Origin of the sequence: Kitasatospora sp. NPDC059747, assembly GCF_042732955.1 — a bacterium.
Taxonomy (GTDB): domain Bacteria; phylum Actinomycetota; class Actinomycetes; order Streptomycetales; family Streptomycetaceae; genus Kitasatospora.
Map to the genome: position 1 here is coordinate 21,140 of NZ_JBHWGV010000037.1, position 47,694 is coordinate 68,833.

The following is a 47,694-nucleotide window of genomic DNA, read 5'->3' on the forward strand; positions in this document are numbered from 1 at the left end:
GCGCCTCCCCCCCCCCGCCCCCCGGGCCCCCCCCCCCCCCCGCCGGGTGGGGGGGGTGGCGGGGGGGCCCCGACGCCGTGCTCTCCGGCATCGGCCAGGCCGGCCGCACCGACCCGCTGAAGCCCGCCTCCACGTCCGCCCGCGCGGCGGTCGCGGCCATGACGGCCACCGGGGTCCGCCGCCTGCTCGTGGTGAGCGCCGGCCCGCTCAACCGCGGCGGCACCGGCCAGCCCCTCCTCGCCTCCAAGGTCTTCACGCCACTGCTGTGGGCGGTGCTCCGCGACCTCTACACCGACCTGGAGACGATGGAGCGCCTGCTGCGCGACACCGACCTCGACTGGACGTCCGTCCGGCCGCCGCGGCTGACCGACGCCCCCGGACGCGGTCGCACCCGGCGCGACGTCGAATCCGGCCCGGCCGCGACCAGCGTCGCCCGCGAGGACGTCGCCCGCGCGATGATCGACATGGTGGCCGCGCGGGAGACCTTCCGGCACGCCGTCGGGGTCGGCGGCTGACGGACCCGAACCCGCTTGTGACGTACCGCCGGGACGCGGTCGGGTGGTGCCCGTGCCCACCGCCGAACTCACGCTCCGCGGCAGGCTGGTGATCACCGGCGGCGGGACGGACGGCCGCGGGCCCGGGCTCGATGCCGCCGAATGCCGCTGGATGCCGCCGGCCGGACCGCGGTGCCCGGCAGGCGTTCACCACCTGATGCCCGCCGCGACCGGCAGGTGGTCGCTGCCGGTGTCCGGCAGGACCCGGGAGCTCGTCGCCGTCACGCCGCGGACCAGGATCTGGTCGATCCGCACCACCGGGAACGAGGCCGGGTAGCTGAAACCGAAGCCGTCCCCGGCGGTCTCCTGGGCCGAGCGCATCCGGGCGGTGAGGCCGGCGAACGCGCGGTCGTCCAGGCTGCCGTTCAGGTCCCCCAGCAGCAGCGTCCGCTCGCTCGCGTCGGCGGCGACGGCCCGGCCGATCGCCTGCACGCCGATGTCGCGCGAGGCCGTCCAGAAGCCCGACGAGGGGAGGACCCGGACGGACCCCAGGTGTGCCACGTACACGGTCAGCGGCCCGCGGTCCGTGGCCACCGTGGTGCGCAGCGCCCGGTTCTCGGCCGCTTTGCCGTCCACCGGCCGGGTGTCCGCCAGCGGCCCGTAGTCCATGACGTCGATCGGCTGGGCGTCGCCCAGCGGCAGCCTGCTCCAGAGGCCGACGGTGCCCCGGACCACGTGGTACGGGTACGCCGCCGCGAGCCCCTTCTCGTACGCGTCCGTGGACTGCGGGGTCAGCTCCACCAGGGCCAGCAGGTCGGCGCCGGAGGCGGCCAGGCGACGTGCGGTGCCGCCCGGGTCGGGGTTGTCGGCGTCCACGTTCTGCTCGGCCACGGTGAGGTCGCCGCCCGGGCGGGACTTGTCGGCGAGCACTCCGCCGAAGAGGGTGAGCCACGCCGTGACCGGCAGCAGCAGCGCCACCACGGCGGCGGCCGATCGGCGCCACAGCGCCGCGACCAGCAGCAGCGGGACGAACAGGCCGAACCACGGCAGGAGGTTCTCCACCAGGCTGCCGAGGTGCCAGACGCCGTTCGGGATCTGCGCGTGCAGCAGCATGACCAGGCCCAGCAGCAGCGCCAGCGCCGCGAGGACCGGGCCGCGCTTCCACGGCTCCGGCCGGGAGGCGGCGCGGAGCGCCCGGTGCAGCGCCGTGCGCCGTGCGGCCGGCGCCTCCGTTCGCGTGCGCTCACCGGCGGTCGTCGTCGCGTCCTGCTTGAGGTTCATTCCGCCAGTCAACGGGGGCCGGCGTTGCCGGGGCGTATGCGATTTCCGATACGCGGACGATATGTGCGGGCTCGTAGCATCGGGGGATGCGCGTGTTGATCGTCGAGGACGAGCTCTACCTGGCCGAGGCCATCAGGGACGGCTTGCGGCTGGAGGCGATCGCGGCCGACATCGCGGGTGACGGCGACACCGCGCTGGAGCTGCTCGGCGTCAACTCCTACGACATCGCCGTCCTCGACCGCGACGTCCCCGGGCCGTCCGGTGACGAGATCGCCAGGCGCATCGTCGCCTCCGGCAGCGGCATGCCGATCCTGATGCTCACCGCGGCCGACCGGCTCGACGACAAGGCCTCCGGGTTCGAACTCGGCGCCGACGACTACCTCACCAAGCCCTTCGAACTCCGGGAACTCGCCCTCCGGCTCCGGGCCCTGGACCGCAGACGCGGCCACAACCGGCCCCCGGTGCTGGAGCTCGCCGGCCTGCGGGTGGACCCGTTCCGGCGCGAGGTCTACCGGGACGGCCGCTTCGTCGCGCTGACCAGGAAGCAGTTCGCCGTGCTCGAAGTCCTCGTCGCCGCGCAGGGCGGTGCGGTCAGCGCCGAGGAACTGCTGGAACGGGCCTGGGACGAGCACACCGACCCGTTCACGAACGCCGTGCGCATCACCGTCTCCGCCCTGCGCAAGCGCCTCGGCGAGCCGTGGATCATCGCCACCGTGCCGGGCGTCGGCTACCGCATCGACGCCACGGGAAGCACTGGAGCCGACCGTGGTTAGGGCCCCCGGACCGAGCGTCCGCCTGAAACTGGCCCTCAGCTACGCCGGGTTCCTGATGGTCGCCGCCGTCCTGCTGCTCGCCGCGGTCTGGCTCTTCCTGCTGCGGTACGTCCCCGACCGGGCGTTCCTCATCCCCGGCTCCACCGACACCCCGACCAACAACGGGGTGTTCCCCGTCCGGTCGAACCTCCTGCACGTCTTCGCCCCGAGGGCGGCCCTGGTGCTGGCGTTCCTGCTGGTGTTCGGCCTGGTCGGCGGCTGGCTCCTGGCCGGCCGGGTGCTCGCCCCGCTGAACCGCGTCACCGAGGCCACCCGGCTGGCCGCGACCGGATCCCTCCGGCACCGGATCCGACTGCCGGGCCGCGCGGACGAGTTCCGGGAACTCGCCGACGCCTTCGACACCATGCTGGCCCGGCTCGAAGCCCACGTCGACGAACAGCGCAGGTTCGCCGCCAACGCCTCGCACGAGCTGCGCACCCCGCTGGCGACCACCAAGGCGCTCCTCGACGTCGCCCGCACCGACCCCGACCCGGACGTCGCCGGGATCGTCGACCGCCTCCACGCCGTCAACACCCGGGCGATCGAGCTCACCGAGGCGCTGCTCCTGCTCAGCCGGGCCGACCAGCGCTCCTTCACCCGGGAGCCCGTCGACCTGTCCCTCCTGGCGGAGGAGGCGACCGAGACGCTCCTGCCGCTCGCCGAACGGCACGGCATCACCCTGGAAACCTCCGGCGCCGTCGCCCCCACGACCGGATCGCCGGCACTGCTGCTGCAGCTGACCGTGAACCTCGTGCACAACGCGATCGTCCACAACCTGCCCGAGGGGGGAACGGTACGCATCGACACTCGGACCCGCCCGGGCGTCGTGCTGCTCACCGTCGACAACACCGGCGAGCAGCTCTCCCCGCACCTGGTCGCGACTCTCACCGAGCCCTTCCAGCGCGGCACCGGCCGCATCCGCACCGACCACGCGGGCGTCGGCCTCGGCCTGGCGATCGTCCACTCCATCACCCGCGCCCACGACGGCACGCTCACCCTCACCCCGCGCCCCGGGGGCGGCCTGCACATCACGGTGGAACTGCCCGCGGCGGCCGCCTGACGGAAACGGCCAGTCGTCATCCAAAGGGATGACACCGCTGATTCGCATGGATGATGGCTCGTCAGAACTTGCATCGGCAGGCGGATTCGGGGGCCAGGCCCCGAATCTAGTCTCAACGGCATGAACCGATACCGCCGCGCAGCCGCCGTCGCCGCCCTCGTCCTCGCTCTTCCGCTCCCGCTGGCCGGGGCCGCCATGGCCTCGCCCGCGCAGCCCGTCGCCACCTCCGCGCCCGCCTCCGCGAGCGCCGCCTTCCACGGTGAACTCCCCCGCCCCACCGGGCCGTTCGCGGCCGGCGAGGAGGTGCTGCACCTGACCGACCCGGACCGCACCGATCCGTGGGTGCCCGCGGCCGGGCCGCGGCAGCTGACGGTGTCGATGTTCTACCCGGCCCGGCCCGGCACCGGGGAGGCCGCCCCGTACATGACCCCCGGCGAGGCGCAGAACTTCCTCGCGACGCGGGTGCCGCCGGGCACCGGTCTGCGGCCGCAGGACCTCGTCGACACCAAGACCTACGCGTACACCGGCGCGAAGGCCGCGGGCGGGAAGCACCCGCTGGTGGTGCTCTCCCCCGGCTTCGAGAACCCCCGCGCCACGCTGACCGGCCTGGCGGCCGACCTGGCGAGCCGCGGGTACGTCGTGGCCCTGGTCGGCCACACCTACGAGGACTCCGGCGAGACGCTCGCCGACGGCAGCACCCCGGGGTGCGCGCTGTGCGACAGCGGGGCACCCGACTCGCTCCCCGACAGCCGGGCGAAGGACGTGTCGTTCGTCCTGGACCGGCTCACCGGGCACCACCCGGTCTGGCGCCTCGCGCACCTGATCGACCGCGACCGCATCGGCATGGCCGGGCACTCGATCGGCGGCGCGTCGACGCTGAACGCGATGGCCGCGGACGAGCGGATCCTCGCCGGGGTGAACATGGACGGATCCTTCTTCCCGCCGGTCCCGACCGACAAGCTCGACGGACGCGCGTTCCTCCTGCTCGGCAAGCAGAGCGACCACTCCGCCGGCAGCGGCGACCCGTCGTGGGGGCAGGCCTGGGCGGGCTGGGACGGCTACAAGCCCTGGCTGGCCGTCGCCGGCACCACGCACGCGAGCTTCACGGACGTCCCGGTCCTGGCCGCCGAGGCCGGCCTCCCGCTCCCTCCCGGCACGACCACCTCACCCGAGCGCGGGATGCAGCTGACGCGGGAGTACGTCGGCGCCTTCTTCGACCAGACCCTGAAGGGCCTCCACGAGCCCCTGCTCGACGGCCCGTCGGCGGCGAACCCGGAGGTGTCCTTCCAGCACCCGTGACCGGCACCCGTGACCGGCACCCCTGACCGGCACCCCTGACCGGAGGCTGTCTCCGCCCCTCGGCGGAAACAGCCTCCGCTCCGCGCCCCGAGCGTTGCGATCAGGCCAGCGTCGGGCGGACCGCCAGGAAGCGGTCGACCGTGCGCTCCAGGTCCTCCGGCGTGGCGCAGTCCAGGATCGCCCAACCGATCCGCTCCTGCGAGGAGTGCGGCGGCCCCACCACCGCGCCCGGTTCGGCGTTGACGCCGCCGCGCACCACGCCGGGCCAGGCCAGCCACTCGTGCTCGCCGGCCGACTTCAGCACGCCGGTCCGGTCGGCCGTCACGAAGCAGCTGCCCGCGTGGTGCATGGCGACGTCGGAGGGCGGCTGGAACGTGCCGCCCCGGGCGAGGGTGAGCACGTCGGCGAACAGGTCGGTGCCGGCCACGATCGACGTCGCCTCCATGCAGTGGTCGCCGGGGGCCCGGACCGCGACCTCCATGATCACCAGGTCGGTACCCCTGGTCCGGAACTCGACGAACATGATCCCGGTCCGCATCCGGATCGCGTCCGCCACCGCCTGGCCGAGCGCGTCGGCGGCGCGGCCGAGCTCCGGGTCGGTCCGCTGGTGCCCGGCGAAGTGCGCGAGCTCGACGAAGTCCGGTGCGTTGGTGGTGAGTTTGCGGGTCAGGCTGCCGAAGCAGACCCGGCCGTCGACCGCCAGCCCCTCCCAGTTGTACTCCTGGCCCTCGACGTAGTCCTCCACCAGCAGGGCGCCCTCGGTGTCCCGCCGGGCGACCGCGTCGGCCCACTCCGCCGGGGTCGCGACCCGCTCGACGCCCTCGCTGCCCGCCCGGTCGAGCGCCTTCACCACGACCGGCAGACGGCCGGCCGCCCACTCGGTGGCGGCCGACAGCCGCGGGGTCTTGAGGTGCTCGGGGTTGGCCAGACCGGCGGCCGCGAACCGGAAGCGCTGCTGGCTCTTGTCCCGGGAGATGGCCGCCGCGTCCAGGCCGGGACCGGGCAGGCGGTGCTGTTCCTGGGCCATCGCCGCGGCCAGCACGTGCACCTCGGAGGAGGCCACCACGCCCTCCGGACGCACCCGGCGGACCAGTTCGGCGGTGGGCCGGATCCAGCCGTCGTCCCGTCCGGTCGCCGCCGGGTCGACCTCGGCGGTGGCGGTGATGCAGTCGTACCGCTCGCGCAGTTCGGCGGCCCGCGCGGCGGTCTCCACGAGGGCGATCTCCAGGCCGAGCCGCTCCGCCGCGCGCAGGTAGCCTTCGAGGATCGGGGCGGCCCCGACCAGGACGATGCTCATCGGACACCTTCGGTGAGTGAGGCCGCCAGGGCGCGGCGGTCGGTCTTGCCATTGGGGTTGAGCGGCAGCGCGTCGAGGTGGGTGAAGCCGCGCGGCACCATGTACGGGGGCAGGTCGCCGAGCAGCGAGCGCAGCGCCACCGGATCCTGCTCCCCGCCCGTGTAGCAGGCCTCCAGGCCCGGCTCGTCGTGGGCGTCGGGCAGCGCCAGCACCACCGCGTCGGTGACGCCCGGCAGTGCGCGCAGGGCCGCCTCCACCTCGCCGAGTTCGATGCGGTGGCCGCGGATCTTGACCTGCTGGTCCAGCCGGCCGAGGTGGACCAGGCCGTGGCCGCTCACCGCGACCCGGTCCCCGGTCCGGTAGTAGAGCTCCGGGCCCACCGTCTCCTCCTGGTGGATCACCGCCCGGGTCCCGTCGAAGGAGACGAAGCGCCCGGGGTTGTCGGAGGGCTGGAGGTAGCCGGGAAATCGCTGCGCCCCGCGAATGCACAACTCGCCCTCCTGCGCCGGGAGTCCGTCCTCGTCCAGGACCAGGAAGTCCAGGTGGGGGTAGGGCTCGCCGATGGGGACGGTGCCGTTCGCCGGGGACGGCCACTCCTCGGGCCGGGTGGGCAGCCGGTACTCGGTGCAGATCACGGTGGTCTCGGTCGGACCGTACAGGTTCTCCAGCAGGCTGCCGGGCGCGGCCCGGCGCCACAGGTCGATCTGCTGCACGGTCAGCCGCTCGCCGCAGAATCCGCTCCAGCGCAGGCTGGGCATGCTGTCCGGGGCCAGGTCGCGCAGCCGGTGCGCGTAGTTGATGATCGACGGCACCGAGAACCAGTGGGTGATCCGCTGCCGGGCGATGAAGCGGGCGGGGCGCACCAGTTCGCTGCGGGTCGGCACGACCAGGGTCGCGCCGGAGCCCCAGGCCGAGAACATGTCCCACACCGACGGGTCGAAGGTGAGGTCGAAGGTCTGCGACAGCCGGCAGCCGGGGCCCAGTTCGTACCGCGGGATGACGTGGTCCAGCAGCGCCGAGACGTTGCGCTGCAGCACCGGCACCCCCTTGGGCGTGCCGGTCGAGCCGGAGGTGAACAGGATGTAGGCGATGTCGTCCGGCCCGGCCGCCCCCACCGGCGCCTGGTCCGCGGGGTCCGCCGGCGCGTCGGCGAGCACCACCGGCACCGGCAGGCCCGGCGCCGGCGCCTCGCTCAGCACGACGTCCAGCCGGGCCAGTTCGGCGACGGCGGCGAGCCGGTCGGCGGAGAAGCCGGGGTTGAGCGGGACGGCGGTGGCGCCGAGCCGGTGGACCGCCAGGTAGCCGGCGTACGCGGCGACGCTGCGGTTGGCCAGCACGCCGACCCGGCGCGGCGTACGGCCGGCGCACCCGGCCACCAGCCGGACGGCCGCCAGCCGGGCCTGCTCGGCGAGTTCGGCGTAGCCGAGCCGACGGTCGCCGACCTCCAGCGCGCTGAGCTCGGGATGGCGCCGCGCGGTCGCGGTGAACCGCTCGTAGAGCGTGGGCTGGTCGGCCATGTCAGTCCTCCAGGGCGGTGACGTCGGCATGCGTGACATCGGCGTCCGGGACACCGGCGTCGGTGACGTAGGCGTTGTAGTAGACCGGGGTGCCGAGGAAGGAGGAGGTGAACACCCCGCCCACCTGCGAGCCGTGCAGCGCGAGGTGCACGTAGGAGAACAGCGGCACGACCGGCACGTGGTCGCGCATGAGCAGCTCGTCCAGGGCCGCCCACTCGCCGGCGGCCGGTTCGGCGGGCAGCCGGCCGATGCGCTCGATCTCGGCGTCGACCGCCGGATCGGCGAGGTAGCTGGTGTTGTCGTTGCCGCTCGGGCCGATGGTCCGCCCGTCGAAGGCGCCGAGCAGGGTGGAGGCTCCGGGCCAGTCGGCGGCCAGGCACATCATGTAGAGGTCGTACGGGTTGCCGCGGGTCTTCAGGGCGCCGTTGTGCGAGGGCCGGTCGATCTCCACCACTTCGGTGCGGAACCCGGCCCGGTCCAGGCTGTCCGCGAGCGCGCGGCTGCCGGCCAGGAAGTAGTCGCCGTCCCGGCTGAGCAGCCTCAGCTCGGGCGTCCGGCCCGCGAGCAGTTCCGCGGCGGCCGCGGGGTCGCCGTTCGGGCCGCCGGGGTTCGGGTCGGGGTAGTCGCGGTGGCCGATGGTGGCGGCGGGCAGGATGGTGTGCACCGGCTCGCCCTGGGTGTCGCCCACCATGACGGCGCGGACGCCGACGCGGTCCACCGCGCGGGCGATGGCCCGGCGCACGTCGGGGTCGGCGACCCGGGCGGTGTTGATCGCCAGGTACCAGATCAGCGGGGTCGGGTCGCGGCGCAGCCGGCCGGCCAGGGACGGGTCGGCGAGCAGCTGCGCACCGACCGCCTGCGGGGCGTTGTTCTCGGCCACCGCCCGGGCGTCGTGGCCCCGTTCGTCCCTGACCCGCAGGTTCTGCTCGCCGCTCCCGACGCCGAGCTCGATCTCGATCCGGTCGGGGTGGTCGTGCCGGACGGGATCGGTGGCCGGGTCCCAGTGCGGGTTGCGCTCCAGGGTGATCCGCTTGTCGGGGACGTGTTCGGCGATCCGGTACGGGCCGCTGGCGACCGGGGCGAGATCGTAGTCCGCGCCGGTGTCGGCGTCGCGCGGGACGGGCGCGGTGACCGCCTGGGAGGCGGCGAACGGCAGGTCGGGGTGCGGCTCGCGGAAGCGGAACACGAGGGTGTGGGAGTCCGGCGTCTCCAGGCCGGGCACGTCGGCGGGGCCGGCCGCGTACGGGCCCGGGTAGTCGCCGTTCTCGCCGAGCCAGGTGCGCAGGTAGGTCGGGCCGTCGGAGACCTCCGGCGCGAACGAGCGGGCGATCCCGTACGCGACGTCGGCGGCGGTGACCTCGCGGCCGTCCTCGAACCGGACGCCCCGTTTGAGGGTGAACTCCCAGGTGCGGCCGTCGCCGTCGACGTCGCGGCCGGGCGTCTCGGCGAGGTCGCCGACCAGCACCCGGCCGCCGGCGCCGTCCTCGCGGAACATGGTCAGGGTGCGGAAGAGCAGGTGTCCGACGGCCATCGACTGGAGGGTGTAGCTGCGCTGCGGGTCCAGGTGGTCGTAGGCGGCGTCGCGCAGGATGTGCAGGGTGCCGCCGCGGCGGGCGCCGGGCTGGGCGGGGGCCGGGCCCCGGGAGGCGGCCGGGTCGCGGGCGATGGCGTCGGAGGTCATGCGGGTATCTCCAGTGCGGGGGCGGTGGTGTGGAAGGCGCCGCCGGAGAACACCAGCGGCTGCGCGGCGGGCGGGCGGCCGATCGCCTGGACCGCGCCGACGACGATCGCGTGGTCGCCGGCCGGGTGGACGGCGTGGACCGTGCAGTCGAACCAGCCGGCGCCGTCGAGCAGCACCGGGCTGCCGGTGGCCGGCCCCGGCGCCCAGGCGTCGTCGGCGAAGGCGGCCGCGCCGAGCGGCCGCCGGGGGTCGGCGAAGCGGCGCGCGGTGGCCTGCTGCCCGGCGCCGAGCACGGTGACCGCGAAGGCGCCGGTGGCGAGCAGGTGTTCGCGGATCCGGGCCTTGTGGCCGACGCAGACCAGGACGAGCAGCGGGTCGAGCGAGACGGTGGCGAAGGAGTTCGCGGTCATGCCGAACGGCCCGTCGGCCGACCGGGTGGCCACCACAGTCACGCCGGTGGCGAAGCGGCCCGCCACGCTGCGGAACGCGTCCGGGTCCGGCGCGGTCCGGTTCATCCGGCGCTCCGCTGCCGGAGCCGGTCCAGGTGTTCCAGGCCCGCGAGGACGGTCTCGTCCGGGATGCCGAAGTCGATCAGGCAGGCCAGTTCGTCGACGCCGGCGGCCCTGGCCCGTTCCACGACCGCGGACGCCTGCTCGACCGTGCCGAACAGGCCGCTGGAGTCGTAGTAGGTGTCGAAGGAGCGGCGGACCAGGAAGTCCACGTCCGACTCGCGGAGCTTGTCGACGTCGAAGCCCTGGAGCAGGCTGGTCGCGGAGCGGGCGATCAGCCGGAAGGAGCTCTTCAGGTACTGCGTGAACGGCTCGCGGACGGTCTCGCGGACCTGCTCCGGGTCCTCGCCGAGGAAGCTGTGCAGCATCAGCACGACGTGTCCGGGCCGGCCGTCGTGGCCGGGCCGGGCGGCCAGCGCCTTGCGATAGACGGCGATCTTCTCGGCGAGCTGGTCGAAGTCCTGGCCCAGCAGGTGGGTCAGGACGCCCGCACCGGCCCGCCCGGCGGCCTCGAAGGTCTGCGGCCCGCCGGCGCTGGTGACCCAGACCGGCAGTTCGGGCTGGACCGGCCGCGGGAAGGCCCGCACCTCGGCCGGGTTCCCGGCGCCGTCCACCACCGGCAGCGGCTCGCCGCGCCACAGCGCCCGCAGGGCGTCGACGGTGTCCAGCACGGCCTGCTTGCGCTCCGGGTAGCCCTCGGGCCGCAGCGCGAAGTCCACCGCGTTCCAGCCGGAGGCCAGGGAGATGCCGGCCCGGCCGTTCGACAGGTTGTCGACCACCGCCCATTCCTCGGCGATCCGCAGCGGGTGGTGCAGCGGGGCGACGACGCTGCCGGCCCGGACGCCGATCCGCTCGGTCACCGCGGCGACGGCGGCGCCGGTCACCGAGGGGTTCGGGTAGGGCGCGCCGAACGGGTGGAAGTGCCGCTCCGGGGTCCACACGGCCGCGAAGCCGTGGGTGTCGGCGAACCGGGCCCCGTCCAGCAGGAGGCGGTACCTCCCGCGGGACGGGTCGTCCGAGCCGTCGGCGAAGTAGAAGAGACTGAAGTCCATGGGGCTTCCTCGGGGTTGTGCGAACGGCTAGCGGACGGCGAGCGGTCGGAGGTCCGTCCACACCTCGGCCACGTGCGCCAGGCACGCGGCCCGGTCGCCCCGGAAGCCGGTCTCGCGCCAGCCCGCCGGGACGGGGACGAGGACGGGCCAGACCGAGTACTGCTCCTGGTCGTTGACGACGACGGTGTGCACCGGCTGGTACTCCTGCACGGCAATGCCTTTCGGTTGGAACTCAGTGGGAACGGAGTTCGTCGGAGATCGGGTCGGGCAGGCGGTGTTTGATCCGCACCAGCGAGGAGGTGCCGAGCGGGATCAGGGCCAGGCAGAACCCGAGGGTGGTGATCAGGACGGTGGTGCGCAGGCCGAGGAGCGAGCCGAGCCCGCCGCCGACCAGCGCGCCCACCGGGGCGATGCCCATGGCCACGAACCGGTTGGTGGCCGCCACCCGGCCCTGCAGCGAGTCCGGCGTGATGGACTGGCGGATCGTCACCATGGTCACGTTGTTGGCCACGCCGAACGAGGCGAAGACGAAGTTGACGGCCATCAGCGCGCCGGTCTCCACCGGTCCGCTGCCGCGCACCAGGGCGATCAGCGGCATGACGAGGTTGGCCACGCACGCGGTGAGCAGCATGGTCCGGCCGTAGCCGAGCTTCTTCGGCAGCCGGCCGGCGAACACCGCGCCCACCAGGAAGCCGGGGCCGAGCGCCGCCATCACGAGGCCGATCTCGCCCGCGCTCAGCCCCAGGGTGTGCGGCATGTACTGGACGAAGACCACCTCGAAGGCGGTGAAGGACAGGTTGAAGGTGGAGGCCATCAGCGTCATGGTGCGCAGCGGCTCGTTGCGGAACACCAGGCGCAGCCCCTCCCGCACCTGGCGCAGGGTGCCGGCGGCCCCGCCGTCGCCGGTCGGCTCGGCGGGCTGCTCCCGGTGCCGGATCAGCCAGATGTTCAGGACCGACAGCAGGTAGGAGACGGACGCGGCGGCCACCGCGAGCGGTGCGCTCAGCCACTGCACCAGCACGCCGCCGATCGCCGGGCCGCCGATGGTCGCGGCCGACTGGCTGCTGCCCAGCGCCGAGTTGCCGGCCGCCAGGTCCTCGCGGTCGACCAGCCGGGGCAGGTAGGCCTGCGCGGCCACGTCGAACAGGACGGTGCAGCAGCCGGCCAGGAAGCCGAGCACGTACAGCCAGCCGATGCCGAGCCGGTGCATCGCGTACAGCACCGGGACCAGGCCGAGGATCAGGGCCCGGCCCAGGTCGGCGGCGGCCATCAGGTTGCGCCGGCGGACCCGGTCGACCAGCACGCCGGCGAACAGCGAGACCAGCAGGTAGGGCAGTCTGACCGTGGTGGACAGCAGGCCGACCTGCTGGGAGCTCGCGGCCAGCGCGAGCACGGCCGTCAGCGGCAGCGCGAACTCGCTGATCTGGGCGGCGAACAGGGAGGCCGACTGGCCGATCCACAGTTTGGTGAAGTCGGCGTTGCGCCACAGGCTGGGGCGGGGTGCGGCCTCCTCCTCCCCGGAACCGGGTGCGGCCTCGGCGGCGGCGGTCGACATGGTGGGGCTCCTCAGGGTGCGGTGGTGGGTTCGGCGCCCCGGCCGGCCGGACGGGCGCGGACCGGCCGTGCGGCCGGCCGGGGGGCGGGTCAGACGGAGACGTCCCCGGCGGGCTCGCCGGCGAGCGCGGCCTCGATGCGGGCGGCCAGCTTGTGCACGTTGGGCCGCTCCAGCATCGAGAAGTGGTTGCCGGGCGACACGTCGATCAGCAGCCGGCCGTCGACCCGGCGGGTCCAGCCGAAGTCCCAGCCGCTGAACATCTCGTGCTCGGCGCGGATCAGCAGCATGTCGCCGCGGAACGGCTCGCGCGGGGTGTCCCGGTAGCGGATGAGCGCGCGGGCGTGGCGCTGGTACAGCCGGACCAGCCGGCGCAGGTCCTCGACGCTGGCCGCGTCCTCGCGCTCGTCGGCGGTGCCCTTGGTCAGCTTGAGCACGAAGCGCAGCCGGGCCTCCGGGTCCAGCGCCTCCAGCTCGGCTTCGGTGGTGGGCAGTTTGTGGGCGAAGGCACCCATGATGGCGGCCGACTCGGAGACGGTGTAGCGCGGCGGCACCGGGTCGTCGATGCTGGCGCTGACCACCACGAGGGCGGCCACCTCCTGCCCGGCCCGCTGGAGCTGACGGGCCATCTCGTAGGAGACCATGCCGCCCATGCACCAGCCGCCGAGGTGGTACGGCCCCTCGGGCTGGACGGCCCGCAGGTGCTCCAGGTAGAGCGCGGCGATCTCCTCGACGGTGTCCGGGCGCGGCACGTCCGGACCGGCGTACTCCGGGGCCTGCACTCCGTGGAAGGGCTGCGCCTCGTCGAGCTCGTCGACCAGGTCCGCGTAGCTGAACACGGCGCCGCCGAGCGGGTGGACGAAGAACAGCGGCGGCCGGCCGCCGGTGGAGCGGAACGGCACCACCACGCCGCGGTCGGCGGCGAGTTCGCCGTCCACGATCCGGGCGAGCTTCTCCACGGTGCCGCCCTCGAAGAGCGCCGCGACCGGCACGTCGACGTCGGTGATGTCCGGCAGTCGCATCACCACGCGCAGCGCGGAGATCGAGTTGCCGCCCAGGTCGAGGAAGTTGTCGGTGACGCCGACCTTCTCGATCCCGAGCACGTCGGCCCAGATCGCGGCCAGCGCGCGCTCGGTGTCGGTGCGCGGTTCGACGAACTCCCCGGCGGTGGTCTCCTCGCGGCCCGGGGCGGGGAGCCGGTTGCGGTCCACCTTGCCGTTCGGGGTGAGCGGGAAGGCGTCGAGCACCACGAAGGCGCTCGGCACCATGTACTCGGGCAGCGCGGCGGCGACCGCGGCGCGCAGGTCGGCCGTGGCCGGGGCGGCGCCGTCCGCCGCGGTGAGGTAGGCCACGAGCCGCGGGTCGCCCGCGCGGTCCTCGCGGGCGGCCACCACGACCCGGCCGACGCCGGGCTGCCGGGCCAGCACCGTCTCGATCTCGCCCAGCTCGATCCGGAAGCCGCGCAGCTTGACCTGGTGGTCCGAGCGGCCGAGGAACTCCAGTTCGCCGGAGGGCAGTCGACGCACCACGTCGCCGGTGCGGTACATCCGGGCGCCGTCGCCCGCGAACGGGTCCGGCAGGAAGCGGTCGGCGGTCAGGTCCGGCCGGCCGAGGTAGCCGCGGGCCAGGCCGTCGCCGCCGAGGTGGAGGTCGCCCGGGACGCCGTCCGGCACGAGGCCGAGGTGCTCGTCCAGCACGTGCACCCGGGTGTTGGCGATCGGGCGGCCGAGTCCGACCGGCCGGTCCGGGGCCACGCGCTGCAGGCAGGACCAGATGGTGGTCTCGGTCGGGCCGTAGGCGTTCCAGACCACCGGGAAGCGGGCGGTCAGTTCACCGGCCAGGTCGGCGGGCAGGGCCTCGCCGCCGGAGATCACCCGCAGCCGCTCGTCCGGCCGCAGCCCGGCCTCGACCAGGAGGCGCCAGCTGGAGGGGGTGGCCTGCATCAGGGTCGGGCGGGTGCGCTCCAGGTGCTCGCGCAGCCGGGGCCCGTCCACCGCGATGTCCGGGGCGAGGACGAGCTCGGCGCCGGCCAGCAGCGGCAGGTACACCTCCAGGCCCGCGATGTCGAAGGAGAGGGAGGTGACCGCCAGCAGCCGGTCCTGCTCGGTGATCGCGAGGTCCCGCTCGAAGGACTGCAGCAGGTTGAGCAGCGCGCCGTGCGGGATCTGCACGCCCTTGGGCCGGCCGGTGGAGCCGGAGGTGTAGATGACGTACGCGAGGCGGTCCGCGGTGGCCAGCGGCGGCGGGCACTCGGCCGGGTAGCCGTCCCCGGCGGCGGCGTCCACGGCCACCACCCGGGCCCCGGCCGGGTCCAGCGCGTCCTCCAGCCCGGGGTCGCAGAGCAGCACGGCCGCACCGGCGTCGTCGAGCATGTACTCCAGGCGGTCCTGCGGGTAGTTCGGGTCCAGCGGCACGTACGCGCCGCCGGCCTTGAGCACGGCGAGCAGGCTGACGACGAGTTCGGCCGACCGGGCCTGGTGGACGCCGACCAGCACGTCCGGGCCGACGCCGAGTTCGCGCAGCCGCCAGGCGAGCCGGTTGGCGCGGGCCTCCAGTTCGGCGTAGGACAGCTCGACCCGGTCGGTGCGCAGCGCCACCGCGTCGGCGCGGCGGGCGGCGGTGGCGGACAGCAGCTCCGGCAGGGTGTGCACGGAGCGCTCGGCCGCGGTGTCGTTCAGGGCGCGGACCAGCCGGTCGGTCTGTTCCGGGCCGAGCAGCGCGGCGGACTGGGCCGGGGCGTCCGGGTCCGCCACCAGCGCGGCCAGCGCGGCCGCGTAGTAGCCGCCGATCTCGGCGATCCGGCGCCCGGAGAACTGCGCCTCGTCGAAGTTGATCCGCAGCCGGACCTCCTCGGTGACCGGGTCGGTGCCGAAGTTCGCGGTGAACGGGAAGTTCGTCTGCTCGAAGAACTCGCTCCCGGCGATCTCGATCCGGGTGAGGGCGAGGTCGTAGCCGCGGAAGTTGCGGTGGTCGACGACGGTCTCGAACAGCTCGGGCCGTTCCAGGTCCCGCAGCAGCTGGGCCATCGGGTAGCGGCGGTGCGCGAGCGACTCGCTCTCCTGGCGGTGGATCTGCCGGGCCAGGTCGAGCCAGCTCACGCCGGCCGTCTCGGCGACCAGCGGCAGGGTGTTGAGGAACAGGCCCACCACCTGGTCCCCGTCGGCGGTCTCGGGGCGGCCGTTGCTGACCCGGCCGGTCACCACCCGGGTCCGGCCGGACAGCAGCGCCAGCACGCGGGCGTGCGCGGCGAACATGACCGCCTTGACCGGCACCCTGGCCCGGGCCGCGACCGCGCGCAGCCCGTCCGCGAGCCCGTCCGGCAGCGGCACCTCGTGCACCCGGGCCGACCGGCCGGCGGCCAGGCCCGGCTCGTCGAAGCGGGGCAGGCCGGTGAACTCGGTGCCGGCCAGGGTCCGCGTCCAGTGGTCGCGGGCGGCGGGGTCGGCCAGCGCCTCCTGTTCGAGCAGGACGAAGTCCCGGAAACGGGTGACCGGCGCGGCCGGGGCGGCAACGTCACCGGCACCGGCACCGGCGAGCCTGGCGTCGTACCCGGTCAGCAGCTGCGAGGTGACCAGCGACAGGCTCCAGCCGTCCAGGATCGCGTGGTGGAAGCTCAGGTTGAGCCGGAAGTCCCGGTCGGCGAACAACTGGACGTGCAGCCGCAGCAGCGGGGCGGCGGCCAGGTCGAAGGGCGTGGCCTTCTCCTGCGCGGTCCACTCCGCGACCCGGCGCCGCTGCTCCTCCTCGGCGAGGCCGCGCAGGTCCTCGACGGTGAGGGGGGTCGGCACGGCGGAGTGCACCAACTGCATCGGCTGGCTGAAGTTCGCCAGGTCGATGGCGCTGCGCAGGACGTCGGAGCGCTCGATCACTCCGGCCAGCACCTCGCGCAGGGCATCCTCGTCGAACGGGCCGGTCAGGCGGATCGCCGAGATGTCGTGGTAGGTGGGACTGTCCCGGTCCCGCATGCTGTGGTACAGCATTCCGGACTGGAGCCTGGTCAGCGGGTAGGCGTCGACGATCTCGCCGGGGTTCGGCATGTCGATCCTTTCGGTAGTTCGGTGAGTGGCCTGTCACTTGGCGCGCAGGCGGGCCAGGTCCTCCGGCGAGAGCAGCCCGAAGGCCGTCGCCCGGCGCTGCTGTCCGCCGGTCTCCGTGCGGGAGTCCAGCCAGCCGGCCACGGCCTCGACGGTCTGGTGGGTGAACAGCTCGGTCAGCGGGATGTCCAGGCCCTGTTCCCGGGCCTGTCCGACCACCCGCACGGCGTGCATCGAGTCGCCGCCGAGCTCGAAGAAGTTGTCCGTGACGCCGATCCGCGCCAGCCGCAGCACCCGCTGCCAGAGTTCGGCGAGCTGCCGCTCCACCGGGGTGCGGGGCGCGACGTACGCCTCCGGGGCCGCGCCGCGGTCCGGAGCGGGCAGGGCGCGGCGGTCCAGCTTGCCGTTCGGGCTGAGCGGCAGGGCGTCCAGCGGGACGAAGGCGCTCGGCAGCATGTGCTCGGGCAGCGTGCGGCCCAGTCCGGCCCGCAGGGCGCTCCGGTCGGGTGCCGGTCCGTCGCCCGGCGTGAGGTAGGCGACGATCCGCCGGTCGCCCGGCTCGTCCTCACGGACGATGACCGCGACCTGGCCGACGCCCGGCTGCGCGGCCAGCGCCGCCTCGATCTCGCCGAGTTCGATGCGGAAGCCGCGCACCTTGACCTGGTGGTCGATCCGGCCCAGGTACTCGACGGTGCCGTCCGGCTGCCAGCGGGCCAGGTCGCCGGTGCGGTAGAGCCGGTCGCCGGGCGCGCCGTACGGGTCGGGGACGAAGCGGTCGGCGGTCAGGTCCGGCCGGCCGCCGTAGGCGCGGGCCAGCTGGACGCCGCCGAGGTACAGCTCGCCGGGCACCCCGAGCGGGGCCGGGGCCAGCCAGCGGTCGAGCACGTACACCCGGGTGTTGGCGATCGGCGCACCGATCGGCAGGCTCGGGCGGTCCCAGTCCGGCCGGCTGGACCAGCGGGTCACGTCGACCGAGGCCTCGGTGGGGCCGTACAGGTTCTCCAGCCTCGTCCCGGGCAGGGCCTGGTGGAAGCGCCGGGCCGTCCCGGCAGGCAGTGCCTCGCCGCTGCACGCCACCATCCGCAGCGACCCGCAGCGCTCGGCGGGCGCGGCGGACAGGAAGGTCTCCAGCATCGGCGGCACGAAGTGGCACACCGTCACCCGCTCGTCCTGGATCAGCCGCGCGAGGTGGTCCGGGTCGCGGTGGCCGCCGGGACGGGCCAGCACCAGCCGGGCGCCGGTGAACAGCGGCCAGAACAGCTCCCACACGGAGACGTCGAAGCTGATCGGGGTCTTCTGGAGCACGGTGTCGTCCGGGCCGAGCCGGTAGGCGTCCTGCATCCACAGCAGCCGGTTGACGATGCCCCGGTGCGGCACCTGGACGCCCTTGGGGCGGCCGGTGGAGCCCGAGGTGTAGATGACGTACGCCAGGTGGTCGGGGCCGGCCGTCGGCTCGGGCGCGTGGTCGGGCAGGTCGGCGGCGGTGTGCGGGCCGACCGCGACGACGGTGCGGCCCGCGGCGGCGATCGCGGGCGCGCCGGAGTCGGTCAGCAGCACCGGCGCCTGCGCGTCGGCGAGCATGAACTCCAGCCGGTCCGCCGGGTATCCGGGGTCCAGCGGCAGGTAGGCGCCGCCGGCCTTGTGCACCGCGAGCAGGGCGACCATGAGCTCGACCGACCGCTCCATCAGCACGCCGACCACCACGTCCGGGCCGACGCCGTGTCCGCGCAGCAGCCGGGCCAGGCGGTTGGCCCGCCGGTGCAGTTCGGCGTAGCTCAGTTCCCGGCCCTCGCAGCGCACCGCGATCCGCCCGGCGGCCGGGCCGGTGCCCGGTCCGGCCTGCTCGGCGAGCAGCGAGGTGAGGGTCCGCTCCAGCGGCCAGTGGGCGTCGGTGGCGTTCCACTCGTGCAGCACCCGGTGGCGCTCGGCGGGCGGGAGCAGGTCGGCGGTGGCCGTGCACGCGGCGGGGTCGGCGGCCATGGCGGCCAGCGCCGCGGTGAAGCGGCCGGCCAGCCGCTCGACGGTGGCGGCGTCGAACAGGTCGGTGTCGTAGTCGAGCCAGCCGAGGATCTCGCCGCCGGTGTCCAGCATCCGCAGGTTCAGGTCGAACTGGGCGTTCGCCTCGGAGACCTCCACCAGCTCGCTGGTCACGCCCGGGGCCTCGAACGAGCCGAGCCGCACGTTCTGCAGCGCGAACAGCGCCTGCACGAGCGGGCTGCGGGCGAGGTCGCGCTCCGGTGCCAGCTCGCCGACCAGCCGGCCGAAGGGCACGCCCTGGTGGGCGAACGCCGCCAGGGCGTCCTCGGTGACCCGGCCCAGCAGTTCGCCGAAGGACGGCGCGCCGCGCAGGTCGAGCCGGACCGGGACGGTGTTCAGGAAGCAGCCGACCAGGTCCTCGAACTCGGCGCGCTCCCGGTTGGCGACCGGGGTGCCGACCAGCAGCCGTTCCTGCCCGCTGTGGCGGGACAGCACCACGGCGAAGGCGGTCAGCAGGGTCAGGTACAGGGTGCTGCCGGACTCCCGGGCGAGCCGGCGCAGCCGGTCGGCGGTGTCCGGGTCGACGGCCAGCCGGTGGCGCGCGCCGCGGTGCGCCTGGACGGCGGGCCGGGGGCGGTCGGTGGGCAGCTCCAGCACGGTCGGGACGTCCGCCAGGTGGTCCGTCCACCAGTCCAGGAGCTCCGTCAGCGGTTCTCCGGCCGACTCGGCGCGCTGCCAGCGGGCCACGTCGGCGAACTGCAGCCCGTCGCCGAACCCGGCCTCCCGGCCCTCGCACGCGGCCCGGTAGGCCTGCGACAGACCGTCGAGGAGGACGCCGAACGACCAGCCGTCGAAGGCGATGTGATGGACCGTCAGCACCAGCAGGTGCTCGTCCTCGGCGGTGTGCAGCACCAGCGCCCGCAGCAGCGGACCGGCGGCCAGGTCGAACGGGCGCTTGGTCTCCCGCATCGCCTCCGCGAGGGCCGCCCCGGGGGCGGGCTCCAGGTACCGGACGGTCACCGAGGCGTCGGCCACCGCCTGCTGGACGGGCTCCCCGTCGACGACGGCGACCCGCATCCGCAGCACCGCGTGCCGGCGCAGCACGGCGTCCACCGCCGACTGGAGCGCGGTCCGGTCCAGCGGGCCGCGCACCCGCAGCACCAGCGGCATGTTGTAGGCGGCATCGCCGGGGCGCAGCTGGTCCTCCAGCCACAGCCGCTCCTGGGTCCACGACAGCGGCGCCGGCTCGGACTCCCCGCTCCTGGGGACCGGCCGCTCGGGCCCCGCCCCGGTGTGCCGCCCGACCAGCCGGGCCAGCCCGGCGACCGTCGGGTGGGCGAAGAGCTCGCGCAGCGACAGTCGCACGCCGAACCGCTGCCGCAGGCGCACCAGCACCCGGCTCAGGAGCAGCGAGTGCCCGCCGAGCGCGAAGAAGTCGTCCCGGCTGCCGATCCGCTCCCGGCCCAGGACCTCCCGCCACACTTCGGCGATCCGCTCCTCCCGTTCGCCCGCCGGGGCCACGTACGCGGCGACCGCCGCCTCCTCGCGGCCGAGGGCGCGCAGCGCCGCCCGGTCGGCCTTGCGGTTCGCGGTGAGCGGGAGCTCGTCGAGCACCACCCAGCCGGACGGCACCTTGTACTCGGGCAGCCGGGCGGCGAGCGCCGCGCGCAGCCGTCCCAGGTCGGGGCGGGTGCCGCCGGTCGCGAGGTAGGCGGTCAGCCGGTGGCCGCCGCGCTGCTCGGGCGTGGCCAGCACCACGGCCCCGCGCACGCCGTCCTGCCCGGCGAGGGCCGCCTCGATCTCGGCCGGCTCGACCCGGAAGCCGCGCACCTTGACCTGGTGGTCGGCCCGGCCGAGGTGGTCGACCAGCCCGTCCGGGCGCAGCCGGCCGAGGTCGCCGGTGCGGTAGACCGGGTCGGGCCGGTGCCCGCTCAGCGGGTTGTCGCCGTAGCCGTCCGTGGTCAGCGGGTCGGCGTAGCGCGCCAGGTGCGGGGTGCGCACGACCAGCTCGCCCACCTCGCCGAGGCCGGCCGGGCGGTCGCCGGCCAGCACCAGCAGCTGCACCTCGTCGATCCCGGGACCGAGCGGGATCCGGCCCTCCCCCTCCGGGGCGGCCTGTCCGGCCCGCCGGGCCACGTGGACCGACACGGCCTGCGGGGTCTCGGTCGCCCCGTACAGGTTGAGCAGGTCCGCGGCGGGGGCGAGGGCCGCCCACTCCCGGACGGTGCGCCGGGTCAGCGCGTCGCCGCCGAAGCCGACCAGCCGCAGCGCGGGCCAGCCCGGTCCGGCCGCGGCGGCCAGCGCATCGGCCAGTGCGGGGGTCAGGTGGGCGACGGTGATCCGCTCGCGGTGCAGCTCCTCGGCCAGGGCCGGGGCGTCCCGCAGGTCCGCCGCCGGGAACACGGCGGTCGCGCCGGCCCACAGCGGCGCCAGCACGTCGCGCAGGAACGGGTCGTGGCCGAGCCCGGAGAGCACCGAGAAGCGGTCGCCCGGGGTGATCGCGTACGCGTCGGCGTACCAGTGCAGGAAGTGGGCCAGCGGGCCGTGGCCGCCGACGATCCGGCGGGGGCGGCCGGTGGTACCGGAGGTGAAGGCGACGTAGGCGGGGTCGTCCGCGGTGGCGGCGTGGCGGACGGCGGGCGGCGCGTCGGGGTCGTCCGCCACGGCGAGCACGGGAACGGCGCGGGCCTGGTCGGGCAGCTCGCCCGGGCCGGTGGCCAGCCAGGCCTTGGGCCGCAGCTCCTCGGCCCGCAGGGCGAGTTCGGCTGCCGGGTAGTCGGCGTCCAGGACCGCGAAGGCGGCTCCGGCCCGCCAGACCGCGAGCAGCGCCACCGCGGTGGCCGGGTCGCGCGTGGCGTGCACGGCCACCACGTCGCCGGCGCCGACGCCGACTCCGGCCAGCCGCCCGGCCAGGCGCTCGACCCGGTCGGCCAGCTCCCGGTAGGTCAGCGCGCCGGAGGGTCCGGCCAGGGCCGTCCGCTCCGGGCTCCGTTCGGCGTGCCCGGCCAGCCGCTCCAGCAGCGGACCGGGGTGGGTCGCCGTCAGCTCGGCCGTCGCGTCGGGGGCGAGGGCCGCGGCCCGGCCGGTGGCGAGCGCGAGCTCCCCGGTGCGGCGGGCCGGGTCGGCCGTGGCCTGCCGCAGCACCAGCGCGATCTGCTCCAGCAGGTCGGCGATCCGCTCGGCCCGGTACAGCCCGGCGTCGTACACCGCCTCCAGGGCCAGCCGCCCGCCCTCGGTGGAGACGTACAGCGTCAGGTCGAACTTGTTGTCGATCTCCGGGAAGGGCAACTGCTCGACCGCGCACCCGGCCAGGGCGAGCGGGGCGGCCGGCGGGAGGACGTTGAAGAACACCTGGATCAGTTGGGTGCGGCCGAGGTCCCGCTCGGGGGCCAGTTCGCCCACCAGCCGCTGGAACGGCACCCGCTGGTGGGCCAGGGCCTCCAGCGCACTGGCGCGGACCCGGCCGAGCAGGTCACCGAACGACGGGCCGCCGGACAGGTCCAGCCGCACCGGCAGGGTGGTCAGGTAGCAGCCCAGCGCGTTGTGGTCGCCGGCCCGGCGGGTGGAGACCGGGGAGCCGACCAGCAGCCGCTCCTGGCCGCTCTGGCGGGCCAGTACCACGCCGAAGGCCGACAGCACCGTCATGTAGAGGGTGGCGCCGTGGGCCCGGCCCAGCTCGCGCACCCCGTCGCTCAGCCCGGCGTCGAGCAGCAGCCGCGCCTGGGCCCCGCTGCGGCCGCGGACGGCGGGCCGCGGCAGGTCCGCGGGCAGCTCCAGCACCCTCGGCGTCTCCGCCAGGTACGCGCGCCACCACTCCAGCAGCCCGTCCACGGTCTCCGGGGTCAGCTGCTCGCGCTCGGCGCGGACGGCGTCGCCGAACCGGCGGCGCAACGGCGGCAGCGCCGGCGCCTCCCCCGCCCGCGCGGCGCCGTACGCCGCCGACAGCTCCTCGAAGAACGGCCCGAACGACCAGCCGTCGAACACCAGGTGGTGGAAGGTCAGGACGAGCAGGTGCTCCTGCTCGCCGGTCCGCACCGCGAGCGCCCGCAGCAGCGGACCGGCGACCAGGTCGAACGACCGCTCGGCCTCCCGCTGGGCGAGCCGCAGCCCGGCCGCGGCCGGATCGGGCAGCGCGCGCACGTCCTCGGTGGCGACCGGGACCGGCGCTTCGGGCAGCACCCGCTGGACGGGCGTGCCGTCCGGCTCGGCGAACACCGTCCGCAGCGCCGTGTGCCGGGCCACCACGGCGTCCACGGCGTGCTGCAGCGCGGCCACGTCGAGCGGGCCGGACACCCGCGAGATCACCGGCATGTGGTAGGCGGAGCCGCCGGGCCGCAGCTGCTCCTCGAACCAGATCCGCTCCTGGGTGAACGAGAGCGGCAGCGGTCCGGCGGCCTCGGCGGGAGCCGGAGGGAGGAAGGTGTCGGTCATGGGAGGTCCTTGGTGAGGTCCTTGGCGAGCAGCAGGGTCAGCTCGGATTCGAGGAGGTCGGTCAGCAGGCCGAGGACGGCGGGCGGCAGCAGGCCGGCCGGGGCCTGGAGGCTGCCGACGAGGTCGTCGCCGTCCTCCCACAGCTCGCAGACCAGTTCGCCCTGCGCGCCCAGCGGAGGGGCGGGTCGCGGCCGGAGGGTCGAACCCCCGAGCCGTACGGTCGGGTTGACCCGCTGGAACACCAGCATGGTCTGGAACAGCGGACTGCGGCCGCCGGGCGGGCGGGGCACCAGCGCGGCGATCTCGTCGGTGGGCAGCGCGGCGTGCTCGAACACCTCCAGCAGCCGTTCGCCGATCAGCCCGGTCAGTTCGGGCCCGGAGGCGCCCGGCGTCCCGGCGATCCGGACCGGCAGACTGTTGGCCAGGAAGCCGATGGTGCGCTCGTGGGCGGCGGCGCGGTCGGCCACCACGACGCCGACGGCGAAGTCGAGCCGGCCGCTCCAGCCGGACAGCGCCCGCCACCAGGCGGCCAGCGGCACCGCCAGGGCCGGACGGCGCAGCCGGGCCGCCGCCGCGCGCAGCAGGGCGGCCGAACCGGGCGGCAGCACGACCGGGCGCTCGACCACCGGAGCGGTCCACAGCCCCTTCATGGTCACCGGCCTGGCCCCCGGCAGGTCCAGCGGTTCCAGGCCCGCCAGCTCGGCCCGCCAGAAGGCCCGGTGCCGCTCGGCGTCGCCGACCGGGCCGGTCGGCGCGGCCGGGGCGGGCCGCGGCCGGACGCCGGACCAGGCCGCCGCCAGGTCGGCGAGCAGCACCTGCTCCGAGTGCCCGTCGTAGACCGTGTGGTGCACCGCCAGCACCAGCGTGTGCCGCTCGGCGCCGTGCGACAGCAGACCCGCGGCGAGCAGCGGGCCGTTCACCAGGTCGTGCACCCGGGCCGCCAGTTCGGCGGTCAGGGCCGGCAGGGCGGCGGTCTCGTCGCCCGAGCGCCGCAGCAGCGGCGGCAGGGCGGGTTCGGCGGCCACCGCGCGGTGCGGGCGGCCGCGCAGCTGCGGGAAGGTGGTGCGCAGCGCCGGGTGGGCGGCGGCCACGGCGGCCAGCGCCCGTTCCAGCCGGTCGCCGTCGACCGGCCCGGTGATCTCGATCCGGCTCACCGCGACGTGCCCGGGTGCGCCCGGCGCCAGCCGTTCGGCGATCCAGAAGCGGCGCTCCCCGGCGGAGAGTTCGGTCGGCCCGCCGTCGCCGGCCGGTCCGGTGGGCCCGACGGGTCCGGGTGGACGGCGGCGGGCTTCCCGCTCCAGGGCGTCCACCGTGCCGTGCCGGTAGACGTCGCCCGCCGAGAGCTCGGTGTCCAGCAGGCGGGACAGCCGGGCGGCGATCCTCAGCACCTGGAGCGAGTTGACGCCGTCGGCCAGGAGGTCGTCGTCCCCGGCGAGTGCGGGGTCGCCGAGGATCCGTCGCACCTCGCTCAGCGCGGGTGATCCGTCCGCCGCCGGTGTCGGTGCCGCCTCGGGCGGTTCTCCGACGAGCAGCCGCTCCAGGGCCCGCAGGTCGGCCTTGCCGGTCGGGCCCAGCGGCACCGACGCCAGTCGGACGAACCGGTCGGGCCGCAGGTGCGCCGCCAGCACGGCCGCGCTCGCGCCGCGCACCCGCTCGTCGGTGAGCGTCCGGCCCGGCTCGACGGTGTAGCCGCAGACGGTGCTCGTGACCGTCCCCTCCGCCGTCCGGACGGGGACCAGGAAGCACTCCTGCACCCCGGCCACCGCGGCGACCGCGCGCTCTACCTCGCCCGGCTCGATCCGGTACCCGCGCAGCTTGAACTGGCGATCGGCGCGCCCGACGTAGGACAGCCGGCCGTCCGGTGCCATCCGCACCAGGTCCCCGGTCCGGTACACCCGCTCCGGTCCCCGGCCGGGGATGTCGAGGACGCCGAACCGACGGGCCTCCTCCTCCGGACGGTCGAGGTAGCCCAGCGCCAGCCCGTCGCCGCCGACCCACAGTTCACCGACCCGGCCGCGCGGCAGCGGCGCGCCGTCGTCCCCCACCACGGCCAGCAGGGTGTTGCGCACCGCGCGGCCGACCGGAACGCCGTCCGGCTCGGCCAGTTCGGCCGCGGTGACGTCCTGGGCGGTGACGAAGACCATCGACTCCACCGGGCCGTACCCGTTGGTCAGCCGGGCCCGCGGGCAGGCGGCCAGGAACGCGGCCAGGTGCGGCGGCGACACGCGCTCGCCGCCGGTCATCAGGTGCCGGACGCCGGCGAACGCCCCGGGCTCCTCGTCCAGGATCAGGTTGGCCAGCGAACTGGTCAGCCAGAGCGTGTTCACGCCGTCCTCGCGCACCAGCCGGCGCAGCTCGGCCGGGGTGAGCAGGCCGTCCCGGGCCTCGACCGCGCAACCGCCGTTGAGCAGCGGCCCGAACGTCTCCAGCGCGCCCGCGTCCCAGTACGGAGCGGCCAGCAGCGGCATCACGGTGTCCGGGCCGAAGTCGGCGTAGCCGCCGTCGACGAAGGTGCGGATCATCGCGCGGTGCGGGATCACCACGCCCTTGGGGCGGCCGGTGGAACCCGAGGTGAAGAAGACGCACGCGGGGTCATCCGCGCCGACCCGGGGCGCCGCGAAGTCCCGCCGTGTGCACGGCGGTTCGCCGTCCGACAGCTTCACGACCGGCAGCGCGAGGGTGCTTCCCTCCCCGGTGGCGTCGAGCACGAAGCGGGCACCCAGGTCCTCGGCCACGTCCGCGAGCCGTCCGGCGGGCCACCGGGGATCGACGGCGGCGAACGCCGCGCCCGCCAGCAGCACGCCGAGCGCCGCGACCGCGAAGGCCTCCCCCGGCCGGGCCGACACCGGCACGAACTCACCGGGCCGCAGGCCGAGTTCGACCAGGCGGGAGGCAACCTCCCGGGCCCGGCCGACCAGGCCCCGGTAGGTGGTGGTCCGGCCGCCGGCCCGCAGCGCGGGGGCGTCCGGCGTCCGGTCCGCCCAGGCCAGCACCGCGCCGTGCGCGGTGCCGTGCGGCGGGACGGCCGCGGCCGGACCGAACGTCAGCGACGGTTCCACGACCGGTCAGCTCTCCGCGCGGGCGGCGCGAGCGGCGTTCACCGCGTCGGCCAGCGAGTCCGGCGTGGAGTCCAGCACGGCGAGGAAGTCCAGCTCGACGCCCCACTCCTCCTCGATCCGGGCGATCAGCGTCACGGCGTGGAAGGAGTCGCCGCCGTGGCCGATGAACGACCCGTCGCCGGGGACGTCGACCCCGAGCGCCTCCGCCACCATCGCCCGGACCGCAGCCGCGTCGACACGGTCGGCCGAAATGTTCGGCTGGGACATCTGAACCTGCCTCCAGAAAATTCCGATTACCACTTGTGGACATGACAGCAAGCCCTTTCCCGGGAATTGGGGAACGGTTATTGCTGCGAAATATTGGAGTGATGCGAGTCAATTCCGGGCGGCGCCCCGGGAGAGGGGGGACGAAACCCGCGTAGAGCCCGCTGGACGGGGCCCGTCCGTATCCGTCGGATCAGGCCGCCCGGGCCTATCCCCAGCCGGTGTCGCCGTTGCCACCAGCCTGCGCTACAACGGAAGTCGACGGCTCCCGGCCCGGCAGATGACCGGTCCCGGCGGCCGCCGCGAGGGTCGCGACGAGGGCTGCCGCGGCCACGGCCGCGCCGGTCCGGAGGATTCCGCGGATTTTCTTGGAGAACTGCACGATGTGCCCCCGTGGGATGGATGCCTGCGCCGCCGGGGATCGCCCGTCGAACGCCGTTGACATCAGCATCGGGAATTCGGAGCTTGGCAGTCCAGTCACCGAGCCCGCATGATGATGCTTTACATCAAGCTGCACGTGGGAGAAAGAGTGGACAAGGTGTCAAAAACGGACATCGTGACCAGGTTCCAGGCGCTGCAGGCCGAGGAGATCCAGGTCTACGGGTGGGCGGTGGACCGGGGCGTGCTGCGGATCCCGGACGCGGCGGTGGGGCTCGGACTGCCCCAGGAACGCGTCGCCCGGGCGGTCGAGTCGCTGGCGGCCGTCCCCCTGGTCCGGCCGCTCGATCCGCTCGATCCCGCGGGGCCGCTCCGACCACCGGGCGGGCCGGCGGACGGACCCGAGGGCGGATCGGAGGACAGACCGGACGGCAGACCGGTGGACAGACCGGCGGACAGACCGGCGATGGAGCGAGCCTGGAAGGCCGTCGACCCGCAGCAGGCCAGCGCGGAGGTGGCCGCGGCCGAGTCCCGCTTCCGCCGCGGGCTGTCCGGCGTCCTCTCCGTCTGGGACGTGGTGGACTCGGTGAACGCCATGTACGACGCGGGCGTCGACGACGTCGACCGGGGCGCTCCGCTGCAGCCCGTCGAGGCGCTCGGCGAGGTGATCGCGATGCTCGACGAGGCCGGCGCCACCTGCGAGTCCGAGGTGATGACCGCCCAGCCGGGCGGCGGCCGCCCGCCCGGAGAGCTGGAGCGCTCGATCGCCCGCGACCTCGCCATGATCGGGCGCGGCGTCCGCATGCGCACCCTCTACCAGCACCCCGCGCGCCACAACGCCCCCACCCAGGCCTACGTCGAACGGGTCACGGCGGCGGGTGCCCAGGTCCGCACCCTGCCCGAGCTCCTGGGGCGGATGATCGCCTTCGACCGCCGGGTGGCCTTCATCTCCCACCACCGGACCAGCGGCGGCGCGGTGGTCATCCGGGACCCCTCCACCGTCGGCTTCCTGTGCGACGCCTTCGACCGCAACTGGCAGATGGCGACCCCGTACCATCCGGCCCCGCTGGACGGCGGCCTGCGGGACGACCTCAAGGGCACCATCCTCGGCATGCTCAGCGAGGGCCTGCGGGACGAGACGATCGCCCGGCGGCTCGGCGTCTCGCTGCGCACCTGCCGCAAGTACATCGCGGACATCTTCGCGCAGTTGGGCGCCGAGAGCCGCTTCCAGGCGGGCTACCTCACCGGCGCCCAGCGCCGGCTCGGCACCGGGCCGGACGAGTCCCCCGGCGTCTTCTGAACCGGCTCGGCCGCGCTACCGCAGCGCCTCGCTCATCCTGGCTCATCCAGGTCAATCAACTGTTCGGCCCCGTAGGGGACCACGCGCGCCGTCCACCGCTCGCGCCGCGTTGCGGGGGCACGTCGCCCGGCTGATCACTCTCCTCACCGACGGCCTCCGGGCGGCCACCCGCACCCCCGGCCACGTCCAGCTCGCTGCGCCGGACCGGTCGACGCCCGCCGGCCCGCACAGTTCCTCGACGAGGCCTGCCGTCCCCGGGAGCGGGCGCTCGAACCGGCCACCGGGCAGGGGCGGACGACCAAGCAGGTGGACCGGTCAGGACCGCCGTCAGGCCTGCTTCAGGCGCCCCAGGAGGTCGTGGTCCGTGCGCCCGCCGAGCCGGTCGCGGTGTTCGCGGTGGTCGGGCGCGACGGGGCCGCGGGCCGGAGGAAGTCCGAGCCGGCCGTCGAGGTGGTCGTGCGGGCGCCCGCGCCCGGCGTGGTGGCGGCCGGTCCGCCCGCCGTGGTGGGCCGTGCGGCGCCCGCCGGGGCGGCCGTCGGGTCGGCGGTCGCGGTGCGGCGCGCGGCGGGCAGGCCGGGCGTGGCGGCCGGAGTGCGGCCGCCCGGCTCGATCCGCTCGATCCGCAGCACGAGGTTGCGGTCCTGGCGGTCGCCGGCCCGGTCGCGGTTTCGGCTGTGCACCTGCTGCGTCTGCACGCCCCGGACCTCCTGCCAACGACCCTGGACCGCGCGGATGTTGGGGCTCCACTCGCCCTCGTGGCAGTGCTCCAGGTCCAGCTGCCAGCTCGCGGCGTCGACCACGTGGACGGCGCCGACCGCCGCCGGGACCAGGACCGGCGCGGCGCCCCGCACGGTCACCACCGCCCGCTGCTGCCACGGGCCCTCCACCGCCGTCACCGTGATCCGGCTCGGCCCCTGGTACCAGGCCATGGTCGTCCTCCCGCGTCCGTCCTCGCGCCGGTCGCCGACCGGCCTCAGCAGATACCACGGGCGGCGGGCCCTCCAGGGTTCGACCGGGCTCGACCGGGCTCGACCGGGCCCCGCCGGATTCGACCGGCCAGGGGTCACTCGTCCACCGGCACCTGACGGACCCGGACGTCCCCGCAGACGACGAAACCCGCGGGCACACCACCGCTGAGCAGGTGGAGCCGCAGGTAGCGAGCCGACGCCGGGCCCGGCACGTCGACCAGCGCCTCGATCTCCGGGTCGGAATCCGCCTCCCGGATCTCCAGGTCCTGGTAGCCCGACCGCGTCTTCATGGCCAGGACACTGACGAACTCGACCTCCGTGGCCGTGTCCCTCCCCTGCTTCCAGAAGCTGCGGAACAGCAGCGTCCGGTGCGAAACGCGGTACGACCAGACCTGCATGTCCTCGTGCAGGTCCAACGGCAGCGGACTCGTCGTCATGCCGGTTCTCCTCTCCCGGGCGCGGTACTGCGCCGCCAAGTTGCGTACTAGCCGGCGTACTGCCGTCGCAGGGCGTCGAGGTGCTTCGCCCCGCGCTCGGCCTCGTCCAGGTGACCGAGGTCCAGGGCAGCCGTGGCGCGGCCGTAGACGTAGAAGACGTCCTCGCGCTCCTCGGCGGACAGCGTCCGCAGCCGGCGCAGCACGTCGAAGTCGACGTCCAGGGAGAGTTGGACGGCCGCCAGGCGGTCGCGGGCCGTGGCGGGCAGCCGGGTGCGCAGGACGTCCTTGAGGTGGTCGCGGATGCGGCGATCCGCTTCCTCGGGCCGGCGGACGGCGGGCCGGTGCGGATGGTCCCCCAGTTCGTCGGCCCAGGTGGCGAGAACGCCGTGGATCGCCTGCAACGCCGCCACGTCCCCGGGGTCGGTGGCGAACACCTCCCCGGCCAGCCTGGCCGCCTCCCGGGCACGCCCCTCGACGTCGGTGCAGGCCGCGACGAATCCGGCGAGCGTTCCGCACCTCCACCGCAACTCGGCGGCCTGCCAGGCTTGTTCCATGTCCACGTCGGCACCCTATCGGGCAGCCGGTCGGGGTTGTCGACCGCTTTTGGGCGGCGGGCCGGCCGGGCCGTCGTCGACGAGCACGAAGGCCACCAAGGGCGCCGGCGCCCGCGCCGCCGGCTCGCCGGTCCGGCCGCGCCATGTCGCGACCGGCCTGCTACCCCGGTATCCGGGCGCCCAGTGCCCGGATGAACCAGTCGAAGGCCGGCGCCAGGCTTTCCGGCGCCGACCAGCCGTTGATCACGGCGAGCAGCTGAAGGTACCGCTCCCTGCGAGGGTCGTTCACGGTCTCCAGGCGGGTCGACAGCCGGCGCCGGAGGTCGACGTCGTCGGGGCGCCCCACGGCGTCCGCGTACTGGGCCATGACCGCCGCAACGACCCGATCGGCCTGGGGCGAGCCCGGGTCGATGCCGGCTGCCAGGGCCGGGCCGACCTGGTCGAGGACCGCTGCGGCAGGGTCACGGCGCGGGCACGTGGTGCCGACCCGGGCGTGATCGGCCACGTAGTGCTCGACCGTGCGCCGCGTGCCGGCGCGGAAGTCCGGGTCCTGGGACAGCTCGGCCAGCTCCACCCACGCCTCGACCTGCTCGGCCTCCGGGTTGTCGGGCAGCTCGGGCGTCATCGACCGCGTGATCCCCACGAGTTCGGGGTTGGCGTCCAGCAGCCCGCTGAAGGCGGTGTCGAGGAAATCGCCGATCAGCCGTCGACGTTCGTCCTCGGAGAGCTTGGCCAGCTTGTGCATGAAATCCATCTCCTCAGGGGTGGACCCGCGCCTGGCCACCGCCGTCAGCACCGCGCACCGCAGGCGCAGCGTCCGGATCTGCACCGCCAGTGCTTCGGCGTGCGCCGCGGCGACCTCGGGAAGGGAGATCTCCCGGTCCACGACCTTCCGGATGGCAGGGAGGTCCAGTCCCAGGTCGCGCAGCGTCCGCACGAGGTCCAGACGTGCGACGGCGTCGATGCCGTAGAGGCGGTAGCCGGCCGGGCTACGGTCGGTCGGCGGCACGATCCCGCAGTCGGAGTAGAACCGGATGGCCTTGACCGTCAGACCGGTCCGCCGGGCCAGATCACCGATCGGGTAGAGCGTGTCGCCGTCCATGCCCTCACCCTCCCACCTCCCCCTACAGGAGACTCAAGCCCACCCGCCTGCCGGCGGCAGACCACCCGTCAGTCACACAGAGGCTTCACTCGAAGCGGTGGTTTGCCCTCTCAGAGGAGTGGCCGGGCAGCTCGCTGCGCTGGGGTGGGTACGGACTCGCCGTTCGCACCAGCAGCGGCCCTCTCACCTCAAGGAGTGTGGATGCCCAGTCAGAACCCGCCAGGGGTCTTCGTGACGGAGCTCCCCAGCGGAGTACGCACGATCACCGGGGCGAGCACATCGGTCCCGGCGTTCCTCGGTTACACGAAGGCCTCCGCCAACGACGATCCGAGCGCGGCCCCCGAGCCGTTCACCGACGCCGAGCGTGTCGTCCCGCAGAAGATCCGCAGCTGGCAGGAGTTCGCCGCCCGCTACAGCGTCCAGGGAATCGCCAAGGAGCTCGCGGACGCGACCGAACCGGCCGCGATCCACACGCTGCAACGGTGCCTGCCCCTGGCCGAAGCGGTCTACGGGTTCTTCGCCAACGGCGGGAGCACCTGCTACGTGGTGGGCTTCACCAGGCCGCAGAGCGCCGTCTCGCCCGAGGAGCTCAAGGGGAACACGGACGCCCGCACCGGCCTCGCCGCCCTGGAGACCGTTCCCGAGGTCACCATGGTCGCCGTCCCCAGCCTCTGGGACATGACCGCGGACGCCTCCGCCGAGAAGGAGGCGCCGGCGCCCGACCACGCCGCGGGCGTCGGCAGGATGGCCCAGGTCGTCAAGCACTGCACCGAGCAGCGCAACCGGCTGGCGATCCTCGACCCGCCGCCCGGCCTGACCCCGGCCGAGGCGGCGGCCTTCGCCGACACGCTCGGCTCGCGCGACTCCGACGACGCCGCCTTCACCGCCCTGTACTACCCGTGGATCACGGTCCCGGGCGTCGACGCCGTCGAGCGCACCGTGCCGCCCTGCGGCCACGTGGCGGGTGTCTGGGCCCGCACCGACGCCGAACGCGGCGTCTTCAAGGCCCCCGCCAACCAGAACCTCCGCGGCGCACTCAAACTCCAGACCGTCCTCACGGACGACCAGCACGGGGAGCTGAACGCGAAGGGCGTCAACTGCCTGCGGCTCTTCCCGGACCGGGGCCTGCTCGTATGGGGCGCTCGTACCAGGTCGACCACACGCGACTGGCGCTACCTCAACGTCCGCCGCCTCGTGTCCTACCTCGCCGACTCCGTCCACCAGTCCTCGACCTGGGCGGTGTTCGAGCCCAATGACGAACGGCTGTGGGCGACACTGCGGCACTCCGTGTCCTCCTTCCTCACCGACCAGTGGCGGCAGGGCGCCCTCGTGGGACGCACGCCGGACGAGGCGTTCTATGTGATCTGCGACGACACCAACAACACACCCAAGACCATCGACGACGGCAAGGTCATCTGCGACATCGGCGTCGCACCCGTGCGCCCCGCCGAGTTCGTCCACTTCACCATCACCCAGATCGCGGGACAGTCCGGAGAGGCCCCCAAGGCCACCTGACGGCACACCTGTCCGCCCCGCCGTTGCGCGGCTCGCGGCTCGCGGCTCCCGGCCCGAGCAGGAAGTCGGACCGGCCGACTTCCTGCTCCGGTGGCCGGCCGGAGGCTCCTCGGCGGCCGGGCAGTAGGGCGCGCGATCGTGAACGCCGCCGGATTCGGCCGCCGGGCCCGTGGCGGGTACCGGGACTGGATGCCGATTCCCCGTTCGTGGCGAGGGAGTTGGCAGAGCTGATCGCCGAGGCGGGGCGCCCGGAGGAAGCCGTGGACCTCCTGGGCCCCGCCCGCTCCTGGCACCGCCGCACCTTGGCGGGGCTACTCCTGGAGCTCGGGCGGATCGACGAAGCGGTGGCCCTGTTCCGGCTGCGGTAACCGGCCGCTCCCGCCCGGCCGCGTGCCCGGACCCGGCGTCGCCGCCGGCGTCCGGCGTCCGCTCTCGGCCTCGGCTTCGACGCCGAGGCCGACGCCGGGACGACGGGCCGGCCGTCGCCACCGGTTCCGGAACGACCGGAGGACCGCGACGACGGCAGCCGTGGCGAGGCCCGCGAGGAACTCGGGCAACGCGGCTCGCAGAAGGTCGCTCATCGGGCCGTCCTCGCGGCCGCGGCGGTGCGCTCGGCGTGGAGGGCGCCCCGGCGCCGGAGCTTTCGGCGCACCCGGTCGCCGTACGAGGGCGGCAGGCCCGCTTCGACGGCCGCCTGGAGCCAGCTCCCGCCGTCCCGCGCGAGCCGGACGGCGACGGCGGCCTCGTCGGCGGTCAGGCCGCGCAGGACCGCTCCGATCCGCTCGTCGTCGAACTCGTGCCGCAGGACCACGTCCTCGGCGCTGCGGTGGTCGGTGAGAGCGTCCTCCAGGGTCACGCCCGCGCCGATCGTGACGCTGGTCAGCCGGGTGGGGCCGTTCCTCGTCCCCCGTTTCCACAACGGCAGCCACCGTTTGCGTTCCTCCTTCGCGCAACGGTCGAGGAGCGCCACCAGCTCGGGATCGCTGCGGCAGTCCCCGAGTCCGTCCACCCAATCGCCCAGGAGCGCGTCGATCACTCCCTCTCGCCACTCCTCCGGCCGCGCCCTGCCGAGCACCCTGCTGGTGAAGTCGTCCACGCCTTCGAGGTCTCCCACGAGGGCCGCGAAGCGGGCGGCCAGGGCCGCGACGAGGGCCGCCCGGGCGGGCGGCGGTGGCGGGGAGCCGAGGTGCCTGATCGACCTGGCCAGACAGATCAGCAGGACGGCGACCGAAACGGGCGGCACCTCGGCGAGTGCGGTGTTCAGACCGGCCTTCGTCATGGCGTCCGCCGCGTCGTCGAACCCGAAGATCCGAAGCATCTGCGCGGGCCGGTTCCTGGTGATGTACAGCAGCTTGATGAAAAGGTGCGGGTCTGCCCGGTCCGCGCCGGGCACGACCAGCACCGACTGGCAGCGCTCCCGCCGGCGCCGGTCGGCCCCGCGGTAGTTCACGTCGGTCAGGAACTGCCCGGGCAGCCCCGGGCCCGGCCGGAACTCGATGCACACACCGTCGATGCACACGGCGATGACTCTCCTCTGCGACTCGTACGAGCAGGCTCTACTTCCGGGGACGGGAGCACGGCACAACGGCAAAGAATCCGGAAGACCGAGACGTGATCTGCGTCACGTCGGACGAATGGGCGCCCGCACCCGGCCGGGGCGGCACCGGTCCGCGGCTCCGGCCGGGCGCCGGCGACCGGCCGGTGGTGAACCGCCGGGCGGGCGCGGGCCGTATAGCTGGGCAGGGCACCGACCGGGTGGGTCCCGACGAACGATCAGGGGAGGCGTACGCCAATGGCCGAGGTGGAACCTCACCGGACCTCCGCCCGGGCCCGGCGTACGCACCGGCCGACGGACGTGGTCCGCGCCGTCGCCGGAGCGCCCTTCCCGCCCCACCGGCGGACGGACGCCGGCCGGCGCGCCGCCGGAACGCCGATCACGTGCCGGCGCCCGCCCCACCGGCGGACGGACGCCGGCCGGGTGGCGCGATGAGTGCGCCGCAGTCCGGGGCCTCGTCCGCACCGGCTCTGCGCCGCCGGTTCGGCCGTCGTGGGGCGCCGTCCGCTCCGCCCCCCGTACCGGCCGGGCGGCGGGGGCCGTCGCGGTCGATCCTGCGGCCGTTCGGGCCGCACTACGTCATCGCCCCGCGCGAGGTGGGCGACGACGAGCTGGCGGCGGCGATGGGCAGCCTGCGGCCGGTGCCGGACGCCCTCGTCGTCGTGGCGGCGGCGGCCGACGCCGCGCCGGTGCTGCGCGAGCAGATGGCCGAGCTCGGGCTGATCGCCCGGACCCGGGGCGCTGCCCGGCTGATCCTCGCCGCCTCCGGTCTCGCCGCGCTGGGCCCGGGTGGGCGACGCCCCGCCGAGGTGGTCGCCGACAAGGCCGGACTGCCGGTCGTGGCCCCGGACGGTCTGGTGTCCATCCAGCCCGACGGCACCCTCAAGGTGACCGCGCCCGAGGGTGCCACCGAGCCCGCCGCGTGGTGGAGTTGCCCGCCGGGCGGCCGTCCGCGGCGGCTGCGGGAGACCGTCGAGGCGGCGACCGCCGTCGGACCCGGCCAGGCGCCGCCCGAGCCCGCGGCGTGGCCGGCGCCGGCCGGTCCGGCGTGGGGCGCCACCGGGCCGGCCGCGTGGCCGCCGCCCGCCGTCCCCGTCCCCACCCCCGTCCCCACCCCCGTCCCCACCCGTACGGTCGCCGCGGCGCGCCCGACCACGCTGCCCGCCTCGGTCGTCGTCCAGCGCCTCGCCAACGGCTTCTGGCTCAGCCACGCGACGGCCCGCCCGGAGGCCGGGATGCCGTTCCTGGAGCAGCTCGCGACACCGCCCGGCACGACGCCGCTGCTCGTCGGCACGCCCACCCAACCCGTCCTGACCCCCGAGGAGTTCGCCGACGCCGCGCTGTCCCTGCCGACCGGCTCCGACCAGCTCCTCGTGAGCGCGCCGTGGGCGGACCCGGGGGCGCTCGCCGCCCTGTCCGGCACGCTCGCCGAGCGGCTCGGCCGGCCCGTGCACGCCGCGGTCGGCCTCCCGGTCGCGGGCGACGGCGCGTTCACCACCCGGGTGCTCGACCACCGCGGCGCCACCACCTGGGAGCCGTACCTGATCCGGCTGACCTCCGGCAGCCGTCACGACACCGTCAGCACCGCCTGGCGCAACGGCGGCGCCGGGTGGGACACCGTCGGCCCGGGACTGTTCCGCGCCTTCCCGTTCTGGTGCCTGGAGGCCGTCCCGGCCGGGCTCTGGCTGCGCCCCGAGCCGCCGTACGCGTGGGCGCCGCGCTTCCTGCGCCCGGACCCGGCCCGCCCGCTGCTCGTGGTGGGCGAGCAGGCCCGGCTGATCCCGCACGACGTGTGGGAGCAACTGTCCGCCCTGCTGGACCAGTTGCCCGGTGACGGCGCACGGGGTTTCGGGCTGCTGCTGCACGGCCTGGTCGACACGGCGTCCGAGAGCAGCGCCCGGTTCTTCGCACGGATGCACGGCCTGGTGTGGCTCAACCCGCCCGCCCGCACGCAGAACGGTCTCCCGGCTCCGGCTCTCCCCACGACGTACGCGGTGGGCGGCGGCCTCGGCACGCCGAGCGGGGCGAGCAGGCCGGGTACCCCGAGCGCGCCGAACGTTCCGGAACGCTTCGCCCTGCCGGCGCACCGGAACGAGGGGTTCGTGACGGGACGGGTCACACCCGCCGATCCGGAGCTCGCTCCCCCGGCCGCCCAGCCCGCCGGACTCGCCACGAGCAGTGGCGCGGCGCCGGCGAGCCGGCCGGCCACCGCCGCGAGCCCGTTGACGGCGGAGGCGACGGCGAGCGCCACCGCTCCGGCCGGGGTTCCCGCCGCCGAGCGCCCGGCCGAACGGCCCACCGCCCCCACCGAACCCGCCGCCCCCACCGAGCCCGCCGCCTCCACCGAGCCCGCCGCAGCCCCGACGCCTGAACCGCCCGTGGCCCCGGAGCCGGAGGAGCCCGAGGAGCCGGAGGTGGCAGAGGAGCCCGAGGTGGCAGGGACGCCCGAGGTGGCAGAGGCCGCAGAGGTGCCGGAGCAGCCCGAAGCACCCGCCCAGCCGATCGCCCTCACGGCCCGCTACTTCACCCCCGCCGACGTCCCGCCGCTCGCCCCCGTGAGCAGCGCAGCCGACCGGGACGCCTTCCGCTCGCTCCTCGGCGACCGCTACCAGCGCGGCGCCGGCCGGGTCGAACCGGCCGTCACCCGCCTGCCGGGCCTGCGCTCGACCGGCCGGGACGACGTCAAGCCCGACCTGGTCGCCGTGCTGCTGCACCACGAGGGCGCCGACGTGCCCGCCGGCCCGGCCGCGCTGGTCGCCGGGGCCCGCAGCGGCGCGCCCGGCCCGCTCGCGCCCTACCTCGCCTGCCTGGCGTCGGGCCTGCGCCGCCTGCCGAGCCACCACGGCGCGGTGCTGCTCGGCGCCGACGTCCCGCCCGAGATCCTCGACGCCTACCCTCCGGGACTGGTCCTCGTCGAGCCGGCGCCGGTCACCGGCGTCTCCTCACCCGCGGCCGACCTCGGCACGCCGGTGGAGTTCGCCGTGTGGTCGACGACCGGGCGCCGGACGGCCGTGTTCGCCGCCGACGGCGAGGTGCCGCAGGTCGTCTTCTCCCCCGGCACCACCTTCACCGTCCTCGACACCGTCCCCGGCGACGGCACGACCCGCCCCGCCCGCGTCCTGCTGCGCGAGACCACCAGCACGCCCCCGGCCACCGCCGACGCCGCACGCGACCGCAGCGCCCGGGACCGCCTGCGGGCCTGGCTGGAGCGCCGCGACGGCACGGCCCCGGCCGACCGCCGCCCGGTCGCCGGACCGGAACGCTTCCGCCTGACGCCCGGCGCCGCCCTGCCCGCCCGCCCCGGCGCCGGCCCGTGACCTGCCCGGCTCCGGCGGACGGCCCGGTCCTCGGCCGCCGGGCCCGGCGCTGACGAGCGCCTTGATGCGGGGCAGGTCATCGCCGGTCACCGTCGAGTTCAGCGCGTAACAGCGGTGAGCACCCCGATGTCGCGCCTGGAACGTCTGGAACTCCCCTGGAACATCCCTTGGGTGGGCGTCACCTGCCCACGGCGTAGCCCTGCATGCCGCGCGGGTTGGCGGCCGCCGACAGGACGCCGGTCTCGGGGTCGCGGGCGACGGCGCACAGGCGGCCCTCCGACCACGGGCCCCCGACGGTGACGTCGTGGCCGCGCCGGCGCAGGCCCTCGATGACGTCCGGGCCGAGGCGGGACTCGACGAAGAGGCTGCCGGGCCGGCCTGCGCGCGGGTAGAAGGAGCTCGGGAAGCTCTCGGTGTGCCAGTTCGGCTCGTCGATCGCGCCCTGGAGGTCGAGCCCGCCGCGCACCGGCGGGCGCAGGGCGAGGGCGAGGAGGAAGTGCAGGCTCCACTGGTCCTGCTGGTCGCCGCCCGGGGTGCCGAAGGCGAGGACGGGCCGGTCGCCGCGCAGGGCGAGGGACGGCGAGAGGGTGGTGCGCGGACGGCGGCCGGGGGTGAGGGAGTTGGGCAGTCCGGGGGTGAGGGCGGCCATCTGGAGGCGGGTGCCGAGCGGGAAGCCGAGTCCCGGGACGGCGGGGTTGGACTGGAGCCAGCCGCCGCTCGGGGTGGCGGAGACGAGGTTGCCCCAGCGGTCCACGACGTCCACGTGGCAGGTGTCGCCGCGGGTGCCGCCGTCCCTGGCGACGGTGGGCTCGCCGGAGCCGGGCGCCGCCTCGGCGGGGGCGTACTCGGCGAGCCTGGGCGCGCGGCCCTCGGGACTGCCGGGCCGCAGGTCGTAGGACGCCCGGCCGCCGATCAGGGCACGGCGGTCGTCGTTGTACCCGGGCGACAGGAGCGCCTTGAGCGGCACCTCGGCGGCGTCGCCGAACGCGTCGCCGTACCAGGCCTCGCGGTCGGCCATGGCGAGCTTGGTGCCCTCCACGAGTGTGTGGACGTACTCGGCCCCGTCCAGCGTCCCGAAGTCGTCCGGCAGCAGGGCGAGTTGCTGGAGGAACACCGGGCCCTGGCTCCACGGTCCCGGCTTGGCGACCGTCCACCCGTTCCAGGTGTGCGTGACCGGCTCCTCGTAGTGCGCTTCGAAGGCCGCGAGGTCGTCGCCGGTCAGGGTGCCCGCGTGGCGCTCTCCGGAGGTGTCCAGCGCGGGACGGGCCGCGAAGCCGGCCAGTGCCTCGGCGATGAAGCCCTCCCGCCAGACCCGGCGCGCCGCGTCGATCTGCGCCTCGCGCCCGCTCCCGGCGGCCTCGGCCTCGGCGACCAGCCGCCGCCAGGTCGCGGCGAGCGGCGGGTTGGTGAGCAGCGCGCCGGGGCGCGGCGCGTGCCCGCCGGGCAGGTAGAGCTCCGCCGAGCTCGTCCACTCCCGTTCGAAGAGCTCCCGGACGGTCTCGACGGTCGCCCCGATCCGCTCGACCGCCGGGTGCCCGTGCTCCGCGTACCCGATGGCGAACCGCAGGACCTCCGCCAGCCGCTTGGTGCCGTGGTCGCGCAGCAGGAGCAGCCAGGCGTCGAACGCCCCGGGCACGGCGGCCGCCAGCGGTCCCGTCCCCGGGACGAGGGACAGGCCGAGCGAGCGGTAGTGCCCGATGCTCGCCCCGGCGGGCGCGGGCCCCTGCCCGCACAGCACCCGCACCGGCCCGTCCGCGGGCGCGAGGATGATCGGCACCTCGCCCGCGGGCCCGTTCAGGTGCGGTTCGACGACGTGCAGCGTGAACGCGGCGGCCACGGCCGCGTCGAACGCGTTCCCGCCGTCCTCCAGCACCGCCTGGCCGGCCGCCGACGCCAGCCAGTGCGTCGACGAGACCATCCCGAACGTCCCCTGCAAGGTCGGTCGAGTCGTGAACACCGGTACCCCTCCCATCCTGAAGCCCCCGCCGTCTCCGGTTGGCACCCATCGTGTCCACTGCCGACCGTCCTGTCACCACCGCCACCGCCCGGAGCCGCGCTGCTCCGGAGGGTGAGGATCGTCACTGGTTCGCTCCATGGGCCCGCAGGGTGGGTAGGTGTACGTTCCAGCGACCACCGGGCGGGGATCCCGACTCCCCCTCGATCGCAGTTGCTCCGGTCCGCAGCGCCTCCGGCGAAGAGAGGTACCAGACATGTCTGCACAGGTGCCGGTCCACCACCATCCACCCCAGCGCGTCGGTGTGGTCGCCGAGTCGAGCGTCGGGGAGACCCGCGTCGCGGCGACGCCACCGACGGTGCGGCAGTTGCTCGGGCTCGGCTACGAGGTCGTCGTCGAGTCGGGGGCCGGGACGGCCTCCGGCTTCACCGACGCGGCGTACGCCGAGGCCGGCGCGCGCATCGGCGACGCCTGGGCGGCCGAGGTCGTCCTGAAGGTCAACCCGCCGTCGGGCGACGAGATCGCCCGGTTGGGTGAGGACGCGACCCTCGTCGCCCTGCTCGCACCGGCGCAGCGCCCCGAACTGCTGAAGGCGCTGTCGGCACGCGGCGTCACCGCGCTGGCGCTGGACGCGGTCCCGCGGATCTCCCGGGCGCAGTCGATGGACGTGCTCAGCTCGATGGCCAACATCGCCGGGTACCGGGCGGTGATCGAGGCGGCCCACGTGTTCGGGCGGTTCTTCACCGGGCAGGTCACCGCCGCGGGCAAGGTGCCGCCGGCCAAGGTCCTGGTGGCGGGCGCCGGTGTGGCCGGGCTGGCCGCGATCGGTGCGGCGTCCAGCCTCGGCGCGATCGTCCGGGCGACCGATCCGCGGCCCGAAGTCGCCGACCAGGTCCGGTCGTTGGCCGGCGAGTACCTGGCCGTGGAGGTCGCCCAGGAGGCGGGCTCGGACGGCTACGCCAGGGCGACGTCGGCCGAGTACGACCGGGCCGCCGCCGCGCTCTACCACGAGCAGGCGCGGGACGTGGACATCGTCGTCACGACCGCGCTGATCCCCGGCAGGCCGGCGCCCCGGCTGCTCACGGCCGAGGACGTGGCGGCGATGCGGCCGGGCAGCGTCATCGTCGACATGGCCGCGGCGCAGGGCGGCAACGTCGAGGGCACCGTGCCCGGACGCGCCGTGGTCACCGACAACGGGGTCACCATCATCGGCTACACCGACCTGACGGCCCGGCTGCCCGCCCAGGCCTCGCAGCTGTTCGGCACCAACCTGGTGAACCTGCTGAAGCTGCTGACGCCGGGCGGGGACGGGCGGCTGGCCGTCGACTTCGACGACGTGGTGCAGCGGGCGGTGACGGTCGTCCGGGCGGGCGAGGTCACCTGGCCGCCGCCGCCCGTGGCCGTGTCGGCCGCCACCGCCGGCACAGCCACCACCGCCGCTGCCACCGGCCAAGCGGCTGCCGCGCAGATCGGCCCGAAGCCGTCCCGGCTCACCCCGCCGCTGCGCTTCGGGCTGATCGGCCTCGGGATGCTGGCGACCTTCCTCCTGATCGCCTTCGCGCCGGCCCAACTGGCCCGGAACTTCACGGTGTTCGCACTTGCCGTGGTCATCGGCTACTACGTCATCGGCAAGGTCCACCACGCCCTGCACACCCCACTGATGTCGGTGACGAACGCGATCTCCGGGATCGTGGTGATCGGTGCCCTGCTCCAGATCGGGCACGAGAGCCGGCTCGTGACGGCGCTGTCCTTCGTGGCGGTCCTGCTGACGAGCGTGAACGTCTTCGGCGGCTTCGCCGTCACCCGCCGCATGCTGTCGATGTTCTCGATCTCCCCCACCTCCCAGCCGTCCCAGTCGTCCCCGTCGTCCCAGCCGTCCTCCGAAAGGCGTTGAGTCCGATGACTTCCACGACGGCCTCCCACGCCGCGGACCTGGTCGCCGCGCTGCTGTTCGTCCTCAGCCTGGCCGGGCTGTCCCAGCACCGGACCTCGCGGGCCGGCGTCGTCTACGGCATCGCCGGCATGGCCCTCGCCCTGGTCGCCACCATCGTGCTGGCGGCGCGGGACGTCTCCGCCGGCGCGGTCGCGCTGATCGTCCTCGCGATGGTGCTCGGCGGGGCGGCGGGCCTGTGGCGGGCGCGGCGGGTCGAGATGACGCAGATGCCCGAGCTCATCGCCGTGCTGCACAGCTTCGTCGGCCTCGCCGCCGTCCTGGTCGGCTGGAACGGCTACCTGGAGGTCGAGTCCCACGGGTCCGCCCAGACCCGGGTGGCCGGGGACCTGCTGGGCATCCACCACGCCGAGGTCTTCATCGGCGTGTTCATCGGCGCGGTCACGTTCACCGGCTCGATCGTGGCCTTCCTGAAGCTGTCCGCCAGGATCGCCTCGCGCCCGCTGGTGCTGCCGGGCAAGAACGCGCTCAACGTGGGCGCGCTGGCCGCGTTCGCGGTGCTGACGGCCTGGTTCACGGCCAGCCCGGGTCTCGGCCTCATGATCGCGGTCACCGTCCTGGCACTCGCCCTGGGCTGGCACCTGGTCGCCTCGATCGGCGGCGGCGACATGCCCGTCGTCGTCTCCATGCTGAACAGCTACTCGGGCTGGGCAGCGGCGGCGGCCGGGTTCCTGCTCGACAACGACCTGCTGATCGTCACCGGGGCCCTGGTCGGGTCCTCCGGCGCCTACCTGTCGTACATCATGTGCAAGGCCATGAACCGCTCGTTCCTGTCGGTCATCGCGGGCGGGTTCGGCATCGAGGCTCCGTCGGGCTCCGCGCAGGAGCAGGGCGAGCACCGCGAGATCCGCGCGGAGGAGGCCGCCGGGCTGCTCGCCGCGGCCCGGTCCGTGGTCATCACGCCCGGCTACGGCATGGCGGTGGCCCAGGCGCAGCACCCGGTGGCGGAGCTGACCCGGCGGCTGCGCGAGCGCGGGATCGGGGTGCGGTTCGGCGTGCACCCGGTGGCGGGCCGTCTGCCCGGCCACATGAACGTCCTGCTGGCCGAGGCGAAGGTGCCGTACGACATCGTCCTGGAGATGGACGAGATCAACGACGACCTCGCCGCGACCTCGGTCGTCCTCGTCATCGGCGCCAACGACACCGTCAACCCGGCCGCCACCGACGATCCGTCCAGCCCGATCGCCGGCATGCCCGTGCTGCGGGTGTGGGAGGCGGAGCAGGTGATCGTCTTCAAGCGGTCGATGGCCTCCGGCTACGCCGGCGTGCAGAACCCGCTGTTCTTCCGGGAGAACACCGGCATGCTGTTCGGCGACGCCCGGCAGAGCGTGGAGGCGATCCTCCGGGCCCTGCCCGAGGGCCGCGGCGGTCCGGCCGCCGCCGTCCGCCAGACGACGGCGGCGGGTTAGCGAACGGCGGGTCGGCGGACGCGGCCGGTCGACGGACGCGACGGACGCGGCGGACGCGGCGGACCGCCCGGGCACCGGGCCCGGACGGTCCGCCCACCGGCCCGCCCGCCCGCCGGCCCACCGCACGAACCGCCCGCTCAGCCCTTCGCCAGCAGCCGCCGGACGTTCTCGGCCTTCGGGGAGCCGAGTTCCTCGTAGAGGGCGAGGCTGCGGCGCCACGCCTCGGCGGCGGCCGCGGCCTGGCCGAGGTGCCGGCGGATGATGCCGAGCTGTTCCAGCGCGGACGCGGTGCCGTCGCGGTCGCCGATGTCCTCGCGGATCGCCACGGCCTGCCCGGCCAGGTCCAGGGCCCTCGCGAAGTCGCCGGTGTCCTGGAGGACTTGGGCGGTGACGTGCAGGGCGTGGCCCTCGCCGTAGCGGGAGCCGAGCGCCTGGAAGGCGGCCAGCGCGAGGCGGCAGTTGACGAGTGCGGGGTCGTACCGGCCGAGGACGCGGTAGGCGGGGATCAGGTTGAGGAGGCAGACGGCCTCGCCGTAGCGGTCGCCGGCGGTGCGGAAGGCGTCGGCGGCACGGGTGAGGTGGCCGATGGCCGTCTCGTAGTCCTGGAGCTGGCGGTGGCTGACGCCCAGGTTGGCCTCGATCATGGCGGTGGCCTCCGGGTCGCCGTCGCCGAGGAGGCCGTCGGCGTGCCGGTAGCGGGTGATGGCCTCGCGGTAGTCGCCCTGGGCGTGGGCGAGGGTGCCGGCCTGGACGAGCATGAGGGCCTCGCCGGTGCGGTCCGCCGAGCGGCGGGCGTGGTCGAGGGCGAGCCCGGTGGCGTTGTTCCAGTCCCCCCAATACTTGCGCAGGGTGAAGAACGGCCAGAGGCTGTGGGCGAGTTGCCAGCACAGCGGGTCGTCGTCCCGGCCGGCGGCGTGCCGCACGAGGTCGACGAGGTTGGCGCGTTCGGTCTCGTACCAGGCCATGGCCGCCTCGGCGCCGTCGAAGTCCGGCTGCGGCAGGCCGGGCGGGGGCGGTGCGGCGGGGGCGAGGCGGGCGTGCGGCACGAGGAGCATCCCGGCCCGGCGGGAGGCGTGCAGGTACCAGAGCGCGAGGCGCCGTTCGGCGGCGCGGCGCCCGGCCGGGGCGTCCTCATTGCGGGCGCGCTCCTGGGCGTAGAGCCGGATGAGGTCGTGGAAGCCGTAGCGGCCGGACTCGGGCACCTGGAGCAGGTGGTGGGCGGTCAGTTCGGCGAGGAGCCGTTCGCTGGGCGCCGGGTCGCGGTCCAGCAGCGCGGCGGCGGCCGGCACCCCGACCGACCGACCGGGCACCAGGGCCAGCAGCCGGAACGCGGCGGCCTGGTCGGGGGCGAGGTGGGCGTAGCTGGCCTCGAAGCTGACCCGCACCGCGCGGTCGCCGACCCGGAGTTCGTCCAGCCGTCCGCGCGCGTCGGCGAGCCGCTCGGCCAGCATCCGCACCGTGCGGCCGGGTTCGGTGACGAGCCGGCTGCCCGTGATGCGCAGCGCGAGCGGCAGGCCGGCGCAGTGGGCGAGCAGTTCGGTGGTCGCGTCCGGTTCCGAGGACAGCACGGCGGGGTCGGCGATGCGGCCGAGCAGGTCCCTGGCCTCGGTGTCAGTGAACGCGGCGAGCTCGATCCGCTCCACGCAGTCGAGTTCGGGCAGCCGGCTGCGGCTGGTGAGCAGCACCGCGCAGCCGCTGCTGGCCGGGAGCACGGGCCGGATCTGGGCGCCGTCGAGCACGTCGTCGAGCACGATCAGGACGCGTCGGCCGGTCAGCAGGCTCCGGTAGAGGGCGGCGCGTTCGTCGAGTGCCGGGGGGACGTCGGTGGGGCTCACGCCGAGCGCCCGCAGGAGGCGCGCGGCGACCTCGGCGGCGGGTACGGGCGCCTGGTCGGCGCCGCGCAGGCTGGCGAACAGCTGGCCGTCGGGGTAGCGGTCCCGGTGCGCGTGTGCGGCGTGCACGGCGAGGCTGGTCTTGCCGATCCCGCCGGGGCCGGTGACCACGAGCACCGGGGTCCGCCCGGCGGTGCCGTCGCGGCCGAGCGCGTGCCGGACGGCGTCCAGCGCTGCCGTGCGGCTGGTGAAGTCCGGTAGGTCCGCCGGGAGTTGAGCGGGAGCCCGGACGGCTGCCGGGCGTGGCGCGCCGGTCTCGACGTCGGCACCGGCGTTGGCGCCGGCGTCCGTCCGGGGCCCGGCCGGCTCCGCACGGGCCGGCTCCGCCCGGGCCGCGGCGATCAGTTCGGCCCGGTCGCCGTCTGCCAGCCCCAGCGCGTCGGCGAGCGCGGCGACCGACTTCAGCCGGGGGTTGCGCCGGCCCGCCTCCAGCATGCCGATCGCGTGCGTGGAGACGCCCGACCGTTCGGCGAGGCCCTCCTGGGTCCACCCGAGGCGCAGCCGGTATTCGCGCACCATGTCCCCGAAACGCACGACAACCCCCATCGCCCCCGCCGAGATGCCGCCGCCAACTATGGCATGTTCCATGCCAGGGCGTGGCGCGGGGAACGCAGGCAGAACGCAGGGGTTACGCCATGGACCGCCGACCCCGCCGGGCCAAGACTCGTGTCCGCCCGGATGCCGGTACCCGGCGGTACGCGAAGGATCCCAAGGACCCCTCGGGCCCGCAAGACCTGCGGCACCCGCCGTGCCCGTGGCGTCCGGGGCAGCACCGCACACCGAGGACCAGGAAGACCAGGAAGTCCAGGAGATCCAGGAAGACCAGGGGGAATCGTGAAACGCATCAAGTCCGCGCTGGCGGCGGGTGTCGCCGGCGTGGTCGGACTCGCGGGCCTCGCGCTGGCCCAGCCGGCCGGCGCGGCGACGCCGGCCACGCAGCGGGTGCTCGCCGAACTCGGGCACATCCAGGGCCTGTTGCCCGCCACCGGGCACGCTTCGGCCAGGGCCGAGGCGGCGGCCGAGCAGTCACGGGCAGCCGAGCAGTCGCAGGCGCCCGCCCGGATCGCACTGAAGGGCGCCAAGGGCGCGGCCTCGCAGGTCCGTTCGCAGGTGGCGGTGTCGCCCGACGCGCTGCCGGACACCGACAGCGCCGTCATCACCGACACCACCGCCGTCTCGCACGTCTTCGTGCTCCGCACCGCGCGCGCCGCGACCGACGTGAGCTTCACCGTCGACGGCTTCGACGGCCGGCTGGTCGCCGATCCGCTCGGCGGCGTCCTGCTGGTCGACCGGACGACCGGCCGGGCCGACAGCCGGATCAGCGCGCCGTGGGCGTACGACGCCAACGGCCGTGCACTGCCGACCAGTTACTCGGTCGACGGTGGCACCGTCACCCAGCACGTCGACACCCGCGGCGCCGCGTTCCCGGTCGTGGCCGACCCGCACTACACCTGGGGCTGGATCACCGGCACGGTGTACTTCAACCGCAACGAGACCTCGCACATGGCCTCCGACGCGGGCTTCACCGCGGCCATGTTCGCGTTCGCCCCGCCGCCGTTCAACCTGATCGGCGCCATGGTCGCCGGGAACATCTCCCGGGTGGCGTGGAACGCCGGCAGCGACCACAAGTGCGTGAAGGTCAAGTCCCTGGCGCCGGTCTTCCCGGCGTCCGAGTACTCCGGGGGGTACTGCCGGTGATCACCAGGACGAAAGCACCGAACTCCCTCGCACGGAGGGCACTCCGGGCAGCAGTGGTCGCCGTCTCGATGCTGCTGACGCTGGCCTTCGCCGGGATCGCGACCCCCGCGACGGCGGTCACCGGCGGCGGACCGGCCACGACGGGGCAGTACCCGTGGATGGTCCACTTCCAGGACACCAGCAAGTACCCGCTCTTCAGCTACAGCTGCGGCGGCGTCCTGATCGCGCCGGACAAGGTCCTGACGGCCGGGCACTGCGGCCGGGAGTACCAGAGCAAGATCGACCACTCCGCGGTCGTGCAGGGGCAGACGAACATCCTCCAGGGCGGCACCGCCTACCGCATCGCCCGGATCGACATCAGCCCCCAGTTCTACCCCGACCAGGAGACCGGTCCCTGGAAGACGTACGACATCCACCAGGGCGACGTCGCCGTGGTGACGCTGCAGAACTCGATGGTCGGCGTGCCGACGATCCCGTTCGCGCACATCCCGGCCGACGAGACCCTCAGCGGGCAGGGCCTGATCCTCGGCTGGTCACTGGAGAACGTCGACAGCCACGGCGACCCCCGGGAGCGGCTCCGCTCGTCGATGGTCCCGATCCTGCCGGACTCGGCCTGCACCCGCCCCTACGGCGGCATGTACCGGGTCGGCCAGATGATCTGCGCCGGCGACGCCAAGCACGACGCCTGCAACGGCGATAGCGGCGGTCCGCTGATCCGCAACGGCTGGGTCATCGGGATCATCTCCGGCGGCGGCAACAACGGCTGCGACCAGGCCGGCTACCCCGGCACCTACACCCGGGTCGCCGCGTTCTCCAACTGGATCCAGCAGATGAAGGAGGACCGCGACCACGCGCCCTTCTACGTCAACGGCAAGTGCATGGACGGGGACGTCGCCAACGGCGACCACGTCCCGGGGATGAAGGTCCAGCTCTGGGACTGCAACGGCTGGCGCAACCAGTTCTGGTACACGCTGAAGGACCACATCTTCAACGACCGCAACAACTACTGCATGAGCGCCGACATCAGCCACGGGAGCTACAACGGGATGCCGGTGCTCCTCCAGCCCTGCCACACCTGGACCGCCCCGAACGAGACCTGGATCATCGACGGCTACACGATCAAGAGCGCCTACAACAACAAGTGCCTCGACGCGGACATATCCGGCGGCTACCACAACGGGATGAAAGTCCAGCTGTGGGACTGCAACGGATGGACCAACCAGCAGTTCTGGTGACCCCTCACGGACGCCGGAGGCGCGCTCGGCCGCCCCCCCCACCCTCGGGGCCGCGGCGGTTCAGAGCCGAGTCGCACGCGCCGGTCACGCCCGCCCCCGCCAGGGGCGGC

The 47,694-nt window shown here is 74.8% G+C and carries 31 protein-coding genes; 12 read left to right on the forward strand and 19 right to left on the reverse strand.

Annotated features, from left to right (window positions below; translation table 11 throughout):
- Positions 1 to 77: 77 nt before the first annotated feature.
- Positions 78 to 515 (forward strand): NAD(P)-dependent oxidoreductase, encoded by a 438-nt coding sequence (locus ACFV4G_RS18280; protein WP_380441450.1) that lies wholly within the window; start codon positions 78 to 80, stop codon positions 513 to 515.
- 186 nt (positions 516 to 701) lie between these two features.
- On the opposite strand, the gene ACFV4G_RS18285 is transcribed toward ACFV4G_RS18280, so the two are convergent.
- Entirely contained in the window at positions 702 to 1,775 is a 1,074-nt protein-coding gene (locus tag ACFV4G_RS18285) for an endonuclease/exonuclease/phosphatase family protein (RefSeq protein ID WP_380441452.1), read from the reverse strand.
- A gap of 86 nt (positions 1,776 to 1,861) precedes the next feature.
- On the opposite strand from ACFV4G_RS18285, the gene ACFV4G_RS18290 reads away from it, so the two are divergent.
- The 3 genes from ACFV4G_RS18290 to ACFV4G_RS18300 all read left to right on the forward strand — a co-directional run bounded on the left by ACFV4G_RS18290 (position 1,862) and on the right by ACFV4G_RS18300 (position 4,946).
- Positions 1,862 to 2,548: a response regulator transcription factor gene (locus ACFV4G_RS18290; RefSeq protein WP_380441454.1), complete on the forward strand. Its 687-nt coding sequence runs from the start codon at positions 1,862 to 1,864 to the stop codon at positions 2,546 to 2,548.
- Complete coding sequence (locus ACFV4G_RS18295) at positions 2,541 to 3,647, forward strand: sensor histidine kinase (protein WP_380441456.1); 1,107 nt, start codon at positions 2,541 to 2,543, stop codon at positions 3,645 to 3,647. The genes ACFV4G_RS18290 and ACFV4G_RS18295 overlap by 8 nt, the downstream gene beginning before the upstream one ends.
- A gap of 120 nt (positions 3,648 to 3,767) precedes the next feature.
- Positions 3,768 to 4,946, forward strand: a complete 1,179-nt coding sequence (locus ACFV4G_RS18300; RefSeq protein ID WP_380441458.1) for an alpha/beta hydrolase family protein — start codon at positions 3,768 to 3,770, stop codon at positions 4,944 to 4,946.
- Positions 4,947 to 5,046: 100 nt separating this feature from the next.
- On the opposite strand, the gene ACFV4G_RS18305 is transcribed toward ACFV4G_RS18300, so the two are convergent.
- The 11 genes from ACFV4G_RS18305 to ACFV4G_RS18355 all read right to left on the reverse strand — a co-directional run bounded on the left by ACFV4G_RS18305 (position 5,047) and on the right by ACFV4G_RS18355 (position 26,322).
- Positions 5,047 to 6,243 (reverse strand): ATP-grasp domain-containing protein, encoded by a 1,197-nt coding sequence (locus ACFV4G_RS18305; RefSeq protein ID WP_380441461.1) that lies wholly within the window; start codon positions 6,241 to 6,243, stop codon positions 5,047 to 5,049.
- Positions 6,240 to 7,760 carry an AMP-binding protein gene (locus ACFV4G_RS18310; RefSeq protein ID WP_380441463.1) on the reverse strand — a complete coding sequence of 507 codons (1,521 nt, stop codon included), beginning with the start codon at positions 7,758 to 7,760 and terminating at the stop codon, positions 6,240 to 6,242. The genes ACFV4G_RS18305 and ACFV4G_RS18310 overlap by 4 nt, the downstream gene beginning before the upstream one ends.
- Position 7,761: 1 nt before the next feature.
- Positions 7,762 to 9,441 (reverse strand): ABC transporter substrate-binding protein, encoded by a 1,680-nt coding sequence (locus tag ACFV4G_RS18315; RefSeq protein WP_380441465.1) that lies wholly within the window; start codon positions 9,439 to 9,441, stop codon positions 7,762 to 7,764.
- Positions 9,438 to 9,956 carry a flavin reductase family protein gene (locus tag ACFV4G_RS18320; RefSeq protein ID WP_380441467.1) on the reverse strand — a complete coding sequence of 173 codons (519 nt, stop codon included), beginning with the start codon at positions 9,954 to 9,956 and terminating at the stop codon, positions 9,438 to 9,440. The genes ACFV4G_RS18315 and ACFV4G_RS18320 overlap by 4 nt, the downstream gene beginning before the upstream one ends.
- The gene (locus tag ACFV4G_RS18325) at positions 9,953 to 11,002 is read right to left on the reverse strand and encodes an LLM class flavin-dependent oxidoreductase (RefSeq protein WP_380441468.1); all 1,050 of its coding nucleotides are present in this window, start codon (positions 11,000 to 11,002) and stop codon (positions 9,953 to 9,955) included. Before ACFV4G_RS18325 ends, ACFV4G_RS18320 begins: the two co-directional genes overlap by 4 nt.
- A 27-nt stretch (positions 11,003 to 11,029) precedes the next feature.
- Positions 11,030 to 11,212 carry an MbtH family protein gene (locus ACFV4G_RS18330; protein ID WP_380441470.1) on the reverse strand — a complete coding sequence of 61 codons (183 nt, stop codon included), beginning with the start codon at positions 11,210 to 11,212 and terminating at the stop codon, positions 11,030 to 11,032.
- 22 nt (positions 11,213 to 11,234) lie between these two features.
- Complete coding sequence (locus tag ACFV4G_RS18335) at positions 11,235 to 12,557, reverse strand: MFS transporter (RefSeq protein ID WP_380441472.1); 1,323 nt, start codon at positions 12,555 to 12,557, stop codon at positions 11,235 to 11,237.
- A gap of 89 nt (positions 12,558 to 12,646) precedes the next feature.
- On the reverse strand, positions 12,647 to 16,591 hold the full coding sequence (locus tag ACFV4G_RS18340) for an amino acid adenylation domain-containing protein (protein ID WP_380441474.1): 3,945 nt from the start codon (positions 16,589 to 16,591) through the stop codon (positions 12,647 to 12,649).
- Positions 16,592 to 16,624: 33 nt separating this feature from the next.
- Complete coding sequence (locus ACFV4G_RS18345) at positions 16,625 to 22,996, reverse strand: amino acid adenylation domain-containing protein (protein ID WP_380441476.1); 6,372 nt, start codon at positions 22,994 to 22,996, stop codon at positions 16,625 to 16,627.
- Positions 22,993 to 26,055: an amino acid adenylation domain-containing protein gene (locus ACFV4G_RS18350; protein ID WP_380441478.1), complete on the reverse strand. Its 3,063-nt coding sequence runs from the start codon at positions 26,053 to 26,055 to the stop codon at positions 22,993 to 22,995. The genes ACFV4G_RS18345 and ACFV4G_RS18350 overlap by 4 nt, the downstream gene beginning before the upstream one ends.
- 6 nt (positions 26,056 to 26,061) lie before the next feature.
- On the reverse strand, positions 26,062 to 26,322 hold the full coding sequence (locus ACFV4G_RS18355) for an acyl carrier protein (RefSeq protein ID WP_380441480.1): 261 nt from the start codon (positions 26,320 to 26,322) through the stop codon (positions 26,062 to 26,064).
- A 487-nt stretch (positions 26,323 to 26,809) separates the two neighbouring features.
- On the opposite strand from ACFV4G_RS18355, the gene ACFV4G_RS18360 reads away from it, so the two are divergent.
- The gene (locus ACFV4G_RS18360) at positions 26,810 to 27,997 is read left to right on the forward strand and encodes a LuxR C-terminal-related transcriptional regulator (protein WP_380441482.1); all 1,188 of its coding nucleotides are present in this window, start codon (positions 26,810 to 26,812) and stop codon (positions 27,995 to 27,997) included.
- A gap of 338 nt (positions 27,998 to 28,335) precedes the next feature.
- Here the strand turns inward: ACFV4G_RS18360 and ACFV4G_RS18365 are convergent, their stop codons facing one another.
- The 4 genes from ACFV4G_RS18365 to ACFV4G_RS18380 all read right to left on the reverse strand — a co-directional run bounded on the left by ACFV4G_RS18365 (position 28,336) and on the right by ACFV4G_RS18380 (position 31,058).
- Entirely contained in the window at positions 28,336 to 28,926 is a 591-nt protein-coding gene (locus ACFV4G_RS18365) for a hypothetical protein (protein WP_380441484.1), read from the reverse strand.
- A 134-nt stretch (positions 28,927 to 29,060) separates the two neighbouring features.
- Positions 29,061 to 29,402 (reverse strand): hypothetical protein, encoded by a 342-nt coding sequence (locus tag ACFV4G_RS18370; RefSeq protein WP_380441486.1) that lies wholly within the window; start codon positions 29,400 to 29,402, stop codon positions 29,061 to 29,063.
- Positions 29,403 to 29,449: 47 nt separating this feature from the next.
- Positions 29,450 to 29,962, reverse strand: coding sequence for a hypothetical protein (locus ACFV4G_RS18375; protein WP_380441488.1), 513 nt, complete (start codon positions 29,960 to 29,962; stop codon positions 29,450 to 29,452).
- A 154-nt stretch (positions 29,963 to 30,116) separates the two neighbouring features.
- Positions 30,117 to 31,058 (reverse strand): MerR family transcriptional regulator, encoded by a 942-nt coding sequence (locus ACFV4G_RS18380; RefSeq protein WP_380441490.1) that lies wholly within the window; start codon positions 31,056 to 31,058, stop codon positions 30,117 to 30,119.
- Positions 31,059 to 31,259: 201 nt separating this feature from the next.
- On the opposite strand from ACFV4G_RS18380, the gene ACFV4G_RS18385 reads away from it, so the two are divergent.
- Together ACFV4G_RS18385 and ACFV4G_RS18390 are read left to right on the forward strand one after the other, a co-directional pair.
- A complete protein-coding gene (locus ACFV4G_RS18385) occupies positions 31,260 to 32,573 on the forward strand; it encodes a phage tail sheath family protein (protein WP_380441492.1) in 1,314 nt (437 codons plus the stop codon).
- Between the two features lie 218 nt (positions 32,574 to 32,791).
- Positions 32,792 to 32,941 carry a hypothetical protein gene (locus ACFV4G_RS18390; RefSeq protein WP_380441494.1) on the forward strand — a complete coding sequence of 50 codons (150 nt, stop codon included), beginning with the start codon at positions 32,792 to 32,794 and terminating at the stop codon, positions 32,939 to 32,941.
- 209 nt (positions 32,942 to 33,150) lie between these two features.
- Here ACFV4G_RS18390 and ACFV4G_RS18395 read toward each other — a convergent pair whose 3' ends face one another.
- Positions 33,151 to 34,092 (reverse strand): hypothetical protein, encoded by a 942-nt coding sequence (locus ACFV4G_RS18395; RefSeq protein ID WP_380441496.1) that lies wholly within the window; start codon positions 34,090 to 34,092, stop codon positions 33,151 to 33,153.
- Between the two features lie 467 nt (positions 34,093 to 34,559).
- Here ACFV4G_RS18395 and ACFV4G_RS18400 point away from each other — a divergent pair, with 467 nt between their 5' ends.
- Complete coding sequence (locus tag ACFV4G_RS18400; protein ID WP_380441498.1) at positions 34,560 to 37,445, forward strand: hypothetical protein; 2,886 nt, start codon at positions 34,560 to 34,562, stop codon at positions 37,443 to 37,445.
- Positions 37,446 to 37,623: 178 nt separating this feature from the next.
- On the opposite strand, the gene ACFV4G_RS18405 is transcribed toward ACFV4G_RS18400, so the two are convergent.
- Positions 37,624 to 39,402 (reverse strand): gamma-glutamyltransferase family protein, encoded by a 1,779-nt coding sequence (locus ACFV4G_RS18405; protein ID WP_380441500.1) that lies wholly within the window; start codon positions 39,400 to 39,402, stop codon positions 37,624 to 37,626.
- A gap of 253 nt (positions 39,403 to 39,655) precedes the next feature.
- Between ACFV4G_RS18405 and ACFV4G_RS18410 the strand changes: the two genes are divergently transcribed.
- Positions 39,656 to 41,293: a Re/Si-specific NAD(P)(+) transhydrogenase subunit alpha gene (locus tag ACFV4G_RS18410; RefSeq protein ID WP_380441502.1), complete on the forward strand. Its 1,638-nt coding sequence runs from the start codon at positions 39,656 to 39,658 to the stop codon at positions 41,291 to 41,293.
- A 5-nt stretch (positions 41,294 to 41,298) separates the two neighbouring features.
- Positions 41,299 to 42,759, forward strand: a complete 1,461-nt coding sequence (pntB, locus tag ACFV4G_RS18415; protein WP_380441504.1) for a Re/Si-specific NAD(P)(+) transhydrogenase subunit beta — start codon at positions 41,299 to 41,301, stop codon at positions 42,757 to 42,759.
- Between the two features lie 137 nt (positions 42,760 to 42,896).
- Here the strand turns inward: pntB and ACFV4G_RS18420 are convergent, their stop codons facing one another.
- On the reverse strand, positions 42,897 to 45,185 hold the full coding sequence (locus ACFV4G_RS18420; protein ID WP_380441506.1) for an ATP-binding protein: 2,289 nt from the start codon (positions 45,183 to 45,185) through the stop codon (positions 42,897 to 42,899).
- 300 nt (positions 45,186 to 45,485) lie between these two features.
- Here ACFV4G_RS18420 and ACFV4G_RS18425 point away from each other — a divergent pair, with 300 nt between their 5' ends.
- Both ACFV4G_RS18425 and ACFV4G_RS18430 read left to right on the forward strand, forming a co-directional pair.
- On the forward strand, positions 45,486 to 46,349 hold the full coding sequence (locus ACFV4G_RS18425; RefSeq protein WP_380441508.1) for a hypothetical protein: 864 nt from the start codon (positions 45,486 to 45,488) through the stop codon (positions 46,347 to 46,349).
- A 68-nt stretch (positions 46,350 to 46,417) separates the two neighbouring features.
- Positions 46,418 to 47,584 (forward strand): trypsin-like serine protease, encoded by a 1,167-nt coding sequence (locus ACFV4G_RS18430; protein ID WP_380441510.1) that lies wholly within the window; start codon positions 46,418 to 46,420, stop codon positions 47,582 to 47,584.
- Positions 47,585 to 47,694: the final 110 nt, after the last annotated feature.

What these genes read in the sequence shown, in the direction of transcription:
- ACFV4G_RS18285 (WP_380441452.1), bottom strand. Translation starts at nt 1,775, where the DNA reads ATGAACCTCAAGCAGGACGCGACGACGACCGCCGGTGAGCGCACGCGA.
- ACFV4G_RS18290 (WP_380441454.1), top strand. Translation starts at nt 1,862, where the DNA reads ATGCGCGTGTTGATCGTCGAGGACGAGCTCTACCTGGCCGAGGCCATC.
- ACFV4G_RS18300 (WP_380441458.1), top strand. Translation starts at nt 3,768, where the DNA reads ATGAACCGATACCGCCGCGCAGCCGCCGTCGCCGCCCTCGTCCTCGCT.
- ACFV4G_RS18305 (WP_380441461.1), bottom strand. Translation starts at nt 6,243, where the DNA reads ATGAGCATCGTCCTGGTCGGGGCCGCCCCGATCCTCGAAGGCTACCTG.
- ACFV4G_RS18310 (WP_380441463.1), bottom strand. Translation starts at nt 7,760, where the DNA reads ATGGCCGACCAGCCCACGCTCTACGAGCGGTTCACCGCGACCGCGCGG.
- ACFV4G_RS18315 (WP_380441465.1), bottom strand. Translation starts at nt 9,441, where the DNA reads ATGACCTCCGACGCCATCGCCCGCGACCCGGCCGCCTCCCGGGGCCCG.
- ACFV4G_RS18320 (WP_380441467.1), bottom strand. Translation starts at nt 9,956, where the DNA reads ATGAACCGGACCGCGCCGGACCCGGACGCGTTCCGCAGCGTGGCGGGC.
- ACFV4G_RS18325 (WP_380441468.1), bottom strand. Translation starts at nt 11,002, where the DNA reads ATGGACTTCAGTCTCTTCTACTTCGCCGACGGCTCGGACGACCCGTCC.
- ACFV4G_RS18335 (WP_380441472.1), bottom strand. Translation starts at nt 12,557, where the DNA reads ATGTCGACCGCCGCCGCCGAGGCCGCACCCGGTTCCGGGGAGGAGGAG.
- ACFV4G_RS18340 (WP_380441474.1), bottom strand. Translation starts at nt 16,591, where the DNA reads ATGCCGAACCCCGGCGAGATCGTCGACGCCTACCCGCTGACCAGGCTC.
- ACFV4G_RS18345 (WP_380441476.1), bottom strand. Translation starts at nt 22,996, where the DNA reads ATGACCGACACCTTCCTCCCTCCGGCTCCCGCCGAGGCCGCCGGACCG.
- ACFV4G_RS18355 (WP_380441480.1), bottom strand. Translation starts at nt 26,322, where the DNA reads ATGTCCCAGCCGAACATTTCGGCCGACCGTGTCGACGCGGCTGCGGTC.
- ACFV4G_RS18360 (WP_380441482.1), top strand. Translation starts at nt 26,810, where the DNA reads ATGATGATGCTTTACATCAAGCTGCACGTGGGAGAAAGAGTGGACAAG.
- ACFV4G_RS18365 (WP_380441484.1), bottom strand. Translation starts at nt 28,926, where the DNA reads ATGGCCTGGTACCAGGGGCCGAGCCGGATCACGGTGACGGCGGTGGAG.
- ACFV4G_RS18370 (WP_380441486.1), bottom strand. Translation starts at nt 29,402, where the DNA reads ATGACGACGAGTCCGCTGCCGTTGGACCTGCACGAGGACATGCAGGTC.
- ACFV4G_RS18380 (WP_380441490.1), bottom strand. Translation starts at nt 31,058, where the DNA reads ATGGACGGCGACACGCTCTACCCGATCGGTGATCTGGCCCGGCGGACC.
- ACFV4G_RS18385 (WP_380441492.1), top strand. Translation starts at nt 31,260, where the DNA reads ATGCCCAGTCAGAACCCGCCAGGGGTCTTCGTGACGGAGCTCCCCAGC.
- ACFV4G_RS18400 (WP_380441498.1), top strand. Translation starts at nt 34,560, where the DNA reads ATGAGTGCGCCGCAGTCCGGGGCCTCGTCCGCACCGGCTCTGCGCCGC.
- ACFV4G_RS18410 (WP_380441502.1), top strand. Translation starts at nt 39,656, where the DNA reads ATGTCTGCACAGGTGCCGGTCCACCACCATCCACCCCAGCGCGTCGGT.
- pntB (WP_380441504.1), top strand. Translation starts at nt 41,299, where the DNA reads ATGACTTCCACGACGGCCTCCCACGCCGCGGACCTGGTCGCCGCGCTG.
- ACFV4G_RS18430 (WP_380441510.1), top strand. Translation starts at nt 46,418, where the DNA reads ATGCTGCTGACGCTGGCCTTCGCCGGGATCGCGACCCCCGCGACGGCG.